The organism is Streptomyces sp. NPDC096339 (assembly GCF_044762985.1).
Lineage (GTDB): Bacteria > Actinomycetota > Actinomycetes > Streptomycetales > Streptomycetaceae > Streptomyces.
In genome coordinates, this window is record NZ_JBIWFI010000005.1 from 1 (window position 1) to 54,669 (window position 54,669).

The window sequence follows — 54,669 nt, forward strand, 5'->3', positions numbered from 1 at the left end:
GGGGGGGGGGGGGGGCGGCCGCCCCCCCCCCCCCCCCCCGGCGGGGGGGGGGCGCCCCCCCGGGGTCCGGGGCGGAGCCCCGGCAACGGCGCCGCACCCGGGTCGGCAGGGCCCCCGAGGCAGGCCACCGGTGGCGGCCGCCGCGCCGACCCCGGCCCAGGGCGGGAGCCCGGCGGCGGGAGCCCGGCGGCGGCTCGGCCGGGTCAGTCCACCAGGGACACCGGCAGGAGCCGCACCGCCTCCCGCAGGGCGGCGGCGACGGCCCGGAACTCCCCCTGCCGCGCCGTCCCCGTCCGCATGGCCAAGGCGACCCGCCGCGACGGCGCCGGCTCCGCGAAGTACCCGGTGGCCAGCCGCTCGTTCCGCGTCGTCTCCAGCCGCAGCGCGGTCCGCGGCAGCAGCGTCACCCCGAGTCCCCCTGCGACCAGTTGTACGAGGGTGGACAGCCCGGCGGCGGTGGTCGTGACGTCCGTGCCCGAGGCCCGCCCCGCCTCGCGGCAGATGTCGAGGGCCTGGTCGCGCAGGCAGTGTCCCTCGTCCAGCAACAGCAGCTGTAGGCCGCGCAGTTCCTCCAGCGGTAGGTCCCGGCGCCCCGCCAGCTCGTGCTCCCGGGGTGCCAGCAGGACGAACTCCTCGTCGAAGAGGGGCAGTTCGGTGACCCCCGGCACCCCCAATGGCACCGCGAGCAGCAGCAGGTCGAGCCGCCCGCCGGCCAGTCCCTCCAGCAGCGAGGCCGTCTGCTCCTCGTGCACCTGGAGGTCCATCCCGGGGTAGCGCCCGCGGAAGAGCCGCAGCACGGTCGGCAGCAGGTACGGCGCCACCGTGGGGATCACCCCGAGCCGCAGGATCCCGGTGAACGGCGCGCGCACGGCCTCGGCCTCCTCCATCAGCCCGCCCACGGCGTCCAGCACCACCCGCGCACGCGCCGCGATCCGCTCCCCCGCGGGCGACAGCAGCACCTTGCGGGTGGTCCGCTCCAGGAGCCGCACGCCGATGGCCTCCTCCAGCGCGGAGACGGCCCCGGAGAGCGCGGGCTGGCTCATGCCGATCGCCGCGGCGGCGTCCCGGAAGTGCAGGTGCTCGGCGACCGCCGCGAAGGCGCGCAGTTGCGCGAGCGTCGGCTGCTTCACCGGCTTCGCTCCCCTGTTACCCACGCCACCCACGCCGCCCACAGCCACTGATAGGCACCTCCGATCACCTGCCGCAAGAGTAGCTATTTCTTTAATCAATGCCGGTGTGTCAGCATGTGAGATCCGTCCAACCCCTTCGGAAATCCCCCAAAAAGGGCTCTTTCCCTTCTGCAAGGAGAGCGCGTGCTCACTGTCGGCGACCAGTTCCCCACCTTCGACCTGACCGCCTGCGTCTCGCTCGAAGCGGGCAGCGAGTTCGCGCAGATCGACCACAAGACCTACGAGGGCAAGTGGAAGGTCGTCTTCGCCTGGCCCCTCGACTTCACCTTCGTCTGCCCGACCGAGATCGCCGCCTTCGGCAAGCTGAACGAGGAGTTCGCCGACCGCGACGCGCAGATCCTCGGCTTCTCGCTCGACTCCGAGTACGTGCACCACGCCTGGCGCAAGGACCACGCCGACCTGCGTGACCTGCCCTTCCCGATGATGTCCGACATCAAGCGCGAGCTGTCGGGCGACCTCGGCATCCTGGGCCAGGACGGCCTGCCGATGCGTGCCGTCTTCATCGTGGACCCGAACAACGAGATCCAGTTCTCGATGGTGACCGCCGGTTCCGTGGGCCGTAACCCCAAGGAGGTCCTGCGGGTCCTCGACGCCCTGCAGACCGACGAGCTGTGCCCCTGCAACTGGAACAAGGGCGAGACCACCCTCGACGCCGGCGCCCTGCTGGCCGGTGAGTGAGCGATGTCCCTCGACTCCCTCAAGTCCGCCATACCGGACTTCGCCAAGGACCTGAAGCTGAACCTCGGTTCGGTCATCGGCAACCAGGACACCCTCACCCAGCAGCAGCTGTGGGGCACGGTCCTGTCCTGCGCGATCGCCGCCCGCTCCCCGATCGTCCTGCGTGAGCTGGAGCCGGAGGCGAAGGCGGTCCTGTCGCCGGAGGCGTACACCGCCGCCAAGTCCGCCGCCGCGGTCATGGCGATGAACAACGTCTTCTACCGCACCCGCCACCTGCTCTCCGACCCGGAGTACGCCAACCTGCGGGCGGGCCTGCGGATGAACGTCATCGGCAACCCGGGCGTGGAGAAGGTCGACTTCGAGCTGTGGTCGCTCGCGGTCTCCGCGATCAACGGCTGCGGCCAGTGCCTGGACTCGCACGAGCAGGTCCTGCGCAAGCACGGCCTCGACCGCGAGACGGTCCAGGAGGCCTTCAAGATCGCCTCGGTGATCCAGGCCGTCGCCGTCACCCTCGACGCGGAAGCGGCCCTGGCCGCCGAGTAGTCACCCGTACGCGGTCCGGTCCTCCGGCACCCGTGCGCAGTCCAGGGGCCCCGCCGCCGTTGTCCGGCCGCGGGGCCCCTGTCCGTTCGGTCGCGGCGAGCCACACGTCCCCGGGCCCCGCCCCGCTCGGGCCCGCCCGGCGCAGACCCCGCCCGGCACAAGCCCGCTGCGCGGAGCTCCCCGACCCGCCCTTCCACCGTTCCGGGGGCTCCGCCCCCGCCCCCGCGCCTCAAACGCCAGCGGGGCTGGATGTGGCCGCTGCCGTCCACCAGGCGGAACCGGATGGCCTGCAGGACAGTTCCAGCCCGTCCGGCGTTTGAGGACCCGGAGTCCGGGGGTAGCGCCCCCGGCCGTGGCGCCGCACCCGGCGAATCCGGCGTTCAGCGTTTGCGCAGCGCCGTCAGCAGCGCCCTCATGTCCTCGACCATCGCCGACTTGAGGGCGACCTCGTCCACGTCGGTGACATCGTCCTCGCCCCACCACTGGACGGTGAGCGTGAAGACCGCGCCGCCGTCGAGCACCTTGAGCTGCGGTTCCGTCGTCTCCCCACTGATCAGCGCCCGTTCCCCGAGACCGGGGACCTCCTCCGGCTCTCCGGGCACCGAGTAGAGGCTGCGGCCGGGCCCAACGCCGAACTCCGGGCCGGGGTCCGTCTTCTTGTGCAGGTCGACCTGCACCTCACCCTGGTAGCTGGCCCTGCCCTCGATCCGCATCGAGTTGTACGTGCAGAACGACCAGTCCAGGTTGGGGCTCTCACCATGACGGCGCATCCCCGTCTCGAATCCCCCGGCCAGGGAGCCGAGCACCTTCAGCGGCGCTTCCTTGCAAAGGTCCTCGGAGTGCCGGTACGAGATCCTCGGCGCGGCGGCGAATCGATCCTGCGCGGCCAGTGCCCCGGCCCACACCGCCGAGGCCAGCACGGCCCCGCCGAGCGCCCACAGCCACGGCCGGCGCCCCACGGGTTCCCGGAGAGCCTCGGGCTGCGCCTCGTCGGCCGGAGGCCCGCCCCGCCACTCGCCGTCGAGCTCGGGCTCGCCGATCACGCCTGCGGGCCGTCCGTGACACCGACGGCCGTCGCGCCGTGCGGCGACGGGCCGACCGGGGCGACGGCGGGGTGCAGTTGCTCGCGCGAGTACGCCCGCAGGTAGACCACCACCGTGTTGGTGACGGCCACCAGCGGCACGGCGACCACCGCTCCGCCGATGCCCGCGATCATTCCGCCGGCCGCGACGACCAGCACCACCGCGAGCGGGTGGACCCGTACCGCCCGGCCCAGGATGAAGGGCTGGAGCACGTGCCCCTCGATCTGCTGCACCGCGAGCACCACGCCCAGCACCGCCAGCGCGATGACCGGACCCTGCGTCACCAGCGCCACGACCACCGCGAGGGCGCCGGAGATGACCGCGCCGACGAGCGGGATGAAGGCGAACAGGAAGATGAAGACGGCGAGCGGCACGGCCATCGTCACGTCGAGGAAGTAGAGCCCGAGGCCGATGAAGACGGCGTCGATGAGCGCGACGAGCACGGTGCCTCGCACGTACGCGGTCAGCGTGCGCCAGGCGCGCGGTCCGGCGCCCGCCATACCGGGCCGGGCGGTGGCCGGGACGAGGCCGAGCACCCAGGTCCAGATCTTCTTGCCGTCGTAGAGCAGGAAGAGCGTGGAGAACATGGCGAGCAGCATGCCCGTCAGGACCTCGACGAGCACCGTCACGCCCTGCAGGCCGGCGGAGGTGATCTGCTCGGTGTTGGTGCCGATGGTCTCGCTGAGGTTCTTCGCGATGTCGTTGATCTGCTTCTCGGTCACGTGGAACGGACTGTCCAGTGCCCAGGTCTTGAGTTCGTTGATGCCCTCGCGGACCCGGTTGGACAGGTCGTCGAGGTTCTCCATGACCTGCCAGACCACGAACCAGCCGACGAGCCCGATGATCACGAAGCCCAGGATCGCCGTGACGGCGGTGGCCAGTCCGCGCGGCATGCCGAGCCGGCGCAGCCGGACCACGAAGGGCTGGAGCAGCGCGGTGACGAGCATGGCGGCGGCGAAGGCGAGGACGACCAGGCGCACTTCGCTGATCACCTTCATCAGCACCCAGAGCATCCCGGCGAGGAGCAGCAGCCGCCAGCTGACCTCGGCGGCCACGCGCATGCCCCACGGGACCACGCTCACCGGGTCGGGCCGCTCGGGCAGGGCGACGGCGGCCGGCGCCTGTGCGCGCTCCGGCGCCGGGCCGGGGCCGGGCCCGGGTGCGACGCGGCCCGGCAGGTCGCCCCTCGCCTCCGCCGCGATCTCGGCGCGCCGCTCGTCGAGCGCCGCCTCCATCCGGTTCAGCCTGCGCCCCAGCCGACCGAGCCAGCCTGCCCTCTTCGACATCTCTTTCCCTTCCCCCCGCCCCGTGGTCACACCTCGAAAGACCGTACACGCGAGGAGCCCCGCACCGTATGACGGTGTGGGGCTCCTCGGGGTTGAGCAGGGGGTGCGGCGACCTCGCCGGCCTAGTACCAGCCGTTGTTCTGGTGGAAGTTCCAGGCGGCGCAGGGGCTGCCGTACCGGTCGTTCATGTAGTTCAGGCCCCACTTGATCTGCGTCGCGGGGTTGGTGCGCCAGTCCGCTCCGGCCGAGGCCATCTTCGAACCCGGGAGCGCCTGGACCAGACCGTACGCGCCCGAGGACGAGTTCACGGCCTTGTAGTTCCAGGTGGATTCCTGGTTGATGATGTTGGAGAAGCACTGGAACTGACCGGCCGGGACCATCTGCCGGGCGATGTCCTTGACCTGGGCGACCGTGTAGGAGCTCTGCGGCGCGAAGTCGCCGGCGTCGCGGGCGGCGGAGCGGCTGGCCACGTCCTTCGCCTCGCGGTCCGCCTTGGCCTTGGCGTCGGCGTCCGCCTTCTCCTTCTCCGCGGCGGCCTTCTTGGACTTGGCGTCCTCGGCGGCCTGTACGCGGGCGGCCTCCTCCGCCGAGCGCTTGGCGTCGGCGTCGGCGGCGTGGGCGATGGTGTCGGCCTGCTGGGTCAGGGACCCGCTCTGAACCGACGCCTGGTCGCCGACCGGGATGTCGGTGAGGAGAGTGGCGCCGGACGCTGTCGTTTCGAGGTCGTTCGAGGGGTCGCCGGCGGCAACGCCCACGACTGCGCCGACGGTGGTGACCGCGGTGGCCGAAGCCACTGCGAACCCCCGGACCGAGATCCGGCTCACACGGTGTCCTTCCAGCAGCGTCCGCAGTGACCGCGCGGGCGCAATATTGCCCTCGACTCTGGCCTCCGTGGTTCCTGGGTCACTGGAGGCGCCGGCCCGTGGGCAGCTCCCTCACGGGGGCTGCCGCTTGAAACTCCGGGCGGCATACGGCAATCGACTGTGGAGTTGTGGTGTTGCGCGTACCTCACGGGAGGTACAGGTGTGCCGTATGCGGGGCCTGACGGAAACCAGACTCTGCCGGAACGCCACGCCGCAAGGCAATTCTCCGTTGCGTGGGAAAGGTCACACCTGGGTTGTTGCCGTCGATTCGGCCAAAGGCCTGTGCAGCACGACGCCGCCCGGCTAGGCTCTCGGGCCTTTGCCGGGCGGCGCCAACTCACTTTCCCGCTATGGGCGTTTTACCCCTCTGTGCTCCTTCGGTCTCCTTACAGCGATTCGAGCATCTCGGTGACGAGGGCCGCGATCGGGGACCTCTCGGAGCGGGTCAGCGTGACGTGCGCGAAGAGCGGATGCCCCTTCAGTTTCTCGACCACGGCGACGACTCCGTCGTACCGGCCGACCCTGAGGTTGTCCCGCTGGGCCACGTCGTGGGTGAGAACGACCCGCGAATTCGCCCCGATCCGGGACAGAACGGTCAGCAGGACGTTCCGTTCCAGCGATTGGGCCTCGTCCACGATGACGAACGCGTCGTGGAGCGAGCGGCCGCGGATGTGCGTGAGCGGCAGGACCTCCAGCATCCCGCGGTTCAGCACCTCCTCGATGACCTCTTTACCGGCCACCGCCGAGAGGGTGTCGAAGACCGCCTGCGCCCAGGGGCTCATCTTCTCGGAGGCGTCCCCGGGCAGATAGCCCAGGTCCTGGCCGCCCACCGCGTACAGCGGCCGGAAGACCATCACCTTCTGGTGCTGCCTGCGCTCCAGCACCGCCTCCAGGCCCGCGCACAGCGCCAGCGCCGACTTGCCGGTGCCGGCCCGGCCGCCCATGGAGATGATGCCGATCTCGGGGTCGAGGAGGAGGTCGAGCGCGATGCGCTGCTCGGCGCTGCGGCCGTGCAGCCCGAAGGCCTCGCGGTCGCCCCGTACGAGCTTGACGTTGCCGTCGGCCGTGACCCGGCCGAGCGCCTTGCCGCGCTCGGACTGCAGGACCAGTCCGGTGTGCACGGGCAGTTCGGCGGCCTCCGGCACGTAGAGCCGGTCCTCGGAGTAGAGGAGGTCGATCTGCTCCCCGGACAGGGAGAGCTCGCTCATACCCGTCCAGCCCGCATCGGTGATCGCGAGCTCGGCGCGGTACTCCTCCGCGAGCAGGCCCACCGAGGAGGCCTTGATGCGCAGCGGGAGATCCTTCGAGACCACCGTGACGTCGTAGCCCTCGGCCTGGAGGTTGCGGGCGACGGCGAGGATGCGCGAGTCGTTGTCCCCCAGCCTGAAGCCTGCGGGCAGGACACCCGGGTCGGAGTGGTTGAGCTCGACGCGCAGGGTGCCGCCCAGATCGCCCAGCGGGATGGGGGCGTCGAGGCGACCGTAGCGAACCCGGAAGTCGTCGAGCAGGCGCAGGGCCTGGCGAGCGAAGTAGCCGAGTTCGGGATGGTGCCGCTTGGCCTCCAGCTCGGTGATCACCACGATCGGGAGCACGACCTCGTGCTCTTCGAACCGCTTGATCGCGTTGGGGTCTGCCAGCAGGACGCTGGTGTCGAGGACGTAGGTCCGCCTGTCGGGCAGGCGGCGCTTTGTGCTGGTCACCACGGAAGGACGTACCCCCTCGGAAGAGGTCGGGCCATGAAGACCGGACCGGTCATCGGCACCCATGCCGGGGCCGATTTCCGGCCCTCCCACTCCGTCCGTGCGAACCGCACGTGCGTCCTGGTGCAAAGGGCCTCCCGGGCGGACGACCCCATGCCGTCCGCTGAGACTCGACACCCGTGGATCGGGCATCGACCTGAAAGGGATATTCCCCGATCAGGCCAGGCCATGCCTTGGCATATGACGGACGCTCGGTGAATCCCTGGTGAAGGGTTCGAGGGGAGGGCATGACGGGGCCCGAGGCGCCGTCAGACGCCCCGGGAGGGCCAGGGGGCCAGGGGGGCCGGACGCCCCCTGGGTGCCCTCAGGTGCCGTAGCGCCGGTGGCGGGCCGCGTAGTCGCGCAGCGCGCGGAGGAAGTCGACCTTGCGGAAGGCCGGCCAGAAGACCTCGCAGAAGTAGTACTCGGAGTGCGCGCTCTGCCAGAGCATGAATCCGGACAGCCGCTGCTCGCCGCTGGTGCGGATCACCAGGTCGGGGTCGGGCTGGCCGCGCGTGTAGAGGTGCTCGGCGATGTGGTCGATGTCCAGGATCTCGGCGAGCTCCTCGAAGGAGGTGCCCTTCTGCGCGTGCTCCAGCAGCAGCGAGCGGACCGCGTCGGCGATCTCCTGGCGGCCGCCGTAGCCCACGGCGACGTTGACGAGTATCCCGTCGATGTCGTGCGTGGCCTGCTCGGCCTCCTTCAGCACGGTCTGCGTCTGGGCGGGCAGGATGTCGAGGTTGCCGACGTGGTGGACGCGCCAGCGGCCGTCCTCGGCGAGGCCCCGCACGGTGTTCTCGATGATGTTGAGCAGCGGGCGCAGCTCGACCTCGGGCCGGTCCAGGTTGTCGGTGGAGAGCATCCACAGGGTGACGACCTCGACGTCCGTCTCGGTGCACCAGCCCAGCATCTCGGAGATCTTGTCGGCCCCGGCCTGGTGGCCCTGTTCCGTCGTGCCTCCGGACGCCTTCGCCCAGCGCCGGTTCCCGTCCAGGATGACGCCGATGTGCTTGGGCGCCGCGTCATGGTCGAGGCGGCCTTCCACCCGGCGTGCGTAGAGCCTGTACACCAGGTCGCGCAGCTTCACGATCTTCCAGCCCCTCCGTGCAATGCCCCCGTGCGAATTACGGTGCGGTCCCACCCCCGAGGCGGCCACATTACTGCGCGCCGGGAGGGGGTACCCAACTCGGTCTGTCACAACTCCGTGATAGGGAGGACAACGTGACTGATACCAATCCCTATCGGGCAGAACCCTCGCGCTACGACTCCATGGAGTACCGGCGCACCGGCCACAGCGGCCTCAAGCTCCCGGCCATCTCCCTGGGCCTGTGGCACAACTTCGGCGACGACAGGTCCCTGGCGTCCCAGCGGGCGATCCTCCGCCGGGCCTTCGACCTCGGCGTCACCCACTTCGACCTGGCGAACAACTACGGCCCGCCCCCCGGCTCGGCCGAGCTGAACTTCGGGAAGATCTTCGCGCAGGACTTCGCCCCCTTCCGCGACGAGCTGATCCTCTCCACCAAGGCCGGCTACCACATGCACCCCGGGCCGTACGGGGAGTGGGGCAGCCGCAAGTACCTGCTCGCCTCGCTCGACGCCTCGCTGAAGCGGATGGGCGTGGACTACGTCGACGTCTTCTACTCGCACCGCTTCGACCCGGAGACCCCGCTGGAGGAGACCATGGGCGCCCTCGCGTCCGCGGTCCAGCAGGGCAAGGCGCTGTACGTCGGCGTGTCCTCCTACACCGCGGAGCAGACGGCCGAGGCGGCCCGGATCCTGCGCGGCATGGGCGTACGGCCGCTGATCCACCAGCCCTCGTACTCCATGATCAACCGCTGGACGGAGGAGGACGGCCTGCTCGACACCCTGGAGGAGGCCGGCATGGGCTGCATCTCCTTCGCGCCGCTCGCGCAGGGGCTGCTGACGGGCAAGTACCTCAAGGGCATCCCCGAGGGCTCGCGGGCGAGCCAGGGCAAGTCCCTGAACCCGGCGCTGCTGTCGGAGGACGTCGTACGGCGCCTGGGCGGGCTGGGCGAGATCGCCGCGCGGCGGGGGCAGTCCCTGGCCCAGCTGGCGCTGACGTGGGTGCTGCGCGACGAGCGGATGACCTCGGCCCTGATCGGCGCGTCGAGCGTGAAGCAGCTGGAGGAAAACGTGGCGGCGCTGGCCGGAGACCGGCTCTCGGAGGCCGAACTGAAGGAGATCGACTCCTTCGCGGTGTCCACGCCCGGCACGAACATCTGGGCCCAGCGCAGCTGACCTGCGGGTTTGCCCGATCGGCCCGGAGAACGAAAAACGGGCCGGTCCGTGGGGGGGATACGGACCGGCCCGAGGGGGGGGTTCCACCATAACCCTTCGTAAAGCGTGATGCGTGCATTGCGGCGACACGATTACGCTCCGAAACCACCCAGCAGCACTCCGGTGAGTGCTCCGGCGGCCATGAAGGGGCCGAAGGCGAAGGCCCGCTTCCGGGCTTCCGGGCCCTTCAGCGCCTGCGGCAGGCCGTACAGGGCCCCGTAGAGGAAGCCCAGGAAGGCCCCGGCGGCCCATACCCCCCACCCGTACCACCCAAGAGCGACCCCCAGCGAGAGCGCCAGCTTGACGTCGCCGAAGCCCATGCCCGCGGGGTTGATCAGGAACAGCAGGAGGTACGCGGCCCCGAGCGCGCCGCCCCCGAGCAGCGCGCCCCGCCAGTCGCCCGCGGCGCGGGGCAGGAGGGCGGCCGCGGCGAGTCCGGTGGCGGCGGTGGCGGCGAGCGGCAGGGTCAGTACGTCGGGCAGCCGGTGCACGGCCCGGTCGACGAGGGCGAGCAGCACGAACAGCGGGGCGAGCCCCACGTACACCCCCGCCTCGGGCCGCACCCCGACGGCCGCCGCGATCGAGGCGCACACGGCCCCGGCGACCACGGCGACGGCCACCCCCCGGCCCCCGTAGGCGTGCGGGGCCGCGCCCGCGTGCGGCACACCACCCGGCCGGGCCCCGCGCACTGGCGTCTGCCGCGCGGGCGGGCGGCAGCGGGCCGGGCCGAGCCAGCCGGGCAGCCGGTGGCCCTGCGGGCAGCTGTCCCGCCAGGGGTCTCCCGGCTCGACGGAGAACCGGTACACCGCGCGCGGGAGCAACAGCCCGGCGGCGGCGCCGTACGCGGCGGCGAGGACGATCAGGACGACACCCATCCGGCGACGGTAGCGCCGACGGGGCCGCTGCGCGGGCCCTTCCCCACCCCGCCCACCCCGCCCTTCCTCCGTTCCCCGGGGCTCCGCCCCGGACCCCGTACGGGGCCTGCGCGCCCGTCGCCTCAAACGCCGGCGGGGCTGGACGTTCCAGCCCGGCCGGCGTTCGAGGCGCGGGGGTCTGGGGGCGGAGCCCCCGGTGCGGGAAGGAGCGGGGTGGGGAAGGGCCCGCGCAGCGGCACCCCGGCCGCCTACCCTGACCCGTATGGCGAACTGGCGGGACGCACACGGCACGCTCACGGTGGAGGGGACCCGGGTCCCGCTGGAGGTCGCCGCCTCCTACCGCGCCCGCACCCGCGGACTCCTCGGCCGGGACGGGATCGCCGGCGCACTGCTCCTCACCCCCGCCGCGAGCGTGCACACCTTCCGCATGCGGTTCGCCATCGACGTGGCGTACCTCGACCGGAACCTGCGCGTCCTCGCCGTCACCACCATGCCCCCCGGCCGCCTCGGCCTGCCTCGGCCGCGTTCCCGGCACGTCCTGGAGGCCGAGGCCGGGGCGATGGCCGGGTGGGGCCTGCGGGTCGGGACGACGGTGAAGGCGGACGTATCCGGGCGTCTCACGCGCGGCTAGGCGAGGCCCCGCAGCGGCGGTAGGTTGGGGCGGTTGAGCTGGGGTCTCAGGGGAGCGGCATGACGGAGAACGCGCGGGTCAAGGCGCTGGAGCAGATCATGCCGGCGACGCACGGGGCCGACGAGGACATCGACTGGCGGGCGGCCGAGGCGGCTTGGGGGACCCGGTTCCCGGCCGATTTCGTGGCGTTCATGGGCCGCTTCGGCGCGGGCTCCATCAACGGCGAGGCCAGCGTCCTGCTTCCGCTCCCCAAGCCCGGACTCCAGTGGGCCCCGGCGGAGATGGCCGAGGAAACGGCCAACGCCCGCCAGATCTGGGAGGACGAGGGCGGCCGGGCCGCCTTCGACGTGGACCCGGAGTCGATCCTCGCCTGGGGCGTCACCGGCGGCTCGGACATCCTGTGCTGGCTCACCTCCGACCCGGACCCGGACCGGTGGCCGGTCCTCGTCTGCGGGCGGCACACCGCGGACTCCTTCGCCGTGCACCCGTACGGCATGGCCGAATTCCTCTACCGGCTCTGCTCCGACGAGTTCGACGTGAGCCCGGTCAGCATCACCTTCTGGGACGGCGGCCACCTCAGCTTCGTGCACTGGCACAAGGCCCAGCGCCGTTGGCAGGAGGGCCGCAACCCGGAGACCGGCGAGCCGGACCCGTACGCCGGCGACTTCGCCGACTAGCTCCGCCTCCCCGCCCCCGCCGCCCCCGCCCCGCCGCCTCCGGCCGGTTCCAGCCCGTTTCAAATCAAGAAACGGGCTTTTCGGCATGTCTACGCGCGTCCATATCGTGGATCACATATCGGAAAACACAATAAGAAAAAGCACGGGTTGGAGCATTGAACACAAGTGCTGCCCCAATGGAACCAACCCACCCCCCTTCAGGAGAGAATTCCGGCCAACGGGCCATGGAAGGACACGCCAGCCCGGAGTGACTCATAAGTAGCATCGACATCCAAAAGAAATTCAGGGGATTACGCCCGTGCGACGAAGGATTTCCGGAGCGCCCGCCACCGCGGTCGTGCTCGGTCTGTTGGTATCTCTGAGCGGATGTGGTGGCGACTCCGGGGACGCCTCGGACGGCGAGGGCACGCTGCGCCTGGTGGCCGCCGAATACGGCGACAACCCGGCCACGAGTTCAAGGGCCTTCTGGGACAAGGTGACGGCCGATTTCACCGCCACCCACCCCGGCATCAAGGTCAAGGTGGAGCTCAAGCCGTGGGCCGACATCGACCGCGAGGTCTCTCGTTTGGTCAATGCCGGCAAGGCGCCGGACATGGCCCTCATGGGCTCGTACTCCGACTTCGCGGCGCAGGGAAAGCTCTATTCCGCTGACGAGCTCCTCTCGGTCAGCGCCGAGGCGAACTTCCTGCAGCCCCTCGCCGAGGCCGGCTCCGTCGGGTCGACCCTCTACGGTCTGCCCTTCGTGGCGAGCAGCCGCCTGCTCTTCCTCAACGATGCGCTCTTCACCAAGGCCGGCGCCAAGCCCCCCACGACCTGGACCGAACTCAAGACCGCCGCGACGGCGCTCAAGAAGCAGGGCGTGAAGTTCCCGTACGCGATGCCCCTGGGCCCGGAGGAGGCGCACGCCGAGGCGCTGATCTGGGAGCTCAGCAACGGCGGCGGCTACGCGGACAGCAGCGGCAACTACAGCCTGGCCTCCGAGCAGAACGTCAAGACCTGGGGCTGGGTGAAGGAGAACCTGGTCGGGGCCGGTCTGACGGGGCCCGTCGCGCCGTCCCAGCTCAACCGTGCCGACGCCTTCGCCGCCTTCCTGAACAACGAAGTCGGCATGGTCAACGGCTACCCCTCGCTCCTCCACGAGGCGCGCGCCAAGGGCATCAAGGTCAACGCCGTCTCGATGCCGGTCTCGGAGGACCTCGGCGCCGGGGAGACCCCTCCGACGGTCGGCGTGGCCGACTGGATGATGGCGTTCAAGCAGAACGGCAACCGCAAGGCGATCGGCCAGTTCCTGGACTTCCTCTACCAGGACAAGAACCTGTCGGACTTCGCCAACCGGTACCACCTGCTGCCGTCCACCACCTCCGCCTCGCGCGCCGTGGCGGGCAACAACGGCAGCATCGCGCAGAGCGACACGCAGTTCCTGACCGCGCTGCGCGGCGCCCAGCTCTACCCGGTGAACGACCCGAACTGGGTGACCGTCAGCGACACGATCAAGCGCAACATCGGACGCGCCGTCGACTCCAACGGCAACCCGAAGGCCGTCCTGGAGGAGATCGCCGCGAAGGCGACCGAGGCCTCCAAGAAGAAGAACTGAAGGGCCCCTTGATCCGGGACTTTCGCCCCCTGCCACGGCACACCCCCTGCGGCAGGATGGCCATACCGGCACTCGATCCGAGGCCGCGGCCCGGTCGCCCGCGAAGCACCCACAAGGTGCGCGGGGCGACAGGCCACATCCACTCCGTCACCCGGTCCGTCGGTCAGCGCTGACGACCGTGGTCCTCGGCGAACGCCGTGCGGTACTGCTCGCAGCTTGAGTCCCAGCGCAGCGTGCCCGTGAGCGTCCCGTACCCCTTGCGCGTGACGGACCATTCCACCGTGTACTCACCGGTGTCGCACGCGATCCGCTTGCCGCCCGCGACCTTCGCCCGCCCCGTCGCCGGCTTCCCCGTCAGCTCCTGGTGCACCTCCCCCGCCTTGGCGCGGTCCCCGGCGCGCCGCAGGACGGCGTGCACGACGATCGGGTGCCTGCCCTCCTTGGTCGTCAGCGTCTTCTTGACCACCGTCGACTCCGACACCGCCCACGCGAACTCGTAGCCCGGCTGCCAGGCCAGGGTCTTGGGGTCGGGAGCCTGCCGCTCGTAGTCCGGGGCGGCCTCGGGGCCGGGGCGGGTGACCGTCTTGTACTGGATGCCCGGGTGGAAGCGGAACTGGGCCTCCACCTTGTGCATCTCGTCCTTGGTCCACATCGACTTCATGGCCTTCTCGCCGTTGGACGGGTCCTGGAGGTACGAGGCCACCTCGGCGGCGGTGGCCGCCTGCCCGAGGGCGGGAGCGAGGGCCGCCGCGGCGGTGGCGAGGGCGAGAGCTGCGGTGCGGGTGCGCTTCATGCCCGGTCCAACGGGGCCCCGCGGCGGGCCGGAACGACGCCGGGCGCGCATTCACCCGTACGGGAGCCCGCGGACCACGGAACATCCCGTGACCGGCGCCGGTCCTGAAGGTGGTGCCGGCGGGGCTCTGACCTTGTGGAGGTCAGGCCTGGCCGGTCTCGAAGCGGCTGATCTTTCCGCCTCCGGGGGCGATGACGAACCGCCAGGCGGTGCGCATCTCGCCCCAGGTGTCGTTGCGGTAGCTGACGACGAGGGAACGGCCGCCGTCCGCCTCGGTCTCGACGTCCATGTGGCCGTTGGAGGAGAAGATCTCCCTGTCGGTCCAGTCCGCGACATCGCGGTCGGATCCGTCGTCGGACATGGTCGCGTCGCCGGTCAGGACGGCGAAGAAGGCGTCCTTGTCGTGCGCGTTGACGGCTTTGACGAAGGCGCCGACCACGGGGTCGGAGAGTTTGGCGGGGGCGATGGTCACGGGGGGCCTCCTGGCGGCTCCGGCGGGCGGGTGGGCGTACGTTCGTACGCACCGGACCAGGGAACACCCGGCGCCCCTCCGCGCGGTCGACCCTCACCCGTTCGCCGCCGGACGGCGTGTCAGGCGGGGTGCGGGTCAGGAGGTGCGGGCCGGGAAGCCGGTCGGACGGCCCTGGTCCTTCAGCCAGGCCAACACCTGGTCGAGCGCCTCGACGGTCTGCGTGCGGTTGCCGCCTCCGTCGTGGAAGAGCACGGTCGGGCCGTTGCCGATCTCGCGCTTCACGGCGTCGACGATGGCGGCCGTGCCGGGCTTCTCGAAGTCCTTGGTGTCGACGTTCCAGCCGAGCGGGCGCATCCCGTTCGCGGCGGCGACGCGGCGGCTGTCGGGGGTGAACGCGCCGCCGGGAGCGCGGTAGTACTCGACCTTCGCGCCGCCGCCCGCGGCCTCTTCGATCAGCTTCTTCGCCTCCAGGATCTGCTGTTCCTGGTAGGCGAGCGGCTTCTTGTCCATGGACGTGTCGTGGTTCATGGTGTGGTCGCAGAGCCGGTGCCCGGCCGCGACGACCTGCTTGACCACGTCGGGGTGGGCCTTGGCCTGCGGTCCGATCATGCAGAAGGTCGCCTTCACGTCGTACTTCTCGAGCACGTCGAGCACCTTCGGGGTCCATCGGGGGTCGGGGCCGTCGTCGATGGTGATGTTGACCGCGTCCGCGCCGCCCTCCGACGCGTGGGCTATGGACTCGGGTATCCCCTGCTGCTGCGGCTGCTGCTGCGGCTGCCGCCCTGACGCCTGGTCACCCTTCGCGTCGGCGCCGGCGTCCGTGTCCTGCTGCCGTGACACGTTCCGGTGCGAGGTCGTGTGTCCCGAGTCGACGAAGGCCGCCACTCCCCACACCGTCGCCCCCACGGCGACGGCCGAGGCCACGACGGCCGCACGGGCCCGGATGCCCTGCTTGTTCATGCTGCCCACTCCCCATCCGCCTTGTCAGCGTCCTGTGGATCAGGACGATCGCGACAGCGGGGAGGTTCCAGCCAATTGGGCCATAAAATCCGGATAATGGGACAGATGGGACTGGTGTGACGAGACGAAAGCCCGGCCCCGGTGGATCCGTTGGTCCACCGGGGCCGGGCTGTCGGTCTGCCGTCGTCACCCGTCAGTGGGCGAGCGACTCCTGCTGGGCCGGGGCGACCTTGCCGCCCTCCGCGTCACCGGCCGGAGCCGGGCCGGCGCCCCGCAGCGGGACCTCCTTGACGAACCATGCCGCCAGGAAGCCCAGTACGGCGATGGCCGCGCCGAGCAGGAACGCGGAGTGCGTACCGGCCGCCACCGCGTGCTGGTAGGCCTCGCGCACGGCCTCCGGCAGCTTGGCCAGGCTCGCGGCGTCGAGCTGGGCGGAGCCGGCGGCGTTCGCGGCCTGCGGGCCGAGGCGCTCGGACATGGTGTCCGTGACCCGGCTGGTGAACAGCGAGCCCATCAGGGCCACGCCGAAGGAGCCTCCGAGCGTACGGAAGAGGGTCGCCGAGGAGGAGGCGACGCCCATGTCCTTCATGTCGACGCTGTTCTGCGCGACGAGCATGGTGATCTGCATCAGGAAGCCGAGTCCGGCGCCGAGCACGGCCATGTAGAGGCCGGAGACCAGGCGGGTGGTGTCGGTGTCCATCGTCGCGAGCAGGAACAGCCCGACGACCATGAGCGCGCCGCCGATGATCGGGAACATCTTGTACTTGCCGCTGTTGGTGGTGATGCGGCCCGCGATCAGCGAGACGACCATCATCGAGAGCAGCATGGGCAGCAGGAGCAGGCCCGAGTTGGTGGCGGAGGCGCCCTGCACGGACTGCTGGAACAGCGGGAGGTAGAGCACGCCGCCGAACATCGCGAAGCCGACCAGGAAGCCGATCACGGACATCAGGGTGAAGTTGCGGCTGCGGAAGATGTGCAGAGGCATGACCGGCTCGGAGGCCTTGGTCTCGGCGTAGACGAAGGCGGCGATGGACAGGACGCCGAGGGCGATCAGGCCGATGATCTCGCCGGAGCCCCAGGCGTACTCGGTGCCGCCCCAGGTGGTGACGAGCACGGTGGAGGTGATCGCGACCGTCAGCAGCGCCGCGCCGAGGTAGTCGATCTTCGGACGGGCCTGGTCCGTCCGCTTGGGCAGGTGCAGCACCGCCGTCACCATCGCGAGCGCGACGGCGCCGAGCGGCAGGTTGATGTAGAAGGACCAGCGCCAGCCCATGTGGTCGGTGATGGTGCCGCCGACCAGCGGGCCGCCGATCATGGCGAGGGCCATCACGCCGGCCATCATGCCCTGGTACTTGCCGCGCTCACGGGGCGGGATCAGGTCGCCGATGATCGCCATGACGCCGACCATCAGACCGCCGGCGCCGAGGCCCTGGATCGCACGGAAGCCGATCAGCTGGCCCATGTCCTGGGCCATGCCGCTGAGCGCGGAACCGATCAGGAAGATGACGATCGAGGTGAGGAAGGAGCCCTTCCGCCCGTACATGTCGCCGATCTTGCCCCAGATCGGCGTGGAGGCCGCGGTGGCCAGGGTGTAGGCGGTGACCACCCAGGAGAGGTGCTCCAGACCGCCGAGCTCGCCGACGATCGTGGGCATCGCGGTGCCGATGATCATGTTGTCGAGCATGGCCAGCAACATTGCGATCATGAGGGCCATGAGGACGACCCGAACGCTGCGCGGCTTCACCTCCTCCGAGGTCCCGGCCGATTTCGCCACGTCCACCATGTTCCACTCCCCGTGTACTTCTTCTGGTACTTATTCGTTCACCGGCACTTACTTGCCGCCCGGCTAGTTCACTACACTGGGGACGGTAGACCCGTAACTTGCCGGGCGTCAAGTAAGTAAGTCTGAGGAGAGTCATGTCCAGCAGCAGTCCGCAGCGCCGCCGTGGCGACACGCGTCAGCGCATCCAGGACGTCGCACTGGAGCTCTTCGCCGAGCAGGGCTACGAGAAGACGTCGCTGCGCGAGATCGCGGAGCGGCTGGAGGTCACGAAGGCGGCGCTGTACTACCACTTCAAGACCAAGGAAGACATCATCATCAGCCTCTTCGAGGACGTGACCCGTCCCATCGACGAGCTGATCGAGTGGGCCGAGCAGCAGCCGCGCACCCTGGAGACCAAGCGCGAGGTGCTGCGCCGCTACAGCGAGGCGATGGCGGCCGGCGCCTCGCTCTACCGCTTCATGCACGAGAACCAGGCGACGACGCGCGAGCTGAGCATCGGCGAGACGGTCAAGGCCCGGCTCTTCCGGCTGACCGAGCTGCTGCGCACGGAGGACGGCCCGGTGACGAACCAGGTCCGCTGCGTCAGCGCCCTGTTCACGCTGCACGCCGGGATGATGTTCCTCCAGCACGTGGAGGCCGACCCGGAGGAGACCCGGCTGGCCGCGCTGGAGGTCGCCACGGACCTCATCACCCAGGCCCACCGCGTGCCGTAGCCCGCGGCGCGTGGGGCGCGCGCGGCACGTGGGGCGTGCGGCACGTGGGGCGCGTGCGGACGGGCCGCGGCAGGACGTACCGGCCCGTCCGACAGACCGATGGGCCGACAGACCGATGGGCGGACAGTTCGATAGGCCGACAGGCCGATGGGCCCAGCACGGCATCGCGTGGCATCACGTGGCCGGACGGGGCGGCCTGTACGTTCCGGGCATGTCCGCCAGCACGGTCACCACGACCACCCCCGCACCCGGAAAGTCGCGTCACCCGTACGACACCTGCCCGCTCTGCTCGGCGTCCGACATCTCCGAGCTGCGCACGGGCGACTGCTCACACCATGCGCTGTACAAGCCGGTCGTCTCGCCGCTCATGGTGTGGATGCGGTGCGGCGCGTGCGAACACGTCTTCACCGAGGGCTACTTCACGGACGAGGCCCGTGCGGAGGTCTTCTCCTCGACCCACCCGAACGAGCAGCCGGGCGCGGACTTCGAGCAGAACCGCTACGTCTCCGCGCGCATCGTCGAGCGCGTCGCCCGCTACGTCTCCGACGGCACCGGCACCGCCACGTGGCTCGACGCCGGCTCCGGGAACGGATCGCTGCTGTTCACCGCCGAGGAGTGGGGCTTTCGCCCCGAAGGCCTCGTCCTGCGCCCCGCCACGGCCCAGGGGCTGCGCGCGCTCGGCATCGACGCCCACTGCGCCGACCTCACCGCCCTCGACGGGTCCGGCCGGTACTCGGTGATCAGCCTGACCGACGTGCTGGAGCACATGCCCTACCCCGGCCGGGGCCTGGCCGCCGCGCACCGGCTGCTGAGGGAGGACGGCGTGCTCTTCGCGTCGATGCCCAGCTACGGCTGTGCGGCTTGGCGCCTGCTCGACGCGCGCAACGCCAACCCCTACTGGGGGGAGCTGGAGCACTTCCACAACTTCAGCCGCGCCCGCCTCTACTCCCTGCTGGAGGAGCACGGCTTCGAGCCCCTGCACTACGCGGTCAGCGAGCGCCACCGCGTGGGCATGGAGGTCGTCGCGCGGCGCCGGACAGGCCCCGCACCGGCCTAGCCGAGGCGGCGGCCTAGCCGAGGCGGCGGCCTAGCCGAGGCGGCGGTCCGCCTCCTCGATCGGGACGTCGTTGATGCTCGCCTCCCGTCGGCTCATCAGGCCGTCGGGGGCGAACTCCCACTGCTCGTTGCCGTGGCTGCGGTACCACTGGCCGTCGGCGTCGTGCCACTCGTACTCGAAGCGGACGGAGATGCGGTTGCCCGTGTACGCCCACAGCTCCTTGCGCAGCCGGTAGTCGAGCTCGCGCTCCCACTTCCCGGCGAGGAACTCGCGGATCTCGGCGCGGCCGGTGAGGAACCGGTCGCGGTTGCGCCAGACGGAGTCCTCCGTGTACGCGAGGGAGACCCGCTCGGGGTCCCGGCTGTTCCAGGCGTCCTCGGCGGCCTGGACCTTGGCGCGGGCGGACTCCGCGGTGAAGGGCGGCAGGGGCGGGCGCACGGCGGTGTCGGTGCGGGTGTCGGTGTCGGCCTGGGTCTCGGGCACGGTGATCCATCCCTTTCGGCGGGAACGACAGGAGAACGCTCGTTCTCACACCTTAGAGAACGAGCGTTCTCCCCGCAAGGGAATCTGGACTACCCTGCCCGTATGGACGACGAAGAGGCCCGCACCCGACTGCTGGACGCGGCGGAGGAGCTGTTCTACGCGGAGGGCATCCAGGCCGTCGGCATGGACCGCATCCGCGCCGGGTCCGGCGTCCCCCTCAAGCGGCTCTACCGGCTCTTCCCGGCGAAGGAAGCCCTGGTCACGGCCTATCTGGAACGGCGTGACCAGCGCTGGACGCGCAGTCTGCGCGACGCCGTCGCCGGGGCCCCGGAGCCGGTGCCCGCCGTCTTCGACTGGCTGGCGGGGTGGTTCTGCGAGCCGGACTTCCGGGGCTGTGCGTTCCTGAACGCGTACGGGGAGCTGGGCACCGGCCCGGCCGCGGTGATGGACGTCGTACGCCGCCACAAGGCGGCACTGCGTACCTTGCTGGGCGAGTTGGCCGGACCGGACCGCCCGGGGCTCGCGGACCAGCTGCTGATCCTGGTCGAGGGCGCCACCGTGGTGGCGGCCTTCGACCCCGGCCCGGAGCCGGCCCACCGGGCGCGGGAGGCCGCCGAGCGGCTCCTCACCGCGACCGGCTGAACCGGGGCCGGCCGAACCCGGGCCGGCCGAACCGGGGGCGGCCCGACCGGGGCGAGGGGCTGTCGGCTACTTGTGGCCGTGCTGGACGTCCAGGCAGAGCGCCCACACATCGGAGTAGCTGCCCGGGGAGGGCGAACCGCCGCTGTGGGTGGCGGCCGTCCAGTACGACGGGTTGGTGCTTCCGTCGGCGAACGGGGTGCCGGCGGCGTCGCTCGGGAAGCTGCCGTTGAGGTGGGGGCCGCCCGAGGTCGCCTTGCTGAAGTCGGTCGTGGTCACGTTGCCGCCGCTGATCGCCGCGCCGCCACTGACCAGCCGTCCGTCCTCGCGGGAGCAGCCGGTCGTCGCCGTCGTGCCCGTGGAGGCCGTGTTCGGGCCGTCGACCTCGGTGAAGCGGACCGTCGTGGCGACGTGCTTGAGGTCGATGTCGTCCGTGCTGCAGATCGCGTAGGCGTAGGTCATGTTGTCCGCGCCGCGTCCGCCGCCGATCCCGCCGACCGCCGTCCAGGAGTCGGGGTTGCGCTCGCCGTCGCCGGCCGCGATCGAGCCGTTGTGGTGCGCGGCGTCGTTGAAGGTGGGGAAGCTCGCGATCGGCTTGAGGCTGCCGACACTGGCCGGGGTGGTGCGGGCGCCGCCGCCGATGAGGACGGTGTTGGCCGGGCAGGTCGCCGTGACGAGCTTGGAGGACAGCCCGCTGGTGGGCCCGGAGGCCTTGTTCATGACCACCTGGGTGTGCCGGATCAGGTTGCTCCGCAGGCAGATCGCGTACGGGGTGGTGGAGAAGGCCTCGCTGCTGCGGCTGCCGCTTCCGCCCATCGCCATCCAGTGCGTGGCGTCGGTACCGACGACCCCGGGGGTGTCGGTGTACTCGGTGGCGCCGTCGGCGCTGGGCACCATGCCCATCACGTGGTTGCCGTTGGACATCTCGTCGTTGCCGATGGCCTGGTCGGCCCCGCCGCCGGAGACGAGCCCGTCGGGGCAGTCGGCGTGCGAGGTGACCCCGGTGAAGGGGGTCGCGGGGCCCATGGTGGCCCCGGGGGTGACGACGGTGACGTCGGCCGTCTTGGCGTACGCGGCTCCCGGCACCGCGACGGTCAGCAGGCCGGCCAGGAGCAGCGCCTTGGCCGTGGCGGAGCTCCGCCGGAGTTTCGTGCTCATGGGGTTCTCTCTCTTGTTTCCTTGCGCATGGACGCGCGGTCGCGTGGACGCGCGGTCGCGTGGACGCGTGGACGCGTGGACGGTTTGCGGCGACTACCGGCTCAGACGCCGTCGTTGGCGCACAGCACCCATGCGTCGGTGTAGGTGCCGGGCGAGCTCTGTCCGCCGGTGTGGGCGGAGGCCGTCCAGTACGCCGCCGTGGTGGTCCCGTCGCCGACCGCGGCGCCGCCGGAGGTGCTGGGGAAGCTGCCGTTGAGGTGGTCGCCGCCCGAACCGGGGCCGGTGAAGTCGGTGGTGGTCACGCTGCCCCCGCTGACCGCGGCGCCGCCGCTGACCAGCTTCCCGTCGTTCTGGCCGCAGCCCACGGTCGCGGTCTGACCGGTGCTCCCGGTGGTGGGGCCGCTCACCTCGGTGTGGCGGACCGTCACCGTGGCTCCGCCGACGCTGATGCCGCTTCCGCTGCAGATCGCGTAGGCGTAGGTGTGGTTGGCGCTGTTGTTGTTGCCGTCCCAGCCGACCGCGGCCCAGGAGTCGGGGTTGGTCTCTCCGCCGGCCGCGGCCTTCTGGCCGTAGTCGTGCGCGGAGTTGTTGAAGGTGGGGAAGCTCGCGATGGTCTTGTAGCTGCCGGTGTTGCCGGGGGTGGTGCGGGCGCCGCCGCCGAGGAGGCGCGTGTTGGCCGGGCAGGTCGCCACGACGAGGCCCACGGTGGCCCCGGTGGTGGGGGTGTTGGCCTTGTTCATGACGACCTGGGTGTGGTTGATCAGGTTGCTGGTGAAGCAGATCGCGTAGGGCGTGGTGGAGAAGGAGGCGTTGACCTGGCCCCCGCTCCCGCCGATGCCGAGCCAGTGCGTCACGTCGGTGCCGACGACCCCGGTGGAGCCGGTGTATTCGGTGGTGCCGTCGGAGCTGGGCGAAGTGCCGTTGACGTGGTTGCCGTTCACGCCCGAGCCGGTGCCGATGGCCTGGTTGACGCCGCCTCCGGAGATCAGGCCACTGGAACAGTCCGCGTGGGTCGGTATCTCCGAGTTGCCGGAGGCGGGGCCACTGGTGGCCCCGGGGGTCTTCACGGTCACGCTCACGGTGTTGGCGTAGGCGGTCGCCGGCACGGCCAGGGCCAGTACGGCACCGAGCACGAGCGTCCTGCCGGTGGCGAAACGGCGCAGAAGTCCTGCGTTCATGTGGATCTCCCCATCTGACGGGCGGTGGGCGACGAGCGGTGGGCCGCGGTCGTAGGCGGCTCGGCGCGGTGCGGCGCGGTGCGGAGCGTTGTCCGGAGGCGGGGGTAGGGGCGTCGTCGGTGCGGAACTGACACGGCATCACAACGGCTGTCTGCCTGGCGGATGTGGGCCGCTGAGGGGCAGACGAAGGTTCGGACCAGCCATCTCGCCACCCTGTCCGGAGCGGCGCATGCGGACTCTAGCAGTCCTTTAACGCCGCATCTACATAGGAGATTCTTACCTTCAAGTAGCAAATGCATGGTTTAACGATCAGCCGTCCCGGTGGGCTGGGCGTTCCGGCATACGGCGTAGGGAGGGGTGTCACGGCCCGTCCGGGCCCGGGCGGACTCGTAGCGTCGCGGGCGGACCCCCGTCCCCCCTCCGCTCAGGAATCGAGGAACCGAGATGGCAGTTCTGGTCTACAACCGGGGTGCGGAATGGACCCGGGAGCTCTACCAGGCCCTGCACGACCGCGTGCTCCCGGACCCCGGGAACCCGCCGGCCGGGCTCCTCGTCCACACCGCGTCACCGGACGAACGGGGCGGCTGGATGGTCGTCGACGTATGGGAGTCGGAGGCCGACTACCGGCGGTTCGTCGAGGACAGGATCATGCCCGCGGCCCGGGAACTCGGGGCGCCGCCGTTCGACACGCACGTCAGCGAGATCTTCTACCACCTGATCCCGTAGCCGGGTCGGCCGCCACTCGGCCCAACCCGTGAAACACCGTCAGGAAGACGGGGAAGAGGTGTGGCCGAGGAGTGCCCGGGACCGCCCGGGGCGCCGAGGAACACACCTGAAAGGCAGCGCGAATGACCACGACCACCGCCACGTCCACGTTTCCTGCCGGACTTCCCTTCGTACGGGGACGACGCACCGGACACGCCCCGGGCCGGCCGTGGTCGAGGAAGAGCAGGGCCCCGGTCGCCGCGGCCCTCGGAGCGGCCCTGGCGCTCGCCCTTCCCGGGGTGGCGCTGGCGGCGCCGGGCGACCCGGACACCGGCTTCGGCACGGGCGGCAGGGTCACCACCGACTTCGGCGGCTTCGAGCAGGTCAACGGGGTGGCGGTACAACCCGACGGCAAGATCATCGCCGTCGGCCTCACCGACACCGGCGGTGTCGGTGGCGGCGTCCACAACTTCGCGGTGGCCCGCTACAACGCCAACGGCACCCCGGACAGCACCTTCGGCACCGGCGGCAGGCTGACCACGGACCTGCGCGGCGACGCCCAGGCGGTGGCCGTCCAGCCGGACGGGAAGATCGTCGTCGCCGGCCACAGCGACGACGACTTCGCCGTGGCCCGCTACAACGCCAACGGCAGCCCGGACACCACCTTCGACAACGACGGCAAGGTCACCACCCAGTTCGGCGGCGTCGACCAGGCCCGCTCGGTGGCGCTGCTGCCCGACGGCAGGATCGTCGTCGCCGGCCTCAGCAATGCGGCCGGCACCTACGACTTCGCGGTGGCCCGGTACAACAGCAACGGCAGCCCGGACACCGACTTCGACGCCGACGGCAGGGTGACCACCGATTTCTCGGGCGGCCTCGACCAGGCTGCAGGGGTGGTGTTGCAGGCGGACGGCAGGATCACCGCCGCGGGCTCGGCCAACGGCTTCGGCTCCGACGACTTCGCGCTCGTCCAGTACAACAGCGACGGCACCCTGGACAGCACCTTCGGAACCGGTGGCAGGGTGACCACCGACTTCGGCGCCCTCGACCAGGCCCGGGGGATGGCCAGGCAGCCCGACGGCAAGATCGTCACCGCCGGCCTGACCGGTTCGGGCAGCACCTTCACCTTCGCCCTGGCCCGCTACAACGCCGACGGCAGCCCCGACGCCACCTTCGACACCGACGGCCGGCTGACCACGGGCTTCGGCACCACCGGCAGTGCGGCCGCGGTGGCGCTGCAGGGCGACGGCAAGATCATCGCGGCCGGCCAGAGCAGCTCCGGCGGCGCCGACTTCGCGCTGGCGCGCTACAACGACGACGGCGCCCTGGACACCACCTTCGACACGGACGGCAAGGTGACCACCGACTTCGCGGGCGCCAACGACGGGGCGAACGCGGTGGCCGTGCAGGCCGACGGCAAGATCGTCGCCGCCGGGCACGCGTCGGGGGTCACCAGCGACTTCGCGCTCGTCCGCTACCAGAACGGCGGCAGTACCCCGCCCCAACAGCCCTCCCTGACCATCGGCAAGTCCCATGCCGGAAACTTCACGCGCGGCCAGCGGGGCCAGTACACGATCACCGTCGGCAACCGCGGGTCCGCCCCGACCGATGGCAGCACGGTCACCGTCAGGGACACCCTCCCGGCGGGACTCTCCGTGGCCCGGATGACCGGTCCCGGCTGGAACTGCCCGCGGGCCGCCCTCACCTGCACCCGCTCCGACGCCCTCGCCGCCGGGAACGACTACCCGCCCATCACCCTCCAGGTCCGCGTCGCCCGCGACGCCCCCGGCACGGTCACCAACACGGCCACCGTCACCGGCGGGGGCGACTCCACCCTCCACACCGCCACCGACCCCACCACCACCGTCCCCCGCCGGCCGTAGCTCCTCGGCGCACGCGTGCGGCGGCGAGTCATCCGGCTCGCCGCCGCACCCGTTCTCCGGCGCCTCCTCCGTACTTCGCGGCACCCCTTGGATCGGCAAGTCATACCGAACCGACCTAAAATGGCCGTGAAGGGTAGACAAGGCCCGTCCGGCGCCTACGAGGTGCCCCAGCGGGCCGTTCGGCTAGCCCAGGAGGCGGTGATGGCCGTATCCCCCGACACGGGATCGCACTACAACCACAGCGACCCCGAGGACACGCTCAAGCAGATCGGCGGCTCGTGGCACTGGGCGCTCGGCGTCGGCCTCGCGACCCTGATCCCGGGCATCCTGATCCTCGTCTGGCCCGACGAGACCCTGCACATCCTGGCCGTGATCATCGGTCTGCAGCTCCTGGTCGTGGGTGGCTTCCGGTTCGTCTCGGCCTTCACGCACAGCCGCGACGGGGGCGGCAGCAGGCTGGCGGGCGTCCTGATCGCCATGCTGGCGATCCTGGCCGGAGTCCTGGTGCTGCGGCACCCCATGCAGACGATCGGCGCGCTGTCCCTGATCGTCGGAATCTTCTGGCTCCTGACCGGAGTGCTCACGACGTACGTCGCGATCGCCGACCGTTCGCTCGTGCACCGCGGCATGACCATCGGGCTGGGCATCCTCGGCGTCGTCGCCGGCATCGTCGTGCTCTGCTTCCCGGTGGACTCCGCGGTCGCCCTGACACGGCTGCTGGGCCTGTGGCTGGTGCTGCTCGGCGTGTTCGAGGTCGTGATGGCCTTCGTCCTGCGCTCCGCGACCCGTCACCTCGTACCGCCCACGGGCACGCCCCCGCGTCCGGCCATGCCTCCGGACTGAAACGGAAAACCCACTCGTCATCGGGGTGACGTCCGCTTAGCATGACCGGCCATGCCAACAAACGAACACACAGTCGAGCAGGCCCTGGCCCGGATCACCGCGGGCTACGTCTTCCCCGACAAGGTCGCGACCATCGACGAGGCGATCCGGGCGCGGATCGCCTCCGGCGCGTACGAAGGCCTCGACGACCGTGCGCTGTGCGAAACGGTGACGGCGCACCTCCAGGAGGTCTGCCCCGACAAGCACCTGCGGCTGCTGTGGAGCGAAGAGCCCCAGTCGCTGGAGCCGGTCCACGACGACGGGGGCGAAGCCGCCTTCCTGGCCCTCCTCCGTAAGGAGAACCAGGGGATCCGCCGCGTGGAGCACCTCGAAGGGAACGTCGGCCTCATCGCGCTCGGGCGCATCGCGACCGCCGCCGAGGGCGCTAACGCGATCGGCGCGGCCATGCGGCTGGTCGCGCACAGCTCCGCGCTCATCCTGGACCTGCGGGCGTGCCTCGGCGGGTCACCGGAGGGGGCGGCGCTGTGGAACAGCCACTTCTTCCCCGACGACCAGGTGCACCTGAACGACATCTACGACCGGTGCAGCGACTCGACCCGGCAGTTCTGGACCTCCGCCCACCTGCCCGGACCGCGCTACGCGGACGGCCGCCCGGTGTACGTGCTGACGAGCGAGAACACGTTCTCCGGCGGCGAGGACGTGGCGTACACCCTCCAGGCGCACGGCCGCGCCGTGGTCGTCGGCGCGACCACCCGCGGCGGCGCCCACCCGACGGCCCGCCACCCGGTCGCCGAGCACGTCCTCGTGACGGTGCCGACGGCGCGGAGCATCAACCCGGTGACGGGCACCAACTGGGAGGGCGTGGGCGTCGTCCCCGACATCGCGGTACCGGCGGACCGGGCCCTGGAGGAAGCCCTCAAGGTCGCCTTGGAGCGCTAGCGGGGGGACCCGTGGCGCCGCCCCTCCCGCGGTCACCGCGGAGGCTCCCGGCGGACTCCGGACTCCGGCCGGCGCGCACGGCCCACCGGCCTTCGCTCGCAACGGGGTTGATAGTTTCGCGATCATGGGGAGAAACGTCTGGGGGACCAGGCTGTTGGGCGGGGGCGCGCTGCTGTTCGCAGCGCTGACCCTGTGGACGCTGTTGTTCCATGCGGGCGTATCGGTGTACCGGCCGGACGTGGTCGCGCTCGGGGCTCTGGCCCTGGCGTCGGCCGCGGGGTGGGTGTGGTCGGGCTCCCGGCCGATCCCGGTCACCCCGCCGGGGCAGGTCGAACCGGTACCGGCGCCGGCGGCCAAGCTTCCGTGGAGGAGGCCGTTCCGGGACTTCCTTCCCCTGCTGCTGGCCGTGGTGGTGGTACTGCCCGCGGTGGTCGTGGTCGCCGAGCTGATGAGCCGCCCGGACGGTGACGACCTGAAGCGGATCGCGGCGATACAGGAGGCCGGCGCCGAAGTGGCGTGGGGCACCGTCGTCAAGGTCGAGCAGGTGAAGAAGAAGGCGTACAAGGAGATGCCGGCCACCGCGGACGTCACCGTCGAGGTGCCCGTGCCCGTGCCCGGCCTCGGGGGAGGCAGCTCGGACACCACACGGCTCGAAGTGGCGAACGGGCACATCCAGACCGTCACCGGGGGTCTCAAGGGCGCATCCGTCCTGGTGCTGTACGCACCGACGGCGCCCGCACTGGGCGGCGTCGTGGACGGTCCCGGCAACGTCGAGCGGTACCTGGAGTCGCACTCTGCGTCCGCGTTCTCCCGTACGCCCACGACCACCTGGATCGGCCTCGTCATCGCAGCGGTCCTCACATTCTTCGGGTCGCTGATGTTCGTCCGGGTCCCTCCGTCCGACCCCGCCCTCCGGGCCCTCCGCTCGGACGCGGCCGCCGGGGCGGCGCTGCCCGCCGTACGGGCACGGATCACCGCGGCCCGGCGGAACGAGCACACCACGTTCGGAACGGTGGACGGCACGGTCCGGGTGCGGTCGGACCACAAGCTGCGCTTCGCGCTGGAGGACGGCTCCGAGCTGCTGATCGGCAATCCGGCCCTCGAACCGGCCGGGCTCGCCCTCCTCGCGGCGCGCATGGGCGAGCGACCGGGGTGGCTGTGCGGCGCCCGGAACTGGCGGCTGATCCGCAACGGCGAGCAGCCCGTCGCCTTCGTCACCGACGAGGGAGAGGTGGCTTTCCTGAAGATGGGCCGCGAGGATTTCGAGCGGATCCTGGAGCCGGCCACCCCGGTACAGCCCGACCCGGAGCGCCGCACCCGGCTCTCCCCCTGGCCCACCGCCGTGGTGCCCGGGGCCCACTGGCCCTGGCTCGGAGGCACGGCGCTGTCCTACGGACTCGTCGTCCTCGTACTGACGGTTCCGATGTCCCAGCTCGCCGCGGGGCTGACGACCGCACTCGCCGCTGCCGTCGCCGTGGCGTCCTGGGTCTTCCTGGTGCGCCGCCGGGCGGCCCTCTCGGACCGGACGGGCCGCTGGGAGGTCCGTGCGACCCGCGACCCGGAACTGGGCCCGGCCTGACGGCTCCCGCGAGCCGATGGCTCCGCGAACGCGCCTCAGGCCTGCCGCGGCCCCCGTACGGGCTCCAGCCGGATCTGCCGCGGAGCCGCTTCCAGGTGGGCCGAGAGGTCCGGAAGGGCCGGCGCCTTCCCCGCCGTGAACCAGAGCAGGACGTCCTCACCGGTCCGGACCGGCAGCGCCGGGAAGGTGTTCTCCGCGTGCTCGGAGCGGTGCACCGCGAGCGGCGGGGTCCCGGCGTCGGTCAGTGCGGGGTGCAGGTGCCGCCGGAAGTGGTCGGCGAAGGCGGTGGTGTCGTGGGGGTGGCAGACGGTCACGACCACCGGGCCTTCGGCGTCCCGCGCGTTCGGGGCGGCGAAGCCCGGCCCGCGCAGCAGCAGTACGTCGTCCGAGTCCACCATGGTCGCGTTGGCCCGGGTGCGGTGGGCCTGCCAGACGGGACCGCCGTAGAAGGCGTGCAGCGCCCGCTCCCGCGCCTCCATGTCGGGGAAGCCGCGCAGCCAGACGAAGCGGTCGGGGTCGTCCAGGTCCCGGAACCGGCCGCCCATGGTGATGCCCGCCGCCTCCTGCCCGGTGACGAATTCCCGCTCGAAGAGGTCGATCAGGGTGTCCCGGGCGCCCGGGTGGAGGGTGTACTGCCGGAGTTCGACGATGAGGCTCATGCCCGGAAAGCTAAGGCGTGTTCCTGACACCTCCTGTCAGGAACCGGCCGGGCCATCGGCCTCCGTACGACGGGGCGGCGGCTCCGCCGACCCGGCCGCGCCCGGGTCAGCGGAAGAGGGCCACGATTCCGTTCACCCAGACCGCGAGGAACGCGAGGACCGCCACCACGCCGCCGGCGCCCAACAGCACTCCACTGACCGACCACCCCACGGAAGGCACCTCGCACTCCTCCTCCGGGCCGTCCTGGTAGGAGTCCGGGTCGTCCCAGTCGACGGAGTGCCCCAGCGCCTCGGCGCAGGCGGTCCGCACCGCGGCCAGCTGCCCCTGCGCGAAGGCGGTGGCGGCCATCGCCTCGGGACCGCGCCAGGCAAGGGCCCTCATCCGCCACCACGGAGATCCGTACCGCGCCTCGAAGGCGGCGGTCTCGTCGACGTCGCGGTCCTCTTCGAGGTACGTCCAGCGGCCGGCCTCGGCGGCGTCGCCGTAGAGCCGGTAGACCTCGGCCAGACGGCGGCGGAGCGTCAGGTCGTACGGAAAGGACGAGACGAGACCGCGCAAACGCTGGCGCGCCATGGGGACGCGGCCGGCGGCCAGATCCGCATCGACTCGGGCAAGGGTCTCTCTCGGGGGCATGGGCACATCATCGAGCGCCGTACCGGAGTATGTCGATCCGTTTTTGCCGCTCGGGACACTCGATCCGATCACTCGCTCTCGGCACCCACGGGACGACCGTCAGCCGAACATCACGCTGTGCGGGATGGACCCGGCGAAGTCGCGCGCCTCGCCGGGCGCCATCGTGGCCAGCACCTCCTCGCAGCCGCGGTCGGAGTAGAGGGTGGCCGTGGCGTTGGTTCCGTTGAGCGCGCTGGTCGCGCCCTGGAGGAGGAGCCGGCACTCGCCGTTGGCCGGGGAGATGATGTCGAGGCCCCCGGACTCGGGCGAGATGTAGCCGAACGTACCGGTGGCTGCGCCTGCGGACCCGGGCAGGGAGACGACGAGTGCGGCGGTGGTGAGGGCGGCGGCGATGCAGTGACGGAGGCGCATCGCACCAGGGTGTCGCACCGCCACGCCGTGTTGACCGGAGAAACGATCTTCCCTCACCCGTTCGGCGGCCGATCGGGCTGATGCGCCCGATGGGGCAGCGTGGCCCACGTACGGGTCCCACCGCCGGGCTCCCGGGAGGGGCCGAGCCCCCAGTCGCCACCGTGGTCGCGCACGAGCGCCGAGAACACCCGGAGGGTGGAACGGCGCCGGGCCTCGCAGAGCGCGGCGAGGCGGGGGTGGGCGTGGCCGGGGTGCCCGTCGTAGACGATGACGCGGAGGGCGTCGTCGCGGTAGCGGACGGACAGGTACAGCTCCCCGTACGGGTCCATCCGCCAGGCGGAGCCGAGGAGTTCGGAGGCGGCCTGCACGGCGGTCGGTTCGAGGGGGTCGAGCGCGTAGGCGCGCAGTGCGGCCCGCACGGCCTGCCGGGCGATGCCCGCGGAGCGGGGTGAGGCGGGCAGGGTCATGCTGCACGAGAGCTCCGCACCGTCGAGGCCGGGCCGGGGCCCGGAGTCCGGGGCGACGGGGCAGGCAGAGGCGGAGGCGTACGGGTGCGGGTGCGGGTGCGGGTGCGGGTGCGAATACGGATTCGGGGTGAGCATCTTCGGCTCCCAAGTCGTCAGCGTTTACGGACGGATTGGCTTCGGAAGCTCGACGCGCACGAGGGCTCACGTGTGTCCGTACGCATGCGGCAACGCGGCGACCGTGGCTCGTCCCCAGGGCACGCGTGGGGGATGCACTTCGATTCGCCGTACGTGAGCGGTGCGTTACCCACTGTAGGGCAGAGCGTGGTGTCTGCACCACATAGTCCGGTGATGTCTGCACCACCAATGGACCGGGTGGGCCGATCCCGTGCACACTGCCCTCATGCCACCCAGGACGTCTCCGACGTACCGTCAAGCAAGGCTCGGGGCCGAGCTGCGCAAGATGCGCCTGCACGCAGGCATGACAGCCGAGTTCGCGGCCGGCCTGATCGGCATCGACCGGGGGAAGATCCCGAACATCGAATCGGGGGTCCGGACACTGAGCCCGGAACGCCTGCGGACACTGGCCGCCAACTACGGCTACGGAGACGAGGCTTACGTCTCCGCACTGCTGGCGATGGCGCAGCCGAGGACACGCGGCTGGTGGGACGAGTACCGGGGCAAGGTTTCGGCGGGCATGCTCGACATCGCCGAACTGGAGTGGCACGCCACCCGGTTGCACACGGTGCAGACCGTGCACATCCCCGGCCTGCTCCAGACCGAGGAGTACGCGCGCGCCATCTTCGGCGCCGTCCTGCCGGAGCTGTCCCGGCTGGAGATCGAACTCCGGGTCACCCTCCGGCAGGAGCGGCGACGCGTACTCGACCGCCCGCACCCACTGCCCTACACGGGCTACGTGCACGAAGCCGCCTTGCGCATGCACTTCGGCGGACGTCAGACGGCCCGCGCCCAGCTCGAATTCCTGAGCGAGCGGAGCACTGCCGAGAACGTGACCATCCGGGTCCTGCCCGTCTCGCAGGGCATCTTCCCCGGCGCCGGACACGCCCTGCTGTACGCCGAAGGAGTCGTGCCGCAACTCGACACGGCCCAGCTCGACTCGGCGCACGGACCGGAATTCATGCATGCCGAAGGCCAACTGTCCAAGTACCGCAGCCACCTGAGGTGGATGGAGGCGAATGCGCTCGACGCCCCGGCGTCCCGGGACTTCATCCACCGCGCCTGCAAGGAACTGTGAGGGGTCATGGCCGACATCAGCTGGGAGACGCCGTACTGCGGCGAAGGCAACAACTGCTACCGGATCGGGGTCGACGGGGACGGCAACAGCTACATCGCCATCGCCGGCCGGGAGGACACGTACCTCACCGACACCACGGACGCGCTGCGCCAACTGATCCGGGACATCAAGGCCGGCAAGGCGGACCACCTCCTGGCCGACTAGTACGCCCTACGCCCCGGCCTTCCCGCCCCGGACCGGCGGGATGCGGGCCGGACCGGCGGGATGCGGGCGCCACACGCTCCAGATCAACCGGCCCGAGCGGCGCCGGCCGGCCGCCCGCGTCCCTCGCGGGGGCGAGCAAGGCCCACACTCCCCCAGTGCCTCAGCACGGGCCGAGCTCCTCTCCCGGCACGCCACCCGGCCGCCTATCGCCATGGCGCCCGAGCAGGCGGTGGTTGGCGCGAAGGCGCTGGGCGCGCGGGTCCTCGTCCTGGTGCACGACGCGATGGGGGACGAGCCGTTCGCCCGCGCGCTCCGCCGCCACAGGTCCGGCGCCGACGCCCGGGACCTGGCCCGGGCCGACCCGGTGGCACCCCGCGTCGCCTGCTTGCCGACAGGCCGACGCTGGAGGTACGCGGACTGAGTGCGGGCCCTTGCCCACCGGGGGTGGGGGGGGAACCGGAGGCCGTCCCCGCTCCAAGGAGGCGCGGGACATTCATCTCCAGATTTTCGAGGCGAATGGCTGAATTCTCACCGACCACGGCTCCCATTCGGATCGCAGCAGGAATTCTTATGATGATATCCGTGCGACTTCGCTCTCCGCTCATTCACTCTCACGTGGACCGGAGTCATCGCGCTGTCTCACGGAACAGGGAATCCACGCATGGCATTTCAAAGGCTACGGCGGTGCCTCACTGGTCTGACTGGCTCAGCGGTGGCGTTGGGGCTGGTCCTCACCCTGCCGACCGCCGCCGGCGCGGCGTCCGGCGCCCGCCAGGAGGAGCCCGTCCTCGCCGTCACCAAGTTCCACCCCGGCCAGCCCTTCTTCCACCGGGGGGCGAACGCCGAGTACGTCATCTCCGTATCGAACACGGGCACTGCGGCAACCACCGGGACGGTCACGGTCAAGGAGATCCCGCCGGCCGGGATCACTGTCACCGGATTCTTCGCCCCTGACTGGGACTGCTCGGTCGCCACCTTGACCTGCACCATCAGCGAAGCTCTGGCACCCGGGAACAGCTACCGGGACATCCGCGTCAGGGTGACCGTGGCTGCCGACGCCCCGGCAACCGTCGTCAACAAGGCCGAGGTCTCGGGCGGCGGCAGTGCGCCCGCCTCCGCCGAGGACCGGGCGGACGTCCTGACGACGGTTCCGCCCACCGCCTCGCAGCTGTCGATCGGCAAGTCGCACAGCGGCGCATTCCCCCAGGGCGGGACGGGCACGTACACCCTCACCGTGTCCAACGCTGCCGGAGCCGGACCCACGAGCGGCGAGGTGACCGTGACGGACTCCCTGCCGACCGGAGTCACGCCGGCGAGCGTGTCCGGCACGGGCTGGACGTGCTCGATGCCTTCCGGCGCGGTGACCTGCGGGAGGAGTGACCCGTTGGCGGCGGGCGAGAGTTACGCCCCGATCACGCTGACCGTCAACGTCTCGGCGGGCGCGGCCTGCACCTTCACCAACTCGGCGACGGTCTCCGGCGGGGGCAGCAGCTCGTACACCACCACGGACTCGACGGACGTCAGCGGAGGCACCTGCGGCGGCGGAGGTGGCGGCAACGGGGGAGGCAGTCCCATCGTGTTCATCAACCTCGGCGGCATCTTCTCGATGTTCAGCAACTTCAGCTTCAACCAGAACGTCAACAGCCCGGGTGCAACGAACGCCACGAACCAGGAGCTCGGCGCGAACGCGCCCTGAGACCGCCCGGGAAATGCGCCGCCGACACATCGGTCGGCGGCGCTTTTCTGCGTCGGCCTTCAGCTGTCGATGCTGCGGGGAAGGCGATCTCGACGCGGCGGTTCCTCGGCGGTGGGGTAGTCCTCGCCGTACCACGTGAGCGGCTACGCCCGAGCCTTATCCCGCTCAGCCATCCCGGCTCTGCCTATGTCGCGGGTCGAGCTACGGCTCACCCATCGCATGCAGCGCCAACGAGTACTCGAACGGAACGCCCCAGCCCTTCACACGGGGTATGTCCACGAACTGGCCCTGCGGCTGCAGTTCGGTGGACGCAGCGCAACGCGCGAGCCATCGGAGGGCCTGCCGGCCGACTGCCCCAGCAGGCGCGAACGCGGCGGTGCCGATCAGCTCAGTGTGTACTCCAGGGCATAGGAGTGGCTTCCGTCCTCGGAGACGGTGATCTCCAAGGCGCCCGTGATCCCCGCGAGGTCACCGGAACCCGTCCCCTGGACCACGCGGATCGCGAGACGCTCGCCTCCGCTGCCGGGTGCGGTGTGCTGGAGAACGAAGGAGCCCTTGCGGCCGTCGAGCTCGCCCGTGAACCGCTCCACGGCCACATAGGCAACGGGACCGCCCTCCAAGTCGGCCACCGACAGCATGTACACCGTGCTCGTGCCGACCAGGCCACCCTGAAAGCTCTTGGTGATCCGCACCCGCCCGAGCGCGGCGCCCGTGCCTTCGTCGAGCGCCTCCGGCTCGAAGGATGTGAGGTCGAACGTTCCGCTGCTCTTCTCGCTCATTTCCGTGCCCCCGATTCGCCATCGACTGGAGAATCACCAGCCTGGCACACGGCACTGACACTCCCCGCGCTGCGCGATCGGCGCGGCTACCCCAGCTGACGCAGCCGACTGCTCGCGGCGGTACGGACACGACGGGTGCGCCCCCGTTCGGCGAGCAGTCCGAGGGCATCGGGCGAGGTCACGAGCTCTGTGGTCGAGGCCATGCGCTGGAACCAGTCGGACGCCCCGATGAGCGCGTCGGCGGCCCAGGGTTCGCCCAGCTCGACGGCCCTGAGGAGGGTCCACTCGTGCAGGCGGCGAACCAGGAAGGCGCGACCGGCGACCAATGGGGCCATGGCCTCGGCCCACGCGGCGAACCCGGGCGCGGTGAGCAGATCGGTGGCCCTCCGCTCCATGTGGAGGGCCACCGCGCTCTCCGCCATGACGGGATCCTCGTCACGCAGCACGTCCGCCACGACCCCGGCCTCGTCCGCCTCGGCGACGGCCTCCAGGGCGTGGAGGTATTCGGCGTAGCGCCGATGCTCGGGAGGCTCGTCGTCAGGGCCGTGCGTGACACCCATGCCGGCCGTCAGCTTCCGCCGACGCTGCGGGGGAAGGTGATCTCGACGCGGCGGTTCTTCTTGCGGCCTTCCTCGGTGCTGTTGTCGGCGATGGGGTAGTCCTCGCTGTAGCCGCGGACGTCGAAGACGACGCTGGGGTTGGTGACGGTCTTGGCGAGCTCGGCCTGGACGGCGTCGGCGCGCTGCTTGGAGAGCTCCTTGCCGTGTTCGTAGCTGCCCTGGTCGTCGGTGAAGCCGAAGACCCGGATGCGGGTGGCTTTCTGGGTGTTGATCTCCTGCGCGATGGCCTGGATGCGGGCGGCGGCCTGCGCGTTGAAGACGGCACTGTTCTCGGGGAAGAGGACCTCGGATTGCAGGGCCATCATGACGGTCTGGTTCGTCTCCTGACGCCGCTGCTCCCCACCGAGGTCTTCGACGACTTCGACGAGGTCGAGCACCTTGGGGGGCGCGAGTGTCCCGCCCTGCGGAAGCTTGAGTCGTGGAGAGTCCGGCTTGACTGGTACGGGCGCAGAGGCGGACGGTTCCATAGGTGGCGGCGCAGTGGGCTTGTCGTCAGCCAAGGCAGGTCCGGCACCGATGAAGTGCCCCGCGGCTATGAAGAGGGCCACAACGGCCGTGGATGCGATTGCACGATGGTGTGTTGTCATGGGGTCACCCGGAGATCTTCACTGTGGCCGCGGCAAACGTGGGCAGGCCGAACACGACCTCGGTTGTGGTGGACGGCGGCGCGGGAAACTGCGCAAAGAAGGGGACGCTCTCACCGGCGCCCACACGGGAGAGTCCGGTGGTGCACGCACACCTGCCCTCCGTGTCACGCAGCACGTAGTACCGCTTCTTGCCGACGTTGTCCACGAGGGTGGCGCCTGCGATTGATGCGGGGCTTGCGTTCTTCTCAGTCCCGTTCCACTCCGACGTACGTACGAAAGCTTCCGAGCCTGTGTTCTTGATCTGACCACTGACGGTGAGATATCCGTCCGCATCACGGTCAATCGAGGTGATTTCCAGGACTATTGAAGCTGGCCCCTTGGATGTTGCAATCACCTCAGCTGAAACCGAGGAGCCGCTCCCCTTGGGTACCGGCTTCTGCGAGGTGCTCTCCTGGCTCGCAGGCCCAGCGGACTTCTGTGGTTCCTTCGCCTTCTCATCGGCTCCGCCACAGCCACTCAGCACGAGGGCCAAGACCGCCGCAACCGCAACGGCCGCTCCCCCGCGGACCTTCACCTTGTGCTGGATGCTCATGTACGCCGTTCCTTGTCTCTAGTTAGCCGTCAGTCAGCCAGACGCACGCTGAAGAGTTTCCTCGCCAGATCGACCAAGGAACCCGGTTTCGAAGGGTTCAGCGTCACCGCCACACCACCCTTGCATCGGAAGTCGATGGACTGAGGCGGGGCTGTGCCGCCTCCTCCAGGTGAGGACGTTGGGTTGGGTGTCGGGTTGGGTGTCGGGTTGGGGGTTGAGCTTGGGTTCAACGTGCAGCGTGGCTCGATCACCGCCGTAGCCTTGGCATGTCCCTTGAGGTCCTCACTGCCGGGGATCACCGATTTGCCGACGGTGTCTTTTGTGCTCACGGAGACCCGGAATTCCGGGAGGTCCGCATCGCAGGTTGCGTCGGCATCGTTCTTGGTCGCGAAGGAGACCGCTTTCGCGCAGGCCCCATTCGCATTCAAGCGATCCCCGTTGAGGATCCGCTCCCAATCAGCCTGAGTGAGCGCCAGGAAGTCCACTCCCCTGAACGCGTTGTCCCTGCCCTCCCGGGCGGCTGCAAGCGCAGACGCGTCAGCGGCGCCCTGCGCTTTGCTGCGCGTGGCTCCGGCCATGCCAACGACAACGAAGGCGAGCGCAGCGAAGAGCAGACCCGTCACAACCATGATGTAGATGGGAAAGGCCTGCCCGCTGTCCCTCGAATCGCTCGCCCGCATCAGTGGGAGGTGATGTTCTCCAGCGCGTCCGAAATGGCATTCGCGATGTTGTCCGCGAGCCCTGTTCCCACAATCGCAGCGATGATCAGCGCGATGATCACGATGATCCCCAGGTACTCGAAGACCGTCTGACCCTCGTCCCCGCTCCGCCGCTCGTGCCGTTCGACGATCGCCTTGAGCAGCTTGGGCTTCTGCATGGTGGTCCCCTCCAGGGCCGGCGCCGTAGTCGATTCGCGGACCGTACGGCGAGTTACCTCTCGTAACCAAGGGTCCCGGGACCCAATTACGGACCCACTGCGCACTCTGTCTACCCATGACCGGACACTCCCGGACGGGCCGTTCCCAGCCACCGCGCTATCGCCTCGCTCCGCGTCGCGCTCTGGAGCTTCGCGAAGATGCGGTTGATGTGGTTCTTGACCGTCTTCTCGCTGATGAAGCAGGTGGAGGCGATCTGCTGGTTATTCATCCCGGACGCGATCAAGTCCATGATCTCTCCCTCCCGCGAACTCAGTCCGAAAACAACGGAGTTGTTCAGTCGCTCAGTAGACTGTGACACATCTCGTTGCGGATGCGAAGAGGCCCGAAGCTCCGCGAGCAACGCGCTCGCCGCCGTCGGGGTGAAGTGGGGGCGGCCGACAGGCACGTCTCTTACCGCCCGCAGCAGCTCATCAGTCGTGAACTCGCCGTGCACGAGGTAGCCGCCAGCGCCCAACAGCAGTGCCTCCCGCACGATTTCGGCCTCTTGGCTGTAAGTCAGCATCAGCACCGGAGCCAACTGCACCAGGTGCGGCAGCGCGGATATCCCGTCCACACCCGGCATCCGGACATCCAGAAGGATCACATCCGGCGCGTACCGGCGCGCAAAGCTCAACGCCTCGCGGCCGTCCGCGGCTTGAGCTATCACCTCGATGTCCTCGGCCTCGCGCAGGATGGCCGTCAGGCCTGCCCTGATGACAGGATCGTCATCAGCGATGAGGACGCTCAGTCTTGCCACGGTTCACCTGCCCCCGAGCATCGCGCCGAAGTCGACGTTCGCCCCGTACACGAACCCGCCGATCAGCAGGATCAGTGTCCCCGGCAGCATGAACATCGTGACGGCGAGCGTCGCCTTCGGGACCGCCCGGGCCGCCCTGCGCCGCGCGTTCTGGGCGTCCGTACGACGCATGTCCTCGGCGATGGCGATGAGGGTTTCGACGATCGGGGAGCCGAGTTCCTCGCCCTGCTGGAGGGCCGTCACGAACTGCGCGACCTGCTCGCTGTCATTGCGCCGCCGCAGCTCGTCGAAGGCCTGGCGGCGGCTGACGCCCATGGACATCTGCTGGAGGGTGATCCGGATCTCGTCCGACCACGGGCCCTCGTACTTGTCCGCCACGCGCTCCAGCGCCTGCCTGAAGCCGAGACCGGCACTCACCACCACCGCGAGCACGTCAAGGAAGTCCGGCAGGGTGCGCTCGATGTGGTCGCGGCGGATCCGGATCGCCGACCAGAGGCCGACCTCGATCCAGAAGAGGCCGAAGGCGACCATGAGCAGCGCCAGGACCAGCTGGCCATTGAGCAGCATGGATACGGCGCCCAGGGCGCCCAGGGCGGCATAGACCGCGCGGCGTGCCGCGTAGCGGTCGATCGTCAGGCCGGACGGGTTGCCCGCGGTGTCGATCTGGCGGCGCTTGCGGGCCACCCGCTCAGGACCCATCAGGCGCAGTATCAACGGCGCGTAGCGGATGCCCGCGCGGTCGACGATCGAGCCGACGACCGTCGTACGGGTGGCTCCGACCTCCAAGGCCAATGCCAGGTCGGTGGGGAGTTTGACGTCGGCCCGGTAGAGGCGGATGCCCTGGAAGGCCCCGAAGACCGATACCGCCACAGCCAGGGCCAGGATCAACGCGATCACGCCGGACTCCTCATACATCGATCCTGGACAGGCGGCGGATGAAGACGAAGCCGACTGCGAAGAGACCCAGTGCGATCAGCACGGCGGTCTGTCCGATGAACGACCCCGTCATGCGGTCCAGTGCGCCCGGCATCATCGCGTCCACCAGGAGGAGCGAGCCGATGCCCAGTACCGGCACCAGGTACGCCGTCGCCGTCACCTGGGACAGCTGCGTACGGATCTCGCGTCGGGTCTCCTTGCGCTGCTCCAGGGTGATCGTCAGGTTGCGCAGGCTGTCGACGATTGCTCCACCCGCACGGTTGGAGAGGACGAGGGTGGAGACGAGTACGACCAGTTCCCGCGAGGGCAGACGCTCGGCGATCTCGCCCAGGGCATCTTCGATGGAGTGGCCGACCGCGAGCCGATCTGTGACGCGCGCGAGCTCCTCGCCGGCGGGCGCCTCCAGTTCCTCGGCCGCTATCCCGAGGGCCGTACGCAGGGCCAGGCCGGCCTGGGTCGCGTTGGCCAGGATGCGGGCCAGATCGGGGAGCTGGTTGATGAAGCGTTCCGTGCGCCGTGCCCGCTGCCAGTTCAGGAAGGCGTTCGCCGCCCACAGCCCGATCAGGCCGGCCACCGGTCCGAAGAAGGGGGCGAAAAAAGACGCCGAGATCATCCATATCCCTGCAACGGCCGCCAGCATGTAGACGAAGAACTCCCCAGCGGTCAGGTCCAGGCCTGTGACCGCCAGCTTGAGTTCGATCCGGCGGCCCAGCTTCGTCTTGCGCAGCCGCCGGTCCACCCCCTGGAACCTGCGTCGCCGTCCCAGCGGCTCGGGCATCCCGCTCGCAGAGAGGCGTTCGATCAGGGCTGCGCGCTGCGCGCGGCCGGCTGCGTACGCCTGGAGGCCCAGGATCACGAACACGCAGGCCAGCAGCGTGGCGCCGAGGGTGATGAGGATGAGTGGGTTCACAGGGCGGTCCGTGTGATGTGCGGAGTGGTGAGCGGGTCGTCCGGCAGCGCGACCCCGAACGCCTGCGGGATGGGCTGGTTGTTCATGTAGAGCCGTTCCGCGATGCGTCGCGGAAGCGGGTAGTACTCGAAGTGGCCGTGTACCCGGCCGTCCGCCCCCATGGGTTGGGCTGCGAAGCGGCAGACCGTCGTGATGCGGAAGGGCTCACGGCCGTGCGATTCGAGGATGGAGATCTCGGTGATGCGGCGCGAGCCGTCGCCGAAGCGGGTGAGCTGGACGATGACGTTCACGGCGCTGTTGATCTGGTCCTGGAGCGCCTCGAAGGGGATCTCCACCTCTGACATGGAGGCGAGGGTCTGGAGACGGGTGAGGGCGTCCGACGAACTGTTCGCGTGGACGGTCGCCAGTGAACCGTCGTGGCCGGTGGACATCGCCTGGAGCATGTCGAGGGTCTCGCCGCCTCGTACCTCGCCGACGATGATGCGGTCGGGGCGCATGCGCAGTGAGTTGCGTACGAGGTCGCGGATGGTGATCTGGCCCTTGCCCTCCACGTTCGCCGGGCGGGATTCGAGCCGGATGACGTGCGCCTGCTGGAGCTGGAGCTCGGCAGAGTCCTCGATGGTGATGATGCGCTCGCCCTCCGGGATCAGGCCGGAGAGTGCGTTCAGGAGGGTGGTCTTGCCAGTGCCGGTGGCGCCGGAGACGATCACGTTCATCTTCGATGCGACGAGGCCGGAGAGCAGGAGCAGCATCTGCTCGTCGAGCGAGCCGAGGGCGATCATCTCGTGCAGGGTGAAGGCGCGCGGGAAGCGCCGGATCGTGAGGGTCGCGCCGGTCAGGGACAGCGGCGGGATGATGACGTTGACGCGCTCGCCGCTGGGCAGGCGGGCGTCGACCATCGGGTTGGCCTCGTCCACGCGGCGGTTGACCGTGGAGACGATGCGCTCGATGGTCTGCATCAGCTGCTCGTGTGAAGCGAAGCGCAGCGGGAGTTGCTCCACGCGGCCTGCGCGCTCGACGAAGATCTGGTCCGGGCCGTTGACCATGATTTCGGAGATCGAGGCGTCCTCGAGGAGCGGTTCGAGCACGCCGAGGCCGAGGGCCTCGTCGACGACGCGGCGGATCAGCTGGGCACGCTCGACGGTGGAGAGGACGGGCCCCTCGCGGCTGATGATGTGGCCGAGTACGCGTTCCAGGCGCGCCCTGCGCTCTGCGGGCGCGAGCGCGGACATCTCGGCGAGGTCGATCTCCTCCAGCAGCTTCGCCCGGTAGGAGGAGACCAGTCGGCCGTCCTCGCGGGGGCTGTGGCGGTCTTCGGGGGTGTTGACCCGGGAACGCAGGCTCATGGTTTGGGCACCTCCGGGTCGTTGGGCATGGTGACGGTCTTGACGGTGGAGCCGTTGCCCACGCCGGGCACGATGGACCTGACCGGGAGCTGGACGGTCACGGTCACCGCGTCGGCCGACCGCCCGATGTCGATCGCCGCCGCCTTCCCCAGGTTCTCCTTGATCGCAGCCCTGCCCGCCGCCGCTCCCGTGCCGGGATGGCGTGCCTCGGCGCGCGCGGCCGTGCGGGCGGCGGTCTCGGCCTGCTGGACTACGTACGCGGCCCATCCGAGCTGGATCCCGCAGAGCGCGACGAGAAGCAGGATCGGCAGGAAGCCGATGTACTCCAGGGCCACTTGGCCGCGGTCGGAGCGCCAGTTCCGCTTCCGAAATCGCTTCACGTCACTCCTTCTCCTTCGCCGCGCCGCCTTGGCCGTCGACCCAAAGGCCGGTGTTGAGTCCCGGAACGAGCACAGGGACCTTCAGCCTGACCGTGGCCTTGTAGATGTCACCGGAGCCGTCGCACACCGCCTGCATGCCCCACGCGCCGCCGATGTGGTCATCGGCCACTGCCGTGCACTCCGCGTCCCCCTTCACCGCCCCCGCCCGCGCCGCCTCGTCCGCCGCGTTCCCCGCCAGCGAGAACGCGTACCCGATCAGCACGCACTCCCACACCGCCGCCACGATCAGCAGGATGAACGGCGCCATGCCGACGAACTCGATCGCCACCTGGCCGCTATCCCTCTGGCGGGGTCTCGGCATCGGTCAGCCCTCCCGGTGTCGGCGCAGGCGGGAGACCGGGCCTGCCGGGCGGACCGCCAGTGCCGTGCCGCCCGGCCCGGCGGCCGGCCCCGGGGCGGCGGCGGCCGTGTCCGGTGACCCCAGGAGCCCCAGCTCCCCCGCCAGCCCCCACAGCGCCTGCTTCACCGTCGAGCGGTTGTCCAGGTCCTGCACCCGCCCCGCGTCCACCACCGCCTGCAGTTCCTTGAAGGCCGCCGGGACCGGGGTCCTCGTCGCCCGGGTCTTGGTGATCTTCTCGATCAGGGCGGGCTGGATCTCGGTGTGCTTGCTCCAGCGGTTGACCACCATCGCGGTGTCCTCCGCCTTCCGCACCTGGAGCCGCTCCCACATCCGGACCATCCGCTTCGCCGCCCGCACCGCGACCACGTCCGGTGTGGTGACCAGCACGGCCACGTCCGCCATCTCCACCGCGGCCGCGTTCGCGCCCGTCACCTGGGTCCCGCAGTCGATGACGACCAGTTCGTAGCGGGCCCGAAGCGCGCCCACGATGTGGCGGGCCGCCCGCTCGTCGACCTCCTCGCCGCGCTCGCCCTCCGCCGGGGCGAGGAGGAGGGCGAGCCCCGTGCGGTCCTCGTACACCGCGTCTTGGAGGACCCGGGGCGAGATGTCCTGGATCCCGGCGAGGTCGGCCACCGAGCGGCGGAACTGCACGTCCAGGTACGAGCCGACGTCACCGGCCTGGAGATCCAGGTCGACCAGTGCCGTGCGCCGCCCCGACGCGGCCGCCGCCAGGGCGAACTGGACCGCGGTGAAGGTGGTGCCCACGCCGCCCTTGGCCCCGGTGACCGTGACGACGCGCCCGCCCGGGCCGGTCGGGACGTCCGCGCCCGGGCCCCGGCCGAGGTGGCGGCGTACGCCCACCGACCACTGGGCGGCGGCCTGGACGCGGGCCGCGAGTTCCTCGTACGAGAGCGGCAGGCCGATCAGGCCGCGCGCTCCGGAGTCCATCGCCGCCGAGAAGAGCGCCGGGCCCGCGTCGGAGGAGACGAGGACGACGCCCACCGCGGGAAAGCGGAGCGCGACCTCGCGGATGAGTTCCAGGGCGGGCACCGGGCCGATGCGCTCGTGGACCAGGACCACCTCGGGGAGCTCGTCGAGGGAGTCGACGGCGAGCCGGGCCAGGGTGTCGAGGAGGGTCGTCGAGTCGGGGACCGGCGCGGCGGGTTCCGCGGACGGGAGCTGGCTGAGCAGCGTCACGATGGCGCGGGCGGCGTCCGGGTCGCCGACCGCGGGGAGGATCCGGGTGGTCATCGGCACCTCACCTGTCCCCTTCGAGGGTGTAGAAGTGGTCGGCCGGGTTGGGCGCCGAGTCCGTGCCGGGGGCCACCAGGGCGAGGCGTACGTGCTCCGCGAAGGACTCGGCGTAGGCGACGCGCTGGGTGTCCTTGGTGTTCAGGGCGAAGGTGATCGGGACGGCCTCGGCGGGACCCTTCTTGTCGCTGTCCTTCTCCAGAGGCGTGAGCCGGCCGACGTTGATGACGCGCGCGTTGGCCACCATGACCACGGACACGTCGGGGTCGGTGGGCTTCTTGCCCTTGAAGGTGCCCAGGATGTTGACCTTGGCGCCCGGGGTGATCTTGCCCGCCACGCCCGTCGACGCGTCGATCATGATCGCGATCTCCTGCTCACCGGCCTGGAGCTGCGGCTTGTCGACGAACATGTCGCTCTGGAGCAGCGAGCCCTTCTTCAGGGCGGTGAGCGCGATCTTGTCCCTGAGGGCGCCGAGGTCGGTCACGGCGGTGTCCGACAGCCAGCGCTTGGGGATCTTCACTTCCTCGAACTGCCCTGCCGTGAGCGGGCTGTACGGGGCTATGTCCCCCTTCGCCCGGTAGGCGACGACCTCCGCCCCCACCTTGGAGTTGACGTCGCCGATCACCACCAGGACTCCGGCGAAGGCGGCCAGGGCGCACAGGACCGACAGGATCAACAGGATGACGCCGCGGCGCTGGCGTGAGTTCATGGGCCTTGCTACCTCGCCGTTCTTCGTTCGTGCGGGCGTGCTCGGGTCAGGGTCTGGATCGGGCGGTCGCGGCCGGCGGCGGTGCGGCCAGTGGTGCCGAGCAGAAGCCGCAGCGGTCTCCGATGAGTTCGAGCCCGCACCATCGGCATTGCTCCCGGCGGACCGAGGCGACGAGTTGGTAGAGCACCGCCAGGTCCGGGATGCCCGCGGCGAACTCGATGAGTTTTCCCGTGCCCCAGAAGCCCGGCGACTGCGCCGGCAGCGGGTTTTCCAGTACGCCCTGCACCTGCCAGGCCGGGGCGAGCTCGGCCGCGACCCACTCGGAGGTGAGCTGCCCGCGGGCGAAGGTGAGGTGCGTGGCGAATTCGGGGCCCGGAGGGATGACCTTCGCGGCCTTCTGCCGCGCCCCCGACTTCGCCGCCTTCTCCTGTGCCCCCAGTTTCGCCAGGTGCGGTTTCGGGTGGGCCAGTACGGCGAACTGCGCGCTCGGCGACCACGAGCGGGCGTGCGCCCCCAGGCCCACCGGCACCCGGACCCGGTCGAGTCTGGCGACCGAGCCCAGCAGCGCTCCCGCGTAGATGTAGTGCGACAGGAGTCTGGCGGCGGAGGCTATGACGCCGGGGCTGAAGTCGCAGACGGTGAGCTGGCGGAGCTGACGGACCAGCAGGGCCGTGCCCAGCGGCGGCAGGTCGATGGGCAGGAGGGCGATCCGGTCGGTCTCCAGGATGGCCCGTACGGTGTGCAGCCGCTGGACGGTCGCGGCGGGCAGCCAGGGCGGTACGACGGCCACGAGGTGGCCGTGCCGTTCCAGGAGCCCGCTGGTCTCGGCGAGTGCGCCGTCGAGGTCGAGCTGTCCGGGCGGGTGGAGTACGGCGGCTCCGGGCGTGTGCCGGTCGGGGGCCGGAAGTACCAGATCGGCGCTGGTGACAGCGATGGCGGTCGGCACGCGAATCCCCCCGTTCACCCCGTACTCACCCGGTGCTTGCCCGCGCTTGCCCGAGTACTCGACCCTGCGCGACCGCAAACGTGCGACGCACATCCCCCTGGAACCAGCACCATATCCGCGCCACCCCCGGCGGGGCAGGGCCTTGGTGATTCCCGTGCCGACAGCATGCCGACAGCACATGTCACAGGTGGCCGGAAACCCGGACAACAGGGATCGGAGGACCGATCACTTCAGGCCACTTCGCAAAGACTATTGACACGAGGATTGGTCTGGACCAACTTGTGAGCGGGGTGCCCCACTCACCCTGACATCCCTTCACTCCCCCCACGGAGCCCACGTGAACCGCATACGCTCCCTCGTCCTGCCCATGACAGCCGTGCTCGCCGCAGGCGGCCTCACGGCCCTCGCGACCGGTACGGCACAAGCCGCGGACATCAACGTCGCCCGTAACGGAGGCTTCGAGTCCGGCCTGGCCAACTGGTCGTGCTCCGGCGGGAGCGGCGCCTCCGTCTCCTCCCCCGTCCACACGGGGGCCGGCGCCCTCAAGGCCACTCCGGCGGGCCAGGACAACGCCCGCTGCAGCCAGACCGTCACGGTCAAGCCGAACTCGACGTACACGCTCAGCACGCAGGTCCAGGGCAGTTACGTGTACCTCGGCGCCACCGGTACCGGCACGCAGGACGTGTCCACCTGGACGCCCGGCTCGGGCGCCGGCTGGCAGAAGCTGTCCACCACCTTCACGACCGGACCCTCCACCACCCAGGTCACCGTCTACACCCACGGCTGGTACGGCCAGCCGGCCTACTTCGTGGACGAGTTCAGCGTCTTCGGCCCGGACGGGGGCGGCGGCACCGACCCCGGACCGTCCGTCCCCAGCGCCCCGGCCCAGGCCGCCGTTTCCGGCCAGACCTCCGACGGGCTCACCCTTTCGTGGGGTGCGGTCAGCGGGGCCACCGGCTATTACGTGTATCAGGACGGCGTCCGGGTCAAGACGGTGACCGCGGCCTCGGCGCAGATCACCGGTCTGGCCGCGTCGACCTCGTACTCGTTCCAGGTCAGCGCCTACAACGCGGCGGGCGAGGGCCCCAAGTCGGCCCCGGTGACCGGGACCACGACCGGGGGCGGCAATCCGAACCCCAACCCGAACCCGGCCGTGCCCAGGCACGCACTGACCGGCTACTGGCAGAACTTCAACAACGGGGCGACCGTCCAGAAGATCTCCGACGTCTCCGCCCAGTACGACATCATCGCCGTCTCCTTCGCCGACGCCACGGCCACGCCCGGCGCGATCGCCTTCAACCTCGACACGGCCGGTCTCGGCGGCTACACCGTGGCGCAGTTCAAGGCCGACATCGCCGCGAAGAAGGCAGCCGGCAAGTCGGTCATCCTCTCCATCGGCGGCGAGAAGGGCACCATTTCGGTCAACGACTCCGCCTCGGCGACCAACCTCGCGAACTCGGCGTACGCGCTGATGCAGGAGTACGGCTTCAGCGGCATCGACATCGACCTGGAGAACGGCCTCAACCCGACCTACATGACGCAGGCGCTGCGCGCCCTGTCCGCGAAGGCCGGCTCTTCGCTGGTCATCACCATGGCCCCGCAGACCATCGACATGCAGTCCACGCAGGGCGGCTACTTCAAGACCGCGCTGAACATCAAGGACATCCTCACCGTCGTCAACATGCAGTACTACAACAGCGGCTCGATGAACGGCTGCGACGGCAAGGTCTACTCGCAGGGCTCGGTGGACTTCCTCACCGCGCTCGCCTGCATCCAGCTGGAGGGCGGCCTCGACCCCTCCCAGGTGGGCATCGGCGTCCCCGCCTCCCCCAGCGGCGCGGGCAGCGGCTACGTCTCCCCGACCGTCGTGAACAACGCCCTGGACTGCCTGACCAGGGGCGTGAACTGCGGATCCTTCAAGCCGTCGAAGACCTACCCGGGGCTGCGCGGCGCGATGACCTGGTCGACGAACTGGGACGCCAAGGCGGGTGGTGCTTGGTCGAACTCGGTGGGTCCGAAGGTCCACGCGCTGCCGTAGGCGGTAGGTGTGGGGGTCGGCCGCGCCGGTCGCGCCGGTCGCATCGGCCGCGTGGGTGATTGGCCGATTCAAGGCATGCCGTCCTTGACCCGGACATGCCACGAGAGCACGCTGTGCGGCATCCGCACGGCTACCCCCACACTCCCCACCCAGGAGAACGCATGCGGCTCCACACCCGCCGGAGGGCCGCCGTCACGGCGGCCCTGCTGGCGCTCGCGCTGGGCGCACCCGCCTACGGCATGAGCGCGACGGCATCCCCACCACCCACCCCGTCCACCGCCACCCAGGACGAGGCGATCGTCCAGTACGAGATCAAGGGCCCGGCCACCCCGGCCGAGCGCACGGCCCTGCTGCGTACCGGCGTCTCCATCGACGAGGTCGACGCCCGCTCGGTCGTCGTCAGCGCGGACACCCTCCAGGCGAAGAAGCTGCGCGCGCTCGGCTACGAGCTGGAGCCGCTGCCCGGGCCCCCGGACCGCGCCCTGCCCGGGATCGCGGCGAGCCCGATGGACTTCCCGTCCGCCGACTCGAAGTACCACAACTACGCCGAGGCGACGGCCGAGATCAACCAGCGCATCGCGCAGTACCCCTCGATCATGAGCAAGCAGGTGATCGGGAAGTCGTACCAGGGTCGCGACATCATCGCCATCAAGATCAGCGACAACGTCGGGACGGACGAGGCAGAGCCCGAGGTCCTCTTCACGGCCCACCAGCACGCCCGCGAGCACCTCACCGTGGAGATGGCCCTCTACCTCCTGAACGAGTTCGGCTCGAAGTACGGGACCGACGCCCGCGTCACGAACGCGGTCAACGGACGCGAGATCTGGATCGTCCCCGACCTCAACCCGGACGGCGGCGAGTACGACATCGCCACCGGCTCCTACCGGTCCTGGCGCAAGAACCGCCAGCCCAACTCCGGCTCCTCGAACGTCGGCACGGACGAGAACCGCAACTGGAACTACAAGTGGGGCTGCTGCGGCGGCTCCAGCGGCAGCAAGGGCTCGGAGACCTACCGCGGCTCGGCGGCGGAATCGGCGCCCGAGGTCAAGGTGGTCGCGGACTTCGTGCGCAGCCGGGTGGTCGGCGGCAAGCAGCAGATCAAGGCCGCGATCGACTTCCACACGTACAGCGAACTGGTGCTGTGGCCCTTCGGCTGGACGTACAACGACACCGCCCCCGGGCTGACCGCCGACGACCTCGCCGTCTACAAGAAGATCGGCACGAGCATGGCGGCGAGCAACGGCTACACGCCGGAGCAGTCCAGCGACCTGTACATCACGGACGGGACGATCGACGACTGGCTGTGGGGCAACCAGAAGATCTTCGCCTACACCTTCGAGATGTACCCGGAGAGCGGCGGCGGCGGCTTCTACCCGCCGGACGAGGTCATCGACCGCGAGACCGCCCGCAACAAGGACGCGGTGCTCCAGCTCCTGGAGAACGCGGACTGCATGTACCGCTCGATCGGCAAGGAAGCGCAGTACTGCACCGCCTGACCAGCTGAACGACGGGGCGCCCCACCGCCAGGGGGGCGCCCCTCCCGCGTCCGCGCGTCAGCCCAGGACGGCGAGCGCGTCGATCTCGATCAGCAGCCCGGCCGGCAGGCCGACGTACACGGTGGTGCGGGCGGCGGGGGCCTCCCGCAGACCCTGCTCCTCGAAGTAGGCGTTGTAGATCCCGTTCATCTCGGCGAAGTGGGCGGTGTCGGTGAGGTAGACGCGGATCATCATCACGTCGTCCCAGCCCGCACCGCCGGCCTCCAGCACGGACCGGACGTTCTCCAGCGTCTGGAGCGTCTGCTCGCGCAGCGTGGGCCCGGCGGGGGTGGGCGGCTGCCCGTCCACGTGCGGGAGGAAGCCGACCTGGCCGGCGACCTGGAGAATGTTGCCCTTGCGGACGCCGTGCGAGAACCTCGCGGGCGGGGTGGTGTGCGTGTCGGGGGTGATCCCGATCTTCTCGGCCTTCTCGGCCTTCTCTGTCTTCTCTGTCATGCGGTCTCTCCTGAGTAGTCCCGGCTGATGGCTCCTGCGGTACGGAGCACGAGCGGCAGCAGTTCCAGCAGGTCTTCGGCGCCGATCACCACGCTGGGCGCGGACACGGACAGCGCGGCCACCACCCGCCCGTCCGGCCCGTGCACGGGCGCGCCAAGGCAGTTGAGGGACTCCTCGTGCCCGCCGAGATCGGTGGCCCAGCCCTGTTCCCGTACGAGGTCCAGCTCGCGGAGGAACGCGGCGGCGTCCGGGGTGGAGCGGGCGGTGTAGCGGGGGTAATCGATCCGGTCCGCGAGGGCGCGGCGCTCGGCTTCGGGGAGGTCGGCGAGGAGCAGCTTGGCGACGGCGGCGACGGTGAGGGGCACGGGCCGGCCTATGCGGGAGTACATGCGGACCGGGTAGCGGCTGTCGACCTTGTCGACGTACACGACCTCGTCGTCCTGGTGGAGGGCGAGGTGCACGGTGTGACCGGTGGCGTGGTTCAACTCGACGAGGTGGGGGTGCGCGATGTCCCTGACGTCGAGGTTCTCGATGGCCCCGGCCGCGAGCTCGAAGAGCTTGGACCCCAGTCGGTAGCGGCCGTCGGCCTGGCGGTAGACGAGTCCGTGCGCGTGCAGGGTGCGGAGGAGGCGGAGGGCGGTGCTCTTGTGCACGCCGAGCGCGTCCGCCACGGGTGTGAGGCCGGCCGGGCCCTTCGCGAGCAGCGGCAGCACCGCGAGTGCCCGTTCCACGGACTGGCTCATCCCTCGTCCTCCCTCGTCCTCCAGGTCAGCCGCGGCGCCGCCGCCGAGATGCCGCTGCGCGGCACCCCGGGCTCCGCCCGGACCCGCTCCTCAAACGCCGGAGGGGCTGATTTTCGCCCCTGCCGTCGGCCAAGTGCGGCTGGATTGCCCGGAGCGCCGAATCAAAGCGCACCCTGACCGACGACATCAGCCGAAATCCAGCCCCGCCGGCGTTTGAGGCGCCGCCGGAGGCAAACCGGCCCCGCCGGCCCGGAGGAGCGGCGGCGGCGGCGCGCCCGTGCGTTGACCCGTCGTCACCGGGGATGTTAGACAGCGTGCAGCCTTATACGCAACGACCGTTGCAGCACACGCAACCCCGCACCCCGGGAGGTCCCGCATGGACAGCGACCCCGTCACCGCACTCGCCGACGAACCGGTCGACCACCGGTTCAAGGGCCTCCCCCCGGACGCCCAGGCGGCCCGCCTCACCGTCGGGCAGCTCGCGCGGCAGCGGCGCGGGATCCACACCGGCGGGTTCACCACCCCCGTGCTCACCCTCGACGCCGACGCGCTCGAACACAACCTCGCCGCCCTCGGCGCCTACGCCGCCCGGCACGACCTCGCCTTCGCGCCGCACGGCAAGACCTGCATGTCCCCGCAGCTGTTCCGCCGTCAGCTCGACCACGGCGCGTGGGGGATCACCGCCGCCGTCCCCCACCAGGCCCGCGTCTACCGCGCCTTCGGCATCCAGCGGATCTTCCTCGCCAACGAGCTCGTCGATGCCGCCGCCCTGCGCTGGGTCGCGGGCGAGCTCGCCAGCGACCCCGACTTCCGCTTCGTCTGCTACGTCGACTCCGTGCGCGGGGTCCACCTCATGGACCGGGCCCTGCGCGACGCACCGGCCCGGATCGACGTCGTCGTCGAGCTCGGCGCCGGCGAGGGCGCCCGCACCGGGGCCCGCAGCGACAACGACTGCCGGGCCGTCGCCGACGCCGTCGCCGCCACCCGCACCCTGCGCCTCGTCGGAATGGGCGGCTACGAGGCCGAGGTGCCCGACGCCGACCCGGAGCGCGTGCACGCCTACCTGCGCCGGCTCACCGCCCTCGCCGTCGAGTTCGACAAGGCCGGCCTGTTCGCCGCCGACCTGGAGGAGATCGTCGTCAGCGCCGGCGGCTCCTCCTGGTTCGACGCCGTCGCCGACGTGTTCGCCGAGATCCCGGAGCTCTCCCGCCCCGTGCTGAAGCTGCTGCGCTCCGGGGCGTACGTCTCCCACGACCACGGCTGGTACAAGGGCCTGACCCCCTTCAACCGGCACCCCGAAGAGGGCGGGCTGCGCCCCGCGTTCCGGCTGTGGACCCAGGTCGTCTCCCGGCCCTCCCCCACCCAGGCGTTCGTGAACGCCGGCAAGCGCGACATCGCGTACGACCTCGGCCTCCCCGAGGTCGAGCTGGTCCGGGACGAGCTCACCGGCGAGGAGCGCCCCGCCACCGGCGTGCGGGTGGTCAAGCTGTCCGACCAGCACGCCTGGCTGGAGACCGCGTCGGCCGACGACGTGCAGGTCGGCGACCGGGTGGCGCTCGGGATGTCACACCCGTGCACCATCTTCGAGAAGTGGCCGCTGATCCCGGTGGTGGAGGCCGACGGCACCGTCACCGATTTCGTCCGCACCTTCTTCTAGGGGCGCCGGGTGGACCTGGTCATACGCGGGGCCCGCGTCGTCGACGGCACGGGCGGGCCCTCGTACACGGCCGACGTCGGTGTGCACGAGGGGCGGATCGTCGGGATCGGGTCCCTTCCCGGGGGCGGCCGCAGGACCCTCGACGCGTACGGGCTCGCCCTCGCGCCCGGCTTCGTCGACATGCACGCGCACAGCGACCTCGCCCTGCTGCGCGACCCGGACCACAGCGCCAAGGCCGCCCAGGGCGTGACCCTCGAAGTCCTGGGCCAGGACGGCCTGTCGTACGCGCCCGTCGACGACCGCACCCTCGGCGAGGTGCGGGCCGCCATCGCGGGCTGGAACGGGCCCGGGGACGACGTCGACTTCGACTGGCGCACGGTCGGCGAGTACCTCGACCGGCTGGACCGGGCCCACGGCGGGCGGGGCTGCGCGGTGAACGCCGCGTACCTCGTGCCGCAGGGCACCGTCCGCGCCCACGTCCTCGGCTGGGACGACCGCCCGGCGGGCCCGGCGGAACTGGACCGGATGCGTTCGCTCGTCGCCGAGGGCCTCGCGCAGGGCGCCGTCGGCATGTCCTCCGGGCTGACCTACACCCCCGGCATGTACGCCTCCGGCGCCGAACTGACCGAGCTGTGCCGCGTGGTGGCCTCGTACGGCGGCTACTACTGCCCGCACCACCGCTCGTACGGGCACGGCGCGCTCGCCGCCTATGCCGAGATGGTCGCTCTGACCCGGGAGGCGGGCTGCGCCCTGCACCTGGCGCACGCCACCATGAACTTCGGCGAGAACGAGGGCCGGGCGCCCGAGCTGCTGGCCCTGCTCGACGCGGCCTTGGCCGACGGCGCCGACATCACTCTCGACACCTACCCGTACACCCCCGGCTGCACCACCCTCGTGGCGCTGCTGCCGAGCTGGGCGAACGAGGGCGGCCCGGAGGCGGTCCTCGCCCGGCTGCGCGACGACGCCGAGGCCGAGCGGATCCGCCACGCGCTGGAGGTGGAGGGGGCGGACGGCTGCCACGGGGTGCCGGTCGACTGGTCGACGATCGAGATATCGGGCACGGCCGACCCCACGCTGGCGGCCGCGTACGTCGGCAGGCGCCTGGACGGCTGGGACACCGCCCGGCGGCTGCTGCTCGGCGACCGGCTGGCGCCGACGGTCCTCCAGCACGTGGGCCACGAGGAGAACGTCCGGGCGATCATGCGCCACCCCGCCCACACCGGCGGCTCCGACGGCATCCTCCAGGGCGCGAAACCGCACCCGCGGGCCTACGGGACCTTCCCGCACTACCTCGGCCGCTACGTCCGCGAGCTGGGGCTGCTGTCGCTGGAGGAGTGCGTGGCGCACCTGGCCGGCCGCCCGGCGGCGCGCCTGCGGCTGCCCGACCGGGGGCTGGTGCGGGCGGGCTACCGCGCCGACCTCGTCCTCTTCGACCCGGAGACGGTCGCGGCCGGTGCCACGTACGCGAACCCGCGGGTGTTGCCGACCGGCATTCCGCACGTGCTGATCGACGGCCGTTTCGTCATGCGCGACGGGCGCCGCACGGACGTCCTGGCGGGACGCTCGGTACGACGCACCCCGCGGCGCACCTCGCGGTGAGCCGGGCGCTACACATCGCGGCGCCTCGCGGCGGGCAGGCGGCGCGTCCCGCTGCGCCGGGCCGTGCACCTCGCGGTGGGCCGTGGTCAGGCCGAAGGCCGGGCCGGTGGGCCGGGCTGGCCGGGCCGGTAGGCCGGGCTGGCCGGGCCGGTAGGCCGGGCTGGCCGGGCCGGTAGGCCGGGCTGGCCGGGCCGGTAGGCCGGGCTGGCCGGGCCGGTAGGCCGGTAGGCCGGGCCGGTAGGCCGGGCTGGCCGGGCCGGTAGGCCGGTAGGCCGGGCCGGTAGGCCGGGCGGCCGGGCCGGTAGGCCGGGCGGCCGGGCCGGTAGGCCGGGCGGCCGGGCCGGTAGGCCGGGCGGCCGGGCCGGTAGGCCCGCCGGTGGGCGGGCAGGCCGGCTGAAGCATGGCTCGCCCTCCGCTCGGCCCACCGCGAGGTGCGCCGCACGGCTACAACTCATGCGGATATCAGACATTTACGATGGTCGGCATGGTCGCCTTCGCCCTCGCCGCCGTGTTCTTCCTGGCCTTCGCCATCAGCGCACGGCAGGACCGCCGCCGCTTCCGCAACGCCGTGCTGCTCGGGCTGACCTTCATATCCCTCTCGCTCGCCCTGCTCCTCCAACTGGACAGGCTGCCGGGCTGGGTGGCGTACCCCATCGTCCTGACCGTCTTCGCCGTGCCCACGCTCGGCACCCTGGCGCTCGGCGTCTTCCTCACGGCCAACGGCGTGACCATGATCCGCAGGGAGGGCAGCCGCCCGGCCAACCTGCTCTCGCTGCTCGCCGGGCTCGGGATCTTCGGGATGATCGCGCTGCTGCTCGTCGTCCGCAAGGCCGGCTCGCACGTCCTCGACGGCATCGTGGGCACGCTCACCGTGATCGTGGCCTACGTCGCCTTCCTCTTCCTCTGCTTCCTCGGGTACGCCTTCCTGTACGGGCGGATCACGGTGCGCGGCGACGTCGACCACGTGGTCATGCTCGGCGCCGGTCTGATCTGCGGGGACCGGGTGCCGCCGCTGCTCGCCTCGCGGCTGCGCAAGGGCCAGAAGATCTACGAGGGCCAGCTGGCCCGGGGCGGCCGGCCGCCGGTGCTGCTGCCCTCGGGCGGCAAGGGCTCGGACGAGAAGGTCGCCGAGGCCCGGGCGATGGCGGACTGGCTGATCGCGCGGGGGGTGCCGGCGGAGCACATCACGCTGGAGGACCGGTCCACGACGACCGAGGAGAACATGCGGTTCAGCCGGGAGATCATGGCCGCGCAGGACCCGGACTACCGGTGCGTGGTGGTCACGAACGACTTCCACGCCTTCCGGGCCGCGATGCTGGCCCGCAAGGCCGGGGTGAACGGGCAGGTCCTGGGCTCGCCCACGGCGAAGTACTACTGGCCGAGCGCGACCATACGCGAGTTCGTGGCGGTGTTCTGGGAGCACCGGGCCGTGAACCTGGGGATCTGCGGGCTGCTGACCGCGCTGGGCGCGGCGGCGACGCTGACGAACTGAGACCCCGGTCCGACCGGTCCGACCGGCGGGCGGCGGACGCCCGACTGCCCCGTGC

The 54,669-nt window shown here is 70.7% G+C and carries 59 protein-coding genes; 24 read left to right on the forward strand and 35 right to left on the reverse strand.

Annotated elements, in window-relative coordinates:
• Positions 1-203: 203 nt before the first annotated feature.
• Complete coding sequence (locus ACIQ5Y_RS10060; protein WP_403877512.1) at positions 204-1,130, reverse strand: hydrogen peroxide-inducible genes activator; 927 nt, start codon at positions 1,128-1,130, stop codon at positions 204-206.
• A gap of 183 nt (positions 1,131-1,313) precedes the next feature.
• Here ACIQ5Y_RS10060 and ACIQ5Y_RS10065 point away from each other — a divergent pair, with 183 nt between their 5' ends.
• Entirely contained in the window at positions 1,314-1,868 is a 555-nt protein-coding gene (locus ACIQ5Y_RS10065) for a peroxiredoxin (protein ID WP_403877515.1), read from the forward strand.
• A 3-nt stretch (positions 1,869-1,871) separates the two neighbouring features.
• Positions 1,872-2,411, forward strand: a complete 540-nt coding sequence (locus tag ACIQ5Y_RS10070) for an alkyl hydroperoxide reductase (RefSeq protein WP_403877517.1) — start codon at positions 1,872-1,874, stop codon at positions 2,409-2,411.
• A 380-nt stretch (positions 2,412-2,791) separates the two neighbouring features.
• Here ACIQ5Y_RS10070 and ACIQ5Y_RS10075 read toward each other — a convergent pair whose 3' ends face one another.
• The 5 genes from ACIQ5Y_RS10075 to ACIQ5Y_RS10095 all read right to left on the reverse strand — a co-directional run bounded on the left by ACIQ5Y_RS10075 (position 2,792) and on the right by ACIQ5Y_RS10095 (position 8,468).
• On the reverse strand, positions 2,792-3,454 hold the full coding sequence (locus ACIQ5Y_RS10075; protein WP_403877519.1) for a hypothetical protein: 663 nt from the start codon (positions 3,452-3,454) through the stop codon (positions 2,792-2,794).
• Entirely contained in the window at positions 3,451-4,779 is a 1,329-nt protein-coding gene (locus ACIQ5Y_RS10080; RefSeq protein WP_403877522.1) for an AI-2E family transporter, read from the reverse strand. Before ACIQ5Y_RS10080 ends, ACIQ5Y_RS10075 begins: the two co-directional genes overlap by 4 nt.
• A 122-nt stretch (positions 4,780-4,901) precedes the next feature.
• Entirely contained in the window at positions 4,902-5,603 is a 702-nt protein-coding gene (locus tag ACIQ5Y_RS10085; RefSeq protein WP_403877524.1) for a transglycosylase SLT domain-containing protein, read from the reverse strand.
• Positions 5,604-6,028: 425 nt separating this feature from the next.
• On the reverse strand, positions 6,029-7,345 hold the full coding sequence (locus ACIQ5Y_RS10090; RefSeq protein ID WP_403877527.1) for a PhoH family protein: 1,317 nt from the start codon (positions 7,343-7,345) through the stop codon (positions 6,029-6,031).
• A 361-nt stretch (positions 7,346-7,706) separates the two neighbouring features.
• Positions 7,707-8,468: an isoprenyl transferase gene (locus ACIQ5Y_RS10095; RefSeq protein ID WP_403877530.1), complete on the reverse strand. Its 762-nt coding sequence runs from the start codon at positions 8,466-8,468 to the stop codon at positions 7,707-7,709.
• A 134-nt stretch (positions 8,469-8,602) separates the two neighbouring features.
• On the opposite strand from ACIQ5Y_RS10095, the gene mgrA reads away from it, so the two are divergent.
• Positions 8,603-9,640, forward strand: a complete 1,038-nt coding sequence (gene mgrA / locus ACIQ5Y_RS10100) for an L-glyceraldehyde 3-phosphate reductase (protein ID WP_403877533.1) — start codon at positions 8,603-8,605, stop codon at positions 9,638-9,640.
• A 131-nt stretch (positions 9,641-9,771) separates the two neighbouring features.
• On the opposite strand, the gene ACIQ5Y_RS10105 is transcribed toward mgrA, so the two are convergent.
• Positions 9,772-10,554: a prepilin peptidase gene (locus ACIQ5Y_RS10105; RefSeq protein ID WP_403877536.1), complete on the reverse strand. Its 783-nt coding sequence runs from the start codon at positions 10,552-10,554 to the stop codon at positions 9,772-9,774.
• Between the two features lie 262 nt (positions 10,555-10,816).
• On the opposite strand from ACIQ5Y_RS10105, the gene ACIQ5Y_RS10110 reads away from it, so the two are divergent.
• From ACIQ5Y_RS10110 to ACIQ5Y_RS10120, 3 genes are all read left to right on the forward strand, one after another.
• On the forward strand, positions 10,817-11,185 hold the full coding sequence (locus tag ACIQ5Y_RS10110) for a DUF192 domain-containing protein (protein WP_403877539.1): 369 nt from the start codon (positions 10,817-10,819) through the stop codon (positions 11,183-11,185).
• A gap of 59 nt (positions 11,186-11,244) precedes the next feature.
• Complete coding sequence (locus ACIQ5Y_RS10115) at positions 11,245-11,862, forward strand: SMI1/KNR4 family protein (RefSeq protein WP_403877541.1); 618 nt, start codon at positions 11,245-11,247, stop codon at positions 11,860-11,862.
• A gap of 298 nt (positions 11,863-12,160) precedes the next feature.
• Entirely contained in the window at positions 12,161-13,456 is a 1,296-nt protein-coding gene (locus tag ACIQ5Y_RS10120; protein ID WP_403877544.1) for an ABC transporter substrate-binding protein, read from the forward strand.
• 163 nt (positions 13,457-13,619) lie between these two features.
• Here the strand turns inward: ACIQ5Y_RS10120 and ACIQ5Y_RS10125 are convergent, their stop codons facing one another.
• From ACIQ5Y_RS10125 to ACIQ5Y_RS10140, 4 genes are all read right to left on the reverse strand, one after another.
• Positions 13,620-14,249 (reverse strand): hypothetical protein, encoded by a 630-nt coding sequence (locus ACIQ5Y_RS10125; protein ID WP_403877547.1) that lies wholly within the window; start codon positions 14,247-14,249, stop codon positions 13,620-13,622.
• Positions 14,250-14,391: 142 nt separating this feature from the next.
• The gene (locus tag ACIQ5Y_RS10130) at positions 14,392-14,721 is read right to left on the reverse strand and encodes a nuclear transport factor 2 family protein (protein WP_403877550.1); all 330 of its coding nucleotides are present in this window, start codon (positions 14,719-14,721) and stop codon (positions 14,392-14,394) included.
• A 135-nt stretch (positions 14,722-14,856) separates the two neighbouring features.
• Positions 14,857-15,681: a polysaccharide deacetylase family protein gene (locus ACIQ5Y_RS10135; protein WP_403877553.1), complete on the reverse strand. Its 825-nt coding sequence runs from the start codon at positions 15,679-15,681 to the stop codon at positions 14,857-14,859.
• Positions 15,682-15,874: 193 nt separating this feature from the next.
• A complete protein-coding gene (locus tag ACIQ5Y_RS10140; protein ID WP_403877555.1) occupies positions 15,875-17,464 on the reverse strand; it encodes an MDR family MFS transporter in 1,590 nt (529 codons plus the stop codon).
• A 134-nt stretch (positions 17,465-17,598) separates the two neighbouring features.
• On the opposite strand from ACIQ5Y_RS10140, the gene ACIQ5Y_RS10145 reads away from it, so the two are divergent.
• The gene (locus ACIQ5Y_RS10145) at positions 17,599-18,177 is read left to right on the forward strand and encodes a TetR/AcrR family transcriptional regulator (protein ID WP_403877558.1); all 579 of its coding nucleotides are present in this window, start codon (positions 17,599-17,601) and stop codon (positions 18,175-18,177) included.
• Positions 18,178-18,388: 211 nt separating this feature from the next.
• Positions 18,389-19,234 carry a class I SAM-dependent methyltransferase gene (locus ACIQ5Y_RS10150; protein ID WP_403877561.1) on the forward strand — a complete coding sequence of 282 codons (846 nt, stop codon included), beginning with the start codon at positions 18,389-18,391 and terminating at the stop codon, positions 19,232-19,234.
• A 30-nt stretch (positions 19,235-19,264) separates the two neighbouring features.
• On the opposite strand, the gene ACIQ5Y_RS10155 is transcribed toward ACIQ5Y_RS10150, so the two are convergent.
• Entirely contained in the window at positions 19,265-19,717 is a 453-nt protein-coding gene (locus ACIQ5Y_RS10155) for a nuclear transport factor 2 family protein (RefSeq protein WP_403877563.1), read from the reverse strand.
• A 102-nt stretch (positions 19,718-19,819) separates the two neighbouring features.
• Here ACIQ5Y_RS10155 and ACIQ5Y_RS10160 point away from each other — a divergent pair, with 102 nt between their 5' ends.
• Positions 19,820-20,359 (forward strand): TetR/AcrR family transcriptional regulator, encoded by a 540-nt coding sequence (locus ACIQ5Y_RS10160; protein WP_403877566.1) that lies wholly within the window; start codon positions 19,820-19,822, stop codon positions 20,357-20,359.
• A 66-nt stretch (positions 20,360-20,425) separates the two neighbouring features.
• On the opposite strand, the gene ACIQ5Y_RS10165 is transcribed toward ACIQ5Y_RS10160, so the two are convergent.
• Positions 20,426-21,514 (reverse strand): hypothetical protein, encoded by a 1,089-nt coding sequence (locus tag ACIQ5Y_RS10165; protein ID WP_403877569.1) that lies wholly within the window; start codon positions 21,512-21,514, stop codon positions 20,426-20,428.
• A 101-nt stretch (positions 21,515-21,615) separates the two neighbouring features.
• The gene (locus ACIQ5Y_RS10170; protein ID WP_403877572.1) at positions 21,616-22,692 is read right to left on the reverse strand and encodes a hypothetical protein; all 1,077 of its coding nucleotides are present in this window, start codon (positions 22,690-22,692) and stop codon (positions 21,616-21,618) included.
• Between the two features lie 444 nt (positions 22,693-23,136).
• Here ACIQ5Y_RS10170 and ACIQ5Y_RS10175 point away from each other — a divergent pair, with 444 nt between their 5' ends.
• From ACIQ5Y_RS10175 to ACIQ5Y_RS10195, 5 genes are all read left to right on the forward strand, one after another.
• Complete coding sequence (locus ACIQ5Y_RS10175) at positions 23,137-23,418, forward strand: hypothetical protein (RefSeq protein WP_403877575.1); 282 nt, start codon at positions 23,137-23,139, stop codon at positions 23,416-23,418.
• A gap of 122 nt (positions 23,419-23,540) precedes the next feature.
• Positions 23,541-25,280, forward strand: a complete 1,740-nt coding sequence (locus ACIQ5Y_RS10180; RefSeq protein WP_403877578.1) for a calcium-binding protein — start codon at positions 23,541-23,543, stop codon at positions 25,278-25,280.
• 201 nt (positions 25,281-25,481) lie between these two features.
• Complete coding sequence (locus ACIQ5Y_RS10185; protein WP_403877580.1) at positions 25,482-26,123, forward strand: HdeD family acid-resistance protein; 642 nt, start codon at positions 25,482-25,484, stop codon at positions 26,121-26,123.
• Between the two features lie 51 nt (positions 26,124-26,174).
• Entirely contained in the window at positions 26,175-27,062 is an 888-nt protein-coding gene (locus ACIQ5Y_RS10190) for a S41 family peptidase (protein ID WP_403877583.1), read from the forward strand.
• 124 nt (positions 27,063-27,186) lie between these two features.
• Positions 27,187-28,641, forward strand: coding sequence for a hypothetical protein (locus ACIQ5Y_RS10195; protein WP_403877585.1), 1,455 nt, complete (start codon positions 27,187-27,189; stop codon positions 28,639-28,641).
• Between the two features lie 35 nt (positions 28,642-28,676).
• Here the strand turns inward: ACIQ5Y_RS10195 and ACIQ5Y_RS10200 are convergent, their stop codons facing one another.
• From ACIQ5Y_RS10200 to ACIQ5Y_RS10215, 4 genes are all read right to left on the reverse strand, one after another.
• A complete protein-coding gene (locus ACIQ5Y_RS10200) occupies positions 28,677-29,300 on the reverse strand; it encodes an NIPSNAP family protein (RefSeq protein WP_403877588.1) in 624 nt (207 codons plus the stop codon).
• A gap of 106 nt (positions 29,301-29,406) precedes the next feature.
• Entirely contained in the window at positions 29,407-29,934 is a 528-nt protein-coding gene (locus ACIQ5Y_RS10205; protein ID WP_403877592.1) for a DUF6584 family protein, read from the reverse strand.
• 99 nt (positions 29,935-30,033) lie between these two features.
• A complete protein-coding gene (locus tag ACIQ5Y_RS10210; RefSeq protein ID WP_403877595.1) occupies positions 30,034-30,345 on the reverse strand; it encodes a hypothetical protein in 312 nt (103 codons plus the stop codon).
• A 53-nt stretch (positions 30,346-30,398) separates the two neighbouring features.
• Positions 30,399-30,947, reverse strand: coding sequence for an ATP-binding protein (locus ACIQ5Y_RS10215; RefSeq protein ID WP_403877598.1), 549 nt, complete (start codon positions 30,945-30,947; stop codon positions 30,399-30,401).
• Between the two features lie 265 nt (positions 30,948-31,212).
• On the opposite strand from ACIQ5Y_RS10215, the gene ACIQ5Y_RS10220 reads away from it, so the two are divergent.
• The 5 genes from ACIQ5Y_RS10220 to ACIQ5Y_RS10240 all read left to right on the forward strand — a co-directional run bounded on the left by ACIQ5Y_RS10220 (position 31,213) and on the right by ACIQ5Y_RS10240 (position 34,375).
• The gene (locus tag ACIQ5Y_RS10220) at positions 31,213-32,064 is read left to right on the forward strand and encodes a helix-turn-helix domain-containing protein (RefSeq protein WP_403877601.1); all 852 of its coding nucleotides are present in this window, start codon (positions 31,213-31,215) and stop codon (positions 32,062-32,064) included.
• A gap of 6 nt (positions 32,065-32,070) precedes the next feature.
• Positions 32,071-32,268, forward strand: a complete 198-nt coding sequence (locus ACIQ5Y_RS10225) for a hypothetical protein (protein WP_403877604.1) — start codon at positions 32,071-32,073, stop codon at positions 32,266-32,268.
• A gap of 211 nt (positions 32,269-32,479) precedes the next feature.
• Positions 32,480-32,689: a hypothetical protein gene (locus ACIQ5Y_RS10230; protein ID WP_403877607.1), complete on the forward strand. Its 210-nt coding sequence runs from the start codon at positions 32,480-32,482 to the stop codon at positions 32,687-32,689.
• Between the two features lie 291 nt (positions 32,690-32,980).
• Complete coding sequence (locus ACIQ5Y_RS10235; RefSeq protein ID WP_403877610.1) at positions 32,981-33,964, forward strand: hypothetical protein; 984 nt, start codon at positions 32,981-32,983, stop codon at positions 33,962-33,964.
• Between the two features lie 135 nt (positions 33,965-34,099).
• Positions 34,100-34,375, forward strand: a complete 276-nt coding sequence (locus ACIQ5Y_RS10240) for a Scr1 family TA system antitoxin-like transcriptional regulator (RefSeq protein WP_403877613.1) — start codon at positions 34,100-34,102, stop codon at positions 34,373-34,375.
• Here ACIQ5Y_RS10240 and ACIQ5Y_RS10245 read toward each other — a convergent pair.
• The 15 genes from ACIQ5Y_RS10245 to ACIQ5Y_RS10315 form a co-directional block, all read right to left on the reverse strand.
• Positions 34,348-34,743 carry a DUF3224 domain-containing protein gene (locus tag ACIQ5Y_RS10245; protein WP_403877616.1) on the reverse strand — a complete coding sequence of 132 codons (396 nt, stop codon included), beginning with the start codon at positions 34,741-34,743 and terminating at the stop codon, positions 34,348-34,350. The two genes, ACIQ5Y_RS10240 and ACIQ5Y_RS10245, sit on opposite strands and share 28 nt — an antisense overlap.
• A gap of 86 nt (positions 34,744-34,829) precedes the next feature.
• Positions 34,830-35,303, reverse strand: coding sequence for a hypothetical protein (locus tag ACIQ5Y_RS10250; protein WP_403877619.1), 474 nt, complete (start codon positions 35,301-35,303; stop codon positions 34,830-34,832).
• An 8-nt stretch (positions 35,304-35,311) separates the two neighbouring features.
• Positions 35,312-35,740, reverse strand: a complete 429-nt coding sequence (locus ACIQ5Y_RS10255; RefSeq protein ID WP_403877622.1) for an OmpA family protein — start codon at positions 35,738-35,740, stop codon at positions 35,312-35,314.
• Positions 35,741-35,954: 214 nt separating this feature from the next.
• A complete protein-coding gene (locus ACIQ5Y_RS10260; RefSeq protein ID WP_403877625.1) occupies positions 35,955-36,542 on the reverse strand; it encodes a hypothetical protein in 588 nt (195 codons plus the stop codon).
• A gap of 29 nt (positions 36,543-36,571) precedes the next feature.
• The gene (locus ACIQ5Y_RS10265) at positions 36,572-37,222 is read right to left on the reverse strand and encodes a pilus assembly protein TadG-related protein (protein WP_403877628.1); all 651 of its coding nucleotides are present in this window, start codon (positions 37,220-37,222) and stop codon (positions 36,572-36,574) included.
• Complete coding sequence (locus ACIQ5Y_RS10270) at positions 37,222-37,419, reverse strand: hypothetical protein (protein WP_403877631.1); 198 nt, start codon at positions 37,417-37,419, stop codon at positions 37,222-37,224. Before ACIQ5Y_RS10270 ends, ACIQ5Y_RS10265 begins: the two co-directional genes overlap by 1 nt.
• Positions 37,420-37,529: 110 nt before the next feature.
• Complete coding sequence (locus ACIQ5Y_RS10275) at positions 37,530-38,216, reverse strand: response regulator (RefSeq protein WP_403877634.1); 687 nt, start codon at positions 38,214-38,216, stop codon at positions 37,530-37,532.
• A 3-nt stretch (positions 38,217-38,219) separates the two neighbouring features.
• Complete coding sequence (locus ACIQ5Y_RS10280) at positions 38,220-39,110, reverse strand: DUF5936 domain-containing protein (protein WP_403878179.1); 891 nt, start codon at positions 39,108-39,110, stop codon at positions 38,220-38,222.
• A 13-nt stretch (positions 39,111-39,123) separates the two neighbouring features.
• The gene (locus ACIQ5Y_RS10285; RefSeq protein ID WP_403877637.1) at positions 39,124-40,062 is read right to left on the reverse strand and encodes a type II secretion system F family protein; all 939 of its coding nucleotides are present in this window, start codon (positions 40,060-40,062) and stop codon (positions 39,124-39,126) included.
• Positions 40,059-41,408, reverse strand: coding sequence for a CpaF family protein (locus ACIQ5Y_RS10290; protein WP_403877640.1), 1,350 nt, complete (start codon positions 41,406-41,408; stop codon positions 40,059-40,061). The genes ACIQ5Y_RS10285 and ACIQ5Y_RS10290 overlap by 4 nt, the downstream gene beginning before the upstream one ends.
• A complete protein-coding gene (locus ACIQ5Y_RS10295) occupies positions 41,405-41,788 on the reverse strand; it encodes a TadE/TadG family type IV pilus assembly protein (RefSeq protein ID WP_403877643.1) in 384 nt (127 codons plus the stop codon). Before ACIQ5Y_RS10295 ends, ACIQ5Y_RS10290 begins: the two co-directional genes overlap by 4 nt.
• 1 nt (position 41,789) lies before the next feature.
• Positions 41,790-42,116: a TadE/TadG family type IV pilus assembly protein gene (locus ACIQ5Y_RS10300; protein ID WP_403877646.1), complete on the reverse strand. Its 327-nt coding sequence runs from the start codon at positions 42,114-42,116 to the stop codon at positions 41,790-41,792.
• Between the two features lie 36 nt (positions 42,117-42,152).
• Positions 42,153-43,439, reverse strand: coding sequence for a CpaE family protein (locus ACIQ5Y_RS10305; protein WP_403877649.1), 1,287 nt, complete (start codon positions 43,437-43,439; stop codon positions 42,153-42,155).
• A gap of 7 nt (positions 43,440-43,446) precedes the next feature.
• Complete coding sequence (gene cpaB, locus ACIQ5Y_RS10310; RefSeq protein WP_403877652.1) at positions 43,447-44,148, reverse strand: Flp pilus assembly protein CpaB; 702 nt, start codon at positions 44,146-44,148, stop codon at positions 43,447-43,449.
• A 46-nt stretch (positions 44,149-44,194) separates the two neighbouring features.
• The gene (locus ACIQ5Y_RS10315; RefSeq protein WP_403877655.1) at positions 44,195-45,094 is read right to left on the reverse strand and encodes a hypothetical protein; all 900 of its coding nucleotides are present in this window, start codon (positions 45,092-45,094) and stop codon (positions 44,195-44,197) included.
• A gap of 367 nt (positions 45,095-45,461) precedes the next feature.
• On the opposite strand from ACIQ5Y_RS10315, the gene ACIQ5Y_RS10320 reads away from it, so the two are divergent.
• Positions 45,462-47,132, forward strand: coding sequence for a chitinase (locus tag ACIQ5Y_RS10320; protein WP_403878181.1), 1,671 nt, complete (start codon positions 45,462-45,464; stop codon positions 47,130-47,132).
• A 161-nt stretch (positions 47,133-47,293) separates the two neighbouring features.
• Positions 47,294-48,628, forward strand: coding sequence for a M14 family metallopeptidase (locus ACIQ5Y_RS10325; RefSeq protein WP_403877658.1), 1,335 nt, complete (start codon positions 47,294-47,296; stop codon positions 48,626-48,628).
• Between the two features lie 57 nt (positions 48,629-48,685).
• On the opposite strand, the gene ACIQ5Y_RS10330 is transcribed toward ACIQ5Y_RS10325, so the two are convergent.
• On the reverse strand, positions 48,686-49,123 hold the full coding sequence (locus ACIQ5Y_RS10330; RefSeq protein ID WP_403877661.1) for a RidA family protein: 438 nt from the start codon (positions 49,121-49,123) through the stop codon (positions 48,686-48,688).
• Positions 49,120-49,866, reverse strand: coding sequence for an IclR family transcriptional regulator (locus tag ACIQ5Y_RS10335; RefSeq protein WP_403877664.1), 747 nt, complete (start codon positions 49,864-49,866; stop codon positions 49,120-49,122). The genes ACIQ5Y_RS10330 and ACIQ5Y_RS10335 overlap by 4 nt, the downstream gene beginning before the upstream one ends.
• Positions 49,867-50,242: 376 nt before the next feature.
• Between ACIQ5Y_RS10335 and ACIQ5Y_RS10340 the strand changes: the two genes are divergently transcribed.
• From ACIQ5Y_RS10340 to ACIQ5Y_RS10350, 3 genes are all read left to right on the forward strand, one after another.
• Positions 50,243-51,523 carry an amino acid deaminase gene (locus ACIQ5Y_RS10340; protein ID WP_403877667.1) on the forward strand — a complete coding sequence of 427 codons (1,281 nt, stop codon included), beginning with the start codon at positions 50,243-50,245 and terminating at the stop codon, positions 51,521-51,523.
• Positions 51,524-51,532: 9 nt separating this feature from the next.
• On the forward strand, positions 51,533-53,122 hold the full coding sequence (locus ACIQ5Y_RS10345; RefSeq protein WP_403877670.1) for an amidohydrolase family protein: 1,590 nt from the start codon (positions 51,533-51,535) through the stop codon (positions 53,120-53,122).
• Between the two features lie 484 nt (positions 53,123-53,606).
• A complete protein-coding gene (locus ACIQ5Y_RS10350; RefSeq protein ID WP_403877673.1) occupies positions 53,607-54,614 on the forward strand; it encodes a YdcF family protein in 1,008 nt (335 codons plus the stop codon).
• Positions 54,615-54,669 lie beyond the last annotated feature (55 nt).

Bases quoted from the DNA above. Each gene is read 5' to 3' on its own strand.
- ACIQ5Y_RS10230 (WP_403877607.1), top strand. From the start codon at position 32,480: ATGGCGCCCGAGCAGGCGGTGGTTGGCGCGAAGGCGCTGGGCGCGCGG.
- ACIQ5Y_RS10135 (WP_403877553.1), bottom strand. From the start codon at position 15,681: ATGAACAAGCAGGGCATCCGGGCCCGTGCGGCCGTCGTGGCCTCGGCC.
- ACIQ5Y_RS10335 (WP_403877664.1), bottom strand. From the start codon at position 49,866: ATGAGCCAGTCCGTGGAACGGGCACTCGCGGTGCTGCCGCTGCTCGCG.
- ACIQ5Y_RS10115 (WP_403877541.1), top strand. From the start codon at position 11,245: ATGACGGAGAACGCGCGGGTCAAGGCGCTGGAGCAGATCATGCCGGCG.
- ACIQ5Y_RS10220 (WP_403877601.1), top strand. From the start codon at position 31,213: ATGCCACCCAGGACGTCTCCGACGTACCGTCAAGCAAGGCTCGGGGCC.
- ACIQ5Y_RS10200 (WP_403877588.1), bottom strand. From the start codon at position 29,300: ATGAGCCTCATCGTCGAACTCCGGCAGTACACCCTCCACCCGGGCGCC.
- ACIQ5Y_RS10325 (WP_403877658.1), top strand. From the start codon at position 47,294: ATGCGGCTCCACACCCGCCGGAGGGCCGCCGTCACGGCGGCCCTGCTG.
- cpaB (WP_403877652.1), bottom strand. From the start codon at position 44,148: ATGAACTCACGCCAGCGCCGCGGCGTCATCCTGTTGATCCTGTCGGTC.
- ACIQ5Y_RS10070 (WP_403877517.1), top strand. From the start codon at position 1,872: ATGTCCCTCGACTCCCTCAAGTCCGCCATACCGGACTTCGCCAAGGAC.
- ACIQ5Y_RS10205 (WP_403877592.1), bottom strand. From the start codon at position 29,934: ATGCCCCCGAGAGAGACCCTTGCCCGAGTCGATGCGGATCTGGCCGCC.
- ACIQ5Y_RS10140 (WP_403877555.1), bottom strand. From the start codon at position 17,464: ATGGTGGACGTGGCGAAATCGGCCGGGACCTCGGAGGAGGTGAAGCCG.
- ACIQ5Y_RS10340 (WP_403877667.1), top strand. From the start codon at position 50,243: ATGGACAGCGACCCCGTCACCGCACTCGCCGACGAACCGGTCGACCAC.
- ACIQ5Y_RS10210 (WP_403877595.1), bottom strand. From the start codon at position 30,345: ATGCGCCTCCGTCACTGCATCGCCGCCGCCCTCACCACCGCCGCACTC.
- ACIQ5Y_RS10185 (WP_403877580.1), top strand. From the start codon at position 25,482: ATGGCCGTATCCCCCGACACGGGATCGCACTACAACCACAGCGACCCC.
- ACIQ5Y_RS10180 (WP_403877578.1), top strand. From the start codon at position 23,541: ATGACCACGACCACCGCCACGTCCACGTTTCCTGCCGGACTTCCCTTC.
- ACIQ5Y_RS10110 (WP_403877539.1), top strand. From the start codon at position 10,817: ATGGCGAACTGGCGGGACGCACACGGCACGCTCACGGTGGAGGGGACC.
- ACIQ5Y_RS10195 (WP_403877585.1), top strand. From the start codon at position 27,187: ATGGGGAGAAACGTCTGGGGGACCAGGCTGTTGGGCGGGGGCGCGCTG.
- ACIQ5Y_RS10190 (WP_403877583.1), top strand. From the start codon at position 26,175: ATGCCAACAAACGAACACACAGTCGAGCAGGCCCTGGCCCGGATCACC.
- ACIQ5Y_RS10290 (WP_403877640.1), bottom strand. From the start codon at position 41,408: ATGAGCCTGCGTTCCCGGGTCAACACCCCCGAAGACCGCCACAGCCCC.
- ACIQ5Y_RS10270 (WP_403877631.1), bottom strand. From the start codon at position 37,419: ATGCAGAAGCCCAAGCTGCTCAAGGCGATCGTCGAACGGCACGAGCGG.
- ACIQ5Y_RS10225 (WP_403877604.1), top strand. From the start codon at position 32,071: ATGGCCGACATCAGCTGGGAGACGCCGTACTGCGGCGAAGGCAACAAC.
- ACIQ5Y_RS10105 (WP_403877536.1), bottom strand. From the start codon at position 10,554: ATGGGTGTCGTCCTGATCGTCCTCGCCGCCGCGTACGGCGCCGCCGCC.
- ACIQ5Y_RS10165 (WP_403877569.1), bottom strand. From the start codon at position 21,514: ATGAGCACGAAACTCCGGCGGAGCTCCGCCACGGCCAAGGCGCTGCTC.
- ACIQ5Y_RS10350 (WP_403877673.1), top strand. From the start codon at position 53,607: ATGGTCGCCTTCGCCCTCGCCGCCGTGTTCTTCCTGGCCTTCGCCATC.
- ACIQ5Y_RS10260 (WP_403877625.1), bottom strand. From the start codon at position 36,542: ATGAGCATCCAGCACAAGGTGAAGGTCCGCGGGGGAGCGGCCGTTGCG.
- ACIQ5Y_RS10215 (WP_403877598.1), bottom strand. From the start codon at position 30,947: ATGCTCACCCCGAATCCGTATTCGCACCCGCACCCGCACCCGCACCCG.
- ACIQ5Y_RS10245 (WP_403877616.1), bottom strand. From the start codon at position 34,743: ATGAGCGAGAAGAGCAGCGGAACGTTCGACCTCACATCCTTCGAGCCG.
- ACIQ5Y_RS10145 (WP_403877558.1), top strand. From the start codon at position 17,599: ATGTCCAGCAGCAGTCCGCAGCGCCGCCGTGGCGACACGCGTCAGCGC.
- ACIQ5Y_RS10080 (WP_403877522.1), bottom strand. From the start codon at position 4,779: ATGTCGAAGAGGGCAGGCTGGCTCGGTCGGCTGGGGCGCAGGCTGAAC.
- ACIQ5Y_RS10150 (WP_403877561.1), top strand. From the start codon at position 18,389: ATGTCCGCCAGCACGGTCACCACGACCACCCCCGCACCCGGAAAGTCG.
- ACIQ5Y_RS10175 (WP_403877575.1), top strand. From the start codon at position 23,137: ATGGCAGTTCTGGTCTACAACCGGGGTGCGGAATGGACCCGGGAGCTC.
- ACIQ5Y_RS10170 (WP_403877572.1), bottom strand. From the start codon at position 22,692: ATGAACGCAGGACTTCTGCGCCGTTTCGCCACCGGCAGGACGCTCGTG.
- ACIQ5Y_RS10265 (WP_403877628.1), bottom strand. From the start codon at position 37,222: ATGCGGGCGAGCGATTCGAGGGACAGCGGGCAGGCCTTTCCCATCTAC.
- ACIQ5Y_RS10305 (WP_403877649.1), bottom strand. From the start codon at position 43,439: ATGACCACCCGGATCCTCCCCGCGGTCGGCGACCCGGACGCCGCCCGC.
- ACIQ5Y_RS10320 (WP_403878181.1), top strand. From the start codon at position 45,462: ATGACAGCCGTGCTCGCCGCAGGCGGCCTCACGGCCCTCGCGACCGGT.
- ACIQ5Y_RS10250 (WP_403877619.1), bottom strand. From the start codon at position 35,303: ATGGGTGTCACGCACGGCCCTGACGACGAGCCTCCCGAGCATCGGCGC.
- ACIQ5Y_RS10125 (WP_403877547.1), bottom strand. From the start codon at position 14,249: ATGAAGCGCACCCGCACCGCAGCTCTCGCCCTCGCCACCGCCGCGGCG.
- ACIQ5Y_RS10160 (WP_403877566.1), top strand. From the start codon at position 19,820: ATGGACGACGAAGAGGCCCGCACCCGACTGCTGGACGCGGCGGAGGAG.
- ACIQ5Y_RS10330 (WP_403877661.1), bottom strand. From the start codon at position 49,123: ATGACAGAGAAGACAGAGAAGGCCGAGAAGGCCGAGAAGATCGGGATC.